General features: G+C 71.5%; 52 protein-coding genes and 1 riboswitch (1 of these 53 running past the window's edge). Of the genes, 42 read left to right on the top strand and 10 right to left on the bottom strand.

Features of this window, described 5'->3' with window-relative positions:
• Positions 1-176: 176 nt before the first annotated feature.
• Complete coding sequence (bldD, locus tag LZ604_RS20470) at positions 177-680, bottom strand: transcriptional regulator BldD (protein WP_234516861.1); 504 nt, start codon at positions 678-680, stop codon at positions 177-179.
• 266 nt (positions 681-946) lie between these two features.
• Here bldD and pyrR point away from each other — a divergent pair, with 266 nt between their 5' ends.
• The 14 genes from pyrR (at position 947) to LZ604_RS20540 (ending at position 17,539) form a co-directional block, all read left to right on the top strand.
• A complete protein-coding gene (gene pyrR / locus LZ604_RS20475) occupies positions 947-1,519 on the top strand; it encodes a bifunctional pyr operon transcriptional regulator/uracil phosphoribosyltransferase PyrR (RefSeq protein ID WP_234516862.1) in 573 nt (190 codons plus the stop codon).
• Positions 1,520-1,623: 104 nt separating this feature from the next.
• Complete coding sequence (locus LZ604_RS20480) at positions 1,624-2,619, top strand: aspartate carbamoyltransferase catalytic subunit (RefSeq protein ID WP_234516863.1); 996 nt, start codon at positions 1,624-1,626, stop codon at positions 2,617-2,619.
• Between the two features lie 5 nt (positions 2,620-2,624).
• Positions 2,625-3,911, top strand: a complete 1,287-nt coding sequence (locus LZ604_RS20485) for a dihydroorotase (RefSeq protein WP_234516864.1) — start codon at positions 2,625-2,627, stop codon at positions 3,909-3,911.
• Positions 3,908-4,468 (top strand): PH-like domain-containing protein, encoded by a 561-nt coding sequence (locus LZ604_RS20490; protein ID WP_234516865.1) that lies wholly within the window; start codon positions 3,908-3,910, stop codon positions 4,466-4,468. The genes LZ604_RS20485 and LZ604_RS20490 overlap by 4 nt, the downstream gene beginning before the upstream one ends.
• Positions 4,465-5,607, top strand: coding sequence for a glutamine-hydrolyzing carbamoyl-phosphate synthase small subunit (carA, locus tag LZ604_RS20495; protein WP_234516866.1), 1,143 nt, complete (start codon positions 4,465-4,467; stop codon positions 5,605-5,607). Before LZ604_RS20490 ends, carA begins: the two co-directional genes overlap by 4 nt.
• On the top strand, positions 5,600-8,908 hold the full coding sequence (gene carB / locus LZ604_RS20500; RefSeq protein ID WP_234516867.1) for a carbamoyl-phosphate synthase large subunit: 3,309 nt from the start codon (positions 5,600-5,602) through the stop codon (positions 8,906-8,908). The genes carA and carB overlap by 8 nt, the downstream gene beginning before the upstream one ends.
• A gap of 57 nt (positions 8,909-8,965) precedes the next feature.
• A complete protein-coding gene (locus LZ604_RS20505) occupies positions 8,966-10,072 on the top strand; it encodes a quinone-dependent dihydroorotate dehydrogenase (protein WP_234516868.1) in 1,107 nt (368 codons plus the stop codon).
• Positions 10,069-10,914, top strand: a complete 846-nt coding sequence (gene pyrF / locus LZ604_RS20510; protein ID WP_234516869.1) for an orotidine-5'-phosphate decarboxylase — start codon at positions 10,069-10,071, stop codon at positions 10,912-10,914. Before LZ604_RS20505 ends, pyrF begins: the two co-directional genes overlap by 4 nt.
• A gap of 275 nt (positions 10,915-11,189) precedes the next feature.
• A complete protein-coding gene (locus tag LZ604_RS20515) occupies positions 11,190-11,513 on the top strand; it encodes an integration host factor (protein WP_103844829.1) in 324 nt (107 codons plus the stop codon).
• Between the two features lie 37 nt (positions 11,514-11,550).
• Positions 11,551-12,108 carry a guanylate kinase gene (gmk, locus tag LZ604_RS20520; protein WP_234516870.1) on the top strand — a complete coding sequence of 186 codons (558 nt, stop codon included), beginning with the start codon at positions 11,551-11,553 and terminating at the stop codon, positions 12,106-12,108.
• 37 nt (positions 12,109-12,145) lie between these two features.
• Positions 12,146-12,418, top strand: coding sequence for a DNA-directed RNA polymerase subunit omega (gene rpoZ / locus LZ604_RS20525; protein ID WP_003982715.1), 273 nt, complete (start codon positions 12,146-12,148; stop codon positions 12,416-12,418).
• A gap of 177 nt (positions 12,419-12,595) precedes the next feature.
• The gene (gene coaBC, locus LZ604_RS20530; protein WP_234516871.1) at positions 12,596-13,798 is read left to right on the top strand and encodes a bifunctional phosphopantothenoylcysteine decarboxylase/phosphopantothenate--cysteine ligase CoaBC; all 1,203 of its coding nucleotides are present in this window, start codon (positions 12,596-12,598) and stop codon (positions 13,796-13,798) included.
• Between the two features lie 240 nt (positions 13,799-14,038).
• Positions 14,039-15,247 carry a methionine adenosyltransferase gene (gene metK / locus LZ604_RS20535; protein ID WP_234516872.1) on the top strand — a complete coding sequence of 403 codons (1,209 nt, stop codon included), beginning with the start codon at positions 14,039-14,041 and terminating at the stop codon, positions 15,245-15,247.
• A 129-nt stretch (positions 15,248-15,376) separates the two neighbouring features.
• Positions 15,377-17,539, top strand: coding sequence for a primosomal protein N' (locus LZ604_RS20540; RefSeq protein ID WP_234516873.1), 2,163 nt, complete (start codon positions 15,377-15,379; stop codon positions 17,537-17,539).
• Positions 17,540-17,733: 194 nt separating this feature from the next.
• Here the strand turns inward: LZ604_RS20540 and LZ604_RS20545 are convergent, their stop codons facing one another.
• A complete protein-coding gene (locus LZ604_RS20545; RefSeq protein ID WP_234516874.1) occupies positions 17,734-18,267 on the bottom strand; it encodes a hypothetical protein in 534 nt (177 codons plus the stop codon).
• 298 nt (positions 18,268-18,565) lie between these two features.
• Here LZ604_RS20545 and fmt point away from each other — a divergent pair, with 298 nt between their 5' ends.
• The 12 genes from fmt to LZ604_RS20605 all read left to right on the top strand — a co-directional run bounded on the left by fmt (position 18,566) and on the right by LZ604_RS20605 (position 31,118).
• Positions 18,566-19,498 carry a methionyl-tRNA formyltransferase gene (fmt, locus tag LZ604_RS20550; RefSeq protein WP_234516875.1) on the top strand — a complete coding sequence of 311 codons (933 nt, stop codon included), beginning with the start codon at positions 18,566-18,568 and terminating at the stop codon, positions 19,496-19,498.
• Between the two features lie 75 nt (positions 19,499-19,573).
• Entirely contained in the window at positions 19,574-20,992 is a 1,419-nt protein-coding gene (locus tag LZ604_RS20555; RefSeq protein WP_234516876.1) for an RsmB/NOP family class I SAM-dependent RNA methyltransferase, read from the top strand.
• A gap of 183 nt (positions 20,993-21,175) precedes the next feature.
• The gene (locus tag LZ604_RS20560) at positions 21,176-23,446 is read left to right on the top strand and encodes a sensor histidine kinase (RefSeq protein WP_234516877.1); all 2,271 of its coding nucleotides are present in this window, start codon (positions 21,176-21,178) and stop codon (positions 23,444-23,446) included.
• The gene (locus LZ604_RS20565; protein ID WP_234516878.1) at positions 23,443-23,847 is read left to right on the top strand and encodes a roadblock/LC7 domain-containing protein; all 405 of its coding nucleotides are present in this window, start codon (positions 23,443-23,445) and stop codon (positions 23,845-23,847) included. The genes LZ604_RS20560 and LZ604_RS20565 overlap by 4 nt, the downstream gene beginning before the upstream one ends.
• A 2-nt stretch (positions 23,848-23,849) precedes the next feature.
• Entirely contained in the window at positions 23,850-24,212 is a 363-nt protein-coding gene (locus tag LZ604_RS20570) for a DUF742 domain-containing protein (RefSeq protein WP_234516879.1), read from the top strand.
• Complete coding sequence (locus LZ604_RS20575) at positions 24,199-24,789, top strand: GTP-binding protein (RefSeq protein ID WP_234516880.1); 591 nt, start codon at positions 24,199-24,201, stop codon at positions 24,787-24,789. The genes LZ604_RS20570 and LZ604_RS20575 overlap by 14 nt, the downstream gene beginning before the upstream one ends.
• Positions 24,790-24,863: 74 nt before the next feature.
• The gene (gene rpe / locus LZ604_RS20580) at positions 24,864-25,550 is read left to right on the top strand and encodes a ribulose-phosphate 3-epimerase (protein ID WP_234516881.1); all 687 of its coding nucleotides are present in this window, start codon (positions 24,864-24,866) and stop codon (positions 25,548-25,550) included.
• Between the two features lie 78 nt (positions 25,551-25,628).
• Positions 25,629-26,672, top strand: coding sequence for a sugar-binding transcriptional regulator (locus LZ604_RS20585; RefSeq protein ID WP_234516963.1), 1,044 nt, complete (start codon positions 25,629-25,631; stop codon positions 26,670-26,672).
• A 237-nt stretch (positions 26,673-26,909) separates the two neighbouring features.
• Entirely contained in the window at positions 26,910-27,263 is a 354-nt protein-coding gene (locus LZ604_RS20590; protein WP_234516882.1) for a barstar family protein, read from the top strand.
• Between the two features lie 107 nt (positions 27,264-27,370).
• On the top strand, positions 27,371-28,813 hold the full coding sequence (locus tag LZ604_RS20595; RefSeq protein WP_234516883.1) for a GuaB1 family IMP dehydrogenase-related protein: 1,443 nt from the start codon (positions 27,371-27,373) through the stop codon (positions 28,811-28,813).
• Between the two features lie 348 nt (positions 28,814-29,161).
• The gene (locus tag LZ604_RS20600; protein WP_234516884.1) at positions 29,162-30,655 is read left to right on the top strand and encodes an amino acid permease; all 1,494 of its coding nucleotides are present in this window, start codon (positions 29,162-29,164) and stop codon (positions 30,653-30,655) included.
• 10 nt (positions 30,656-30,665) lie between these two features.
• Positions 30,666-31,118: an Lrp/AsnC family transcriptional regulator gene (locus tag LZ604_RS20605; protein WP_234516885.1), complete on the top strand. Its 453-nt coding sequence runs from the start codon at positions 30,666-30,668 to the stop codon at positions 31,116-31,118.
• 129 nt (positions 31,119-31,247) lie between these two features.
• Here the strand turns inward: LZ604_RS20605 and LZ604_RS20610 are convergent, their stop codons facing one another.
• A complete protein-coding gene (locus tag LZ604_RS20610) occupies positions 31,248-31,988 on the bottom strand; it encodes a GntR family transcriptional regulator (RefSeq protein ID WP_234516886.1) in 741 nt (246 codons plus the stop codon).
• Positions 31,989-32,212: 224 nt separating this feature from the next.
• Here LZ604_RS20610 and LZ604_RS20615 point away from each other — a divergent pair, with 224 nt between their 5' ends.
• From LZ604_RS20615 to LZ604_RS20660, 10 genes are all read left to right on the top strand, one after another.
• Positions 32,213-33,370: an ABC transporter substrate-binding protein gene (locus LZ604_RS20615; protein WP_234516887.1), complete on the top strand. Its 1,158-nt coding sequence runs from the start codon at positions 32,213-32,215 to the stop codon at positions 33,368-33,370.
• A complete protein-coding gene (locus LZ604_RS20620) occupies positions 33,367-34,269 on the top strand; it encodes an ABC transporter permease (RefSeq protein ID WP_234516888.1) in 903 nt (300 codons plus the stop codon). Before LZ604_RS20615 ends, LZ604_RS20620 begins: the two co-directional genes overlap by 4 nt.
• Positions 34,257-35,069, top strand: coding sequence for an ABC transporter permease (locus tag LZ604_RS20625; protein ID WP_234516889.1), 813 nt, complete (start codon positions 34,257-34,259; stop codon positions 35,067-35,069). The genes LZ604_RS20620 and LZ604_RS20625 overlap by 13 nt, the downstream gene beginning before the upstream one ends.
• 5 nt (positions 35,070-35,074) lie before the next feature.
• The gene (locus LZ604_RS20630; RefSeq protein ID WP_234516890.1) at positions 35,075-36,163 is read left to right on the top strand and encodes an ABC transporter ATP-binding protein; all 1,089 of its coding nucleotides are present in this window, start codon (positions 35,075-35,077) and stop codon (positions 36,161-36,163) included.
• Positions 36,164-36,214: 51 nt separating this feature from the next.
• On the top strand, positions 36,215-37,681 hold the full coding sequence (locus LZ604_RS20635) for an HAD-IA family hydrolase (RefSeq protein WP_234516891.1): 1,467 nt from the start codon (positions 36,215-36,217) through the stop codon (positions 37,679-37,681).
• A gap of 139 nt (positions 37,682-37,820) precedes the next feature.
• Positions 37,821-40,238 (top strand): sensor histidine kinase, encoded by a 2,418-nt coding sequence (locus LZ604_RS20640; protein WP_234516892.1) that lies wholly within the window; start codon positions 37,821-37,823, stop codon positions 40,236-40,238.
• Positions 40,228-40,677, top strand: coding sequence for a roadblock/LC7 domain-containing protein (locus tag LZ604_RS20645; RefSeq protein WP_234516893.1), 450 nt, complete (start codon positions 40,228-40,230; stop codon positions 40,675-40,677). The genes LZ604_RS20640 and LZ604_RS20645 overlap by 11 nt, the downstream gene beginning before the upstream one ends.
• A gap of 6 nt (positions 40,678-40,683) precedes the next feature.
• Positions 40,684-41,067 (top strand): DUF742 domain-containing protein, encoded by a 384-nt coding sequence (locus tag LZ604_RS20650; RefSeq protein WP_234516894.1) that lies wholly within the window; start codon positions 40,684-40,686, stop codon positions 41,065-41,067.
• Positions 41,068-41,240: 173 nt separating this feature from the next.
• The gene (locus LZ604_RS20655) at positions 41,241-42,029 is read left to right on the top strand and encodes a carbon-nitrogen hydrolase family protein (protein ID WP_234516895.1); all 789 of its coding nucleotides are present in this window, start codon (positions 41,241-41,243) and stop codon (positions 42,027-42,029) included.
• Between the two features lie 49 nt (positions 42,030-42,078).
• Positions 42,079-43,776 carry a flavin monoamine oxidase family protein gene (locus LZ604_RS20660; RefSeq protein WP_234516896.1) on the top strand — a complete coding sequence of 566 codons (1,698 nt, stop codon included), beginning with the start codon at positions 42,079-42,081 and terminating at the stop codon, positions 43,774-43,776.
• Between the two features lie 28 nt (positions 43,777-43,804).
• On the opposite strand, the gene LZ604_RS20665 is transcribed toward LZ604_RS20660, so the two are convergent.
• Together LZ604_RS20665 and LZ604_RS20670 are read right to left on the bottom strand one after the other, a co-directional pair.
• Positions 43,805-44,734 (bottom strand): LLM class F420-dependent oxidoreductase, encoded by a 930-nt coding sequence (locus tag LZ604_RS20665; protein ID WP_234516897.1) that lies wholly within the window; start codon positions 44,732-44,734, stop codon positions 43,805-43,807.
• An 89-nt stretch (positions 44,735-44,823) separates the two neighbouring features.
• Entirely contained in the window at positions 44,824-45,498 is a 675-nt protein-coding gene (locus tag LZ604_RS20670; protein WP_234516898.1) for a DUF5995 family protein, read from the bottom strand.
• Positions 45,499-45,604: 106 nt separating this feature from the next.
• On the opposite strand from LZ604_RS20670, the gene LZ604_RS36290 reads away from it, so the two are divergent.
• On the top strand, positions 45,605-45,832 hold the full coding sequence (locus LZ604_RS36290; RefSeq protein ID WP_372482167.1) for a hypothetical protein: 228 nt from the start codon (positions 45,605-45,607) through the stop codon (positions 45,830-45,832).
• Positions 45,833-45,995: 163 nt separating this feature from the next.
• Here LZ604_RS36290 and LZ604_RS20680 read toward each other — a convergent pair whose 3' ends face one another.
• Positions 45,996-46,436 carry a hypothetical protein gene (locus LZ604_RS20680; RefSeq protein WP_234516899.1) on the bottom strand — a complete coding sequence of 147 codons (441 nt, stop codon included), beginning with the start codon at positions 46,434-46,436 and terminating at the stop codon, positions 45,996-45,998.
• A 16-nt stretch (positions 46,437-46,452) separates the two neighbouring features.
• Complete coding sequence (locus LZ604_RS20685) at positions 46,453-50,403, bottom strand: polymorphic toxin-type HINT domain-containing protein (RefSeq protein ID WP_234516900.1); 3,951 nt, start codon at positions 50,401-50,403, stop codon at positions 46,453-46,455.
• 405 nt (positions 50,404-50,808) lie between these two features.
• Between LZ604_RS20685 and LZ604_RS20690 the strand changes: the two genes are divergently transcribed.
• The 3 genes from LZ604_RS20690 (at position 50,809) to LZ604_RS20700 (ending at position 52,665) form a co-directional block, all read left to right on the top strand.
• Positions 50,809-51,240 carry a hypothetical protein gene (locus LZ604_RS20690; protein ID WP_234516901.1) on the top strand — a complete coding sequence of 144 codons (432 nt, stop codon included), beginning with the start codon at positions 50,809-50,811 and terminating at the stop codon, positions 51,238-51,240.
• A 391-nt stretch (positions 51,241-51,631) separates the two neighbouring features.
• Entirely contained in the window at positions 51,632-52,210 is a 579-nt protein-coding gene (locus tag LZ604_RS20695) for a hypothetical protein (RefSeq protein ID WP_234516902.1), read from the top strand.
• Positions 52,207-52,665 carry an acyl-CoA thioesterase gene (locus LZ604_RS20700; protein ID WP_234516903.1) on the top strand — a complete coding sequence of 153 codons (459 nt, stop codon included), beginning with the start codon at positions 52,207-52,209 and terminating at the stop codon, positions 52,663-52,665. Before LZ604_RS20695 ends, LZ604_RS20700 begins: the two co-directional genes overlap by 4 nt.
• Here LZ604_RS20700 and LZ604_RS20705 read toward each other — a convergent pair.
• The gene (locus LZ604_RS20705) at positions 52,625-53,836 is read right to left on the bottom strand and encodes an MFS transporter (RefSeq protein WP_234516904.1); all 1,212 of its coding nucleotides are present in this window, start codon (positions 53,834-53,836) and stop codon (positions 52,625-52,627) included. The two genes, LZ604_RS20700 and LZ604_RS20705, sit on opposite strands and share 41 nt — an antisense overlap.
• Before the next feature lie 148 nt (positions 53,837-53,984).
• Between LZ604_RS20705 and LZ604_RS20710 the strand changes: the two genes are divergently transcribed.
• Positions 53,985-55,265, top strand: coding sequence for an ROK family transcriptional regulator (locus LZ604_RS20710; protein WP_234516905.1), 1,281 nt, complete (start codon positions 53,985-53,987; stop codon positions 55,263-55,265).
• 17 nt (positions 55,266-55,282) lie between these two features.
• On the opposite strand, the gene LZ604_RS20715 is transcribed toward LZ604_RS20710, so the two are convergent.
• The gene (locus LZ604_RS20715; RefSeq protein ID WP_234516906.1) at positions 55,283-56,041 is read right to left on the bottom strand and encodes an SDR family oxidoreductase; all 759 of its coding nucleotides are present in this window, start codon (positions 56,039-56,041) and stop codon (positions 55,283-55,285) included.
• Positions 56,042-56,129: 88 nt separating this feature from the next.
• Positions 56,130-57,014 carry an RNA polymerase sigma-70 factor gene (locus LZ604_RS20720; RefSeq protein ID WP_308283612.1) on the bottom strand — a complete coding sequence of 295 codons (885 nt, stop codon included), beginning with the start codon at positions 57,012-57,014 and terminating at the stop codon, positions 56,130-56,132.
• Positions 57,015-57,336: 322 nt separating this feature from the next.
• Positions 57,337-57,467, top strand: a riboswitch (FMN riboswitch).
• A gap of 146 nt (positions 57,468-57,613) precedes the next feature.
• Between LZ604_RS20720 and LZ604_RS20725 the strand changes: the two genes are divergently transcribed.
• Positions 57,614-57,671 carry the 5' end (the start) of a riboflavin synthase gene (locus LZ604_RS20725; protein ID WP_234516907.1) on the top strand. Its footprint extends 545 nt past the window's final position, so 58 of the gene's 603 nt are visible here — the first part of the coding sequence; the start codon lies at positions 57,614-57,616; its stop codon lies beyond the right edge, outside the window.

Here is a 57,671-nt window from a genome sequence, read left to right on the forward strand (position 1 = left end):
GACCGGCGGCTGACGGCCGGTCCGCGGGACCGACGGCGGGCCTCGAAGCGGTGGGGCCGGGCCCAGCCCCGGCCCCCCCCGTTTGGCCCCGGGGGGCCGGGGGGCGCCGGGGGGGCGGGCCCCCCCCCGGGGGGCCCCCCCCCCCGGGGGGCACGTTTCTGCTGGGGCTGGTCGGGTCAGCTCTCCTCGTGGGACGCCACGGCACGGCGCGCGTCCGCGTCCAGAACGCCCCAACTGATCAGCTGCTCGGTCAGCACCGAGGGCGACTGGTCGTAGATCACCGCGAGGGTGCGCAGGTCGTCCTGGCGGATCGACAGCACCTTGCCGTTGTAGTCACCGCGCTGCGACTGGATCGTGGCCGCATACCGCTGGAGCGGGCCCGCCTTCTCGGCCGGCACGCTCGCCAGGCGCTCCAGGTCCAGAACGAGCTTCGGCGGCGGCTCGGCCGCACCGCCGGGAGTGGTGCCGGGCAGCAGCTCCTGCACCGGGACCCCATAGAAATCGGCCAGCTCGGCGAGGCGCTGCACGGTGACGGCGCGGTCGCCGCGCTCGTACGACCCGACCACGACCGCCTTCCAGCGTCCCTGGGACTTCTCTTCCACACCGTGGAGGGAAAGGCCCTGCTGGGTGCGGATGGCCCGGAGCTTGGCCCCGAGCTGTTTGGCGTATTCGCTGGACATATAGCTCCCCGGACACGGTGTCGACATGCGGCTCCGCCGCGCGGCTGGTGACTCACTGTGAGGTTACGCAGCGTGACTCTTCCCCGTCAAGCCGAATGGTCCGGGCCGACCCGTCAGTGGAAGACGACGTGCCGTGACGCCGGACGGGTGACCGGGGACCGCCAGGGGGGTGACGGGCCACCGTCGGCGGGCTGGTATGCTGTTTGGCGCAATTCCGACGTCCTTTAAGGTCCGTCCCGTGAGGCGGAGAAGGAGGTCCGTTTCGTATGGACACGCAGCATTCCGATGCGCGGCCCGTGCTCGAAGGCCCTGACATCGCGCGGGTTCTCACCCGCATCGCCCACGAGATCGTCGAGCGCGCCAAGGGTGCGGACGACGTGGTGCTCCTCGGCATCCCGACCCGGGGCGTCTTCCTCGCCCGCCGGCTCGCCGTCAAGCTCGAGCAGATCACCGGCCGCACGATCCCGGTCGGCTCCCTCGACATCACGATGTACCGCGACGACCTGCGCCTGGGGCCCCCGCGAGCGCTGGCCCGGACGGAGATCCCCGGCGACGGGCTCGACGGCCGACTCGTCGTCCTCGTCGACGACGTGCTCTTCTCCGGCCGCACCATCCGTGCCGCCCTGGACGCCCTGAACGACCTCGGGCGTCCGCGCGCGGTCCAGCTCGCGGTCCTCGTCGACCGTGGTCACCGCGAACTTCCGATCCGTGCCGACTACGTCGGCAAGAACCTCCCCACGTCGCTGCGGGAGACGGTCAAGGTCCAGCTCACCGAGGAGGACGGTCGCGACACCGTGCTGCTCGGTGTGAAGCAGACCGTGGCGGGCGCACAGCAATAGCACTCCGGCGTACACCCCTGCCGTACGTCCCGAGAGCGCGTCTCCGCACGCCCGCGCCTGCCCGAATCCTCCCGAATGATGAACTGCCTTACGGAGCCTGACAGATGCAGCGCCATCTCATCTCGGCCGCCGACCTCACCCGCGACGACGCCGTCCTGATCCTCGACACCGCCGAGGAGATGGCCCGGGTCGCCGACCGGCCGATCAAGAAGCTGCCGACCCTGCGCGGCCGCACCGTCGTCAACCTCTTCTTCGAGGACTCCACCCGTACCCGGATCTCCTTCGAGGCCGCCGAGAAGCGGCTGTCCGCGGACGTGATCAACTTCTCCGCCAAGGGATCCAGCGTGTCCAAGGGGGAGTCCCTCAAGGACACCGCCCAGACCCTGGAGGCCATGGGCGTCGACGCCGTCGTCATCCGGCACGGCGCCTCCGGAGCCCCTTACCGCCTGGCCAACTCCGGCTGGATCGACGCGGCCGTGATCAACGCCGGCGACGGCACCCACCAGCACCCCACCCAGGCCCTGCTCGACGCCTTCACCATGCGCCGCCGCCTGGTGGGCCGGGACGCCGGACTGGGCCACGACCTGGCCGGCAAGCGCATCACGATCGTCGGCGACGTGCTGCACAGCCGGGTCGCCCGCTCCAACGTCGACCTGCTGCACACCCTCGGCGCCGACGTGACCCTCGTGGCCCCGCCCACCCTGCTGCCGGTCGGCGTCGGCTCCTGGCCCTGCGAGATCTCCTACGACCTCGACGGCGTGCTGCCCAAGTCGGACGCGGTGATGATGCTGCGCGTCCAGCGCGAGCGCATGAACGCCGCCTTCTTCCCGACCGAGCGCGAGTACTCGCGGCGCTACGGCCTGGACGCCGACCGGATGGCGAGGATGCCCGAACACGCCATCGTGATGCACCCCGGCCCGATGGTCCGTGGCATGGAAATCACCGCCGAGGTCGCCGATTCAGGGCGCTGCACCGCCGTCGAGCAGGTGGCGAACGGTGTCTCGATCCGGATGGCCGTCCTGTACCTGCTGCTCGGCGGGGCTGTATTCGATTCCCGGAACGCACCCGCCCACCCCCAGACCCGTATCGAGGAGAAGTAAGACACATGAGCAAGATCCTGATCCGTGGTGCGAGGGTGCTCGGTGGCGAGCCGCAGGACGTCCTCGTCGACGGAGAGATCATCGAGGCGGTCGGTACCGGTCTGTCCGCCGAGGGCGCACAGGTCGTCGAGGCCGACGGCAAGGTGCTGCTCCCGGGCCTCGTCGACCTGCACACCCACCTCCGTGAGCCCGGCCGTGAGGACTCGGAGACCGTCCTGACCGGCACCCGGGCGGCCGCCGCCGGCGGCTACACGGCCGTGTTCGCCATGGCCAACACCTTCCCGGTCGCCGACACCGCCGGCGTCGTGGAGCAGGTGTGGCGGCTGGGCAGGGAGCACGGCTACTGCGACGTCCACCCCGTCGGCGCCGTCACCGTCGGCCTGGAGGGCAACAAGCTCGCCGAGCTGGGCGCCATGCACGAGTCGGCGGCCGGCGTCACCGTCTTCTCCGACGACGGCAAGTGCGTCGACGACGCGGTGATCATGCGCCGGGCGCTGGAGTACGTGAAGGCCTTCGGCGGTGTGGTCGCCCAGCACGCGCAGGAGCCGCGGCTGACCGAGGGCGCCCAGATGAACGAGGGCGTCGTCTCCGCGGAGCTGGGGCTCGGCGGCTGGCCCGCGGTCGCCGAGGAATCGATCATCGCCCGGGATGTGCTGCTCGCCGAGCACGTCGGCTCCCGTGTGCACATCTGCCATCTGTCGACCGCCGGGTCCGTCGAGATCGTGCGCTGGGCGAAGTCCCGCGGCATCGACGTCACCGCCGAGGTCACCCCGCATCATCTGCTCCTGACCGACGAGCTGGTGCGCACGTACAACCCGGTCTACAAGGTCAACCCGCCGCTGCGCACCGAGCGGGACGTGCTGGCGCTGCGTGAGGCGCTCGCCGACGGCACGATCGACATCGTCGCCACCGACCATGCCCCGCACCCGCACGAGGACAAGGACTGCGAGTGGGCCGCGGCCGCCATGGGCATGGTCGGCCTGGAGACCGCGCTGTCCGTGGTGCAGGAGACCATGGTCGACACGGGGCTGCTCGACTGGGCGGGCGTCGCCGACCGTATGTCCTTCAAGCCCGCCAGGATCGGCCGGGCCGCGGGCCACGGCCGCCCCGTCTCGGCAGGCGAGCCGGCCAACCTCACGCTCGTGGACACGGCATACCGTGGGCAGGTGGACCCCGCGGGCTTCGCCTCGCGCAGCCGCAACACTCCGTACGAGGGCCGTGAGCTGCCGGGCCGTGTCACCCACACGTGGCTCCGGGGCAAGGCCACGCTCGTCGACGGGAAGCTCGCGTGACACCTGTGATCCTGCTCGCCGCCGGGAAGAAATCGGCGGAAGTGACCGACTGGGCCGCTCGCATCGGCTGGCTCGTGGGGCTCGCCCTGTTCGTCGCGCTCGTCTACTGGCTGATGCGCGAGGGCTGGAAGTGGCGCGCCACCCTCCAGAGCGACCTGCCCGAGCTTCCCACCGCGCCGACGGATGCCGGCCCGGCGAAACTGAACATGAGCGGCCGCTACCACGGCTCCACCACGGCCGGGCAGTGGCTGGACCGCATCGTGGCCCACGGCCTCGGCACGCGCAGCCGGGCCGAGCTCACGCTGACCGACGCCGGCCTCGACGTCGTACGTCCCGGCGCGACCGACTTCTTCGTTCCCGCCGAGCGGCTGCGCGGCGCCCGGCTCGACAAGGGCATCGCGGGCAAGGTCCTCACCGAGGGCGGACTGCTGGTCGTGACCTGGGAGCACGGCGACAAACTGCTCGACTCCGGTTTCCGCTCCGACCGCGCGGCCGAGCACAACGACTGGGTCGACACCCTGAACCACATGATCGACAAGACGGAAGGCGCACGATGACGACCTCCACCAGGGGAACCTCCAAGGTTCCCGCCGTACTCGTCCTGGAGGACGGCCGGATCTTCCGTGGCCGCGCCTACGGGGCCGTGGGGGTGACCTTCGGCGAGGCCGTGTTCTCCACCGGCATGACCGGCTACCAGGAGACCCTCACCGACCCGTCGTACCACCGCCAGGTCGTCGTGATGACCGCCCCCCACGTCGGCAACACCGGTGTCAACGACGAGGACCCCGAATCACAGCGGATCTGGGTCGCGGGCTACGTCGTGCGCGACCCCGCGCGTGTGCCCTCCAACTGGCGCGCCAAGCGCTCGCTGGACGAGGAGCTGCGCCATCAGGGCGTCGTCGGGATCAGCGGGATCGACACCCGGGCGCTGACCCGCCATCTGCGCGAGCGGGGCGCCATGCGCGTCGGCATCTTCTCCGGCCACGCGCTGCCCGACGAGGGCACCATGCTCGCCGAGGTCCGCCAGGCCCCCGAGATGGAGGGCGCGGACCTCTCCGCCGAGGTCGCCACCAAGGAGGCGTACGTCGTCCCCGCGATCGGCGAGAAGCGGTACACCGTCGCCGCGGTCGACCTCGGCATCAAGGGCATGACCCCGCACCGCATGGCCGAGCGCGGCATCGATGTGCACGTGCTGCCCGCGACGGCGACCGCCGAGGACGTCTTCGCCGTGAACCCGGACGGTGTGTTCTTCTCCAACGGCCCCGGCGACCCCGCCACCGCCGACCACGCCGTCTCCGTCATGCAGGCCGTCCTGGAGCGGAAGACGCCCCTGTTCGGGATCTGCTTCGGCAACCAGATCCTCGGCCGTGCGCTCGGCTTCGGCACCTACAAGCTGAAGTACGGCCACCGCGGCATCAACCAGCCGGTGCAGGACCGCACGACCGGCAAGGTCGAGGTCACCGCGCACAACCACGGCTTCGCCGTCGACGCCCCGCTCGACAAGGTCTCCGACACGCCCTACGGCCGCGCCGAGGTCTCCCACGTCTGCCTCAACGACAACGTGGTGGAGGGCCTCCAGCTGCTCGACCGGCCGGCCTTCAGCGTCCAGTACCACCCCGAAGCCGCCGCGGGCCCGCACGACGCCGCCTACCTCTTCGACCGCTTCGTATCCCTGATGGAGGGCCAGCGTGCCTAAGCGCACCGATATCCAGTCCGTCCTGGTCATCGGCTCCGGCCCGATCGTCATCGGCCAGGCCGCCGAGTTCGACTACTCCGGCACCCAGGCGTGCCGGGTCCTGAAGTCCGAGGGGCTGCGGGTCGTTCTCGTGAACTCGAATCCGGCGACGATCATGACCGACCCGGAGATCGCGGACGCCACCTACGTCGAGCCGATCACGCCCGAGTTCGTCGAGCGGATCATCGCCAAGGAGCGCCCCGACGCCCTGCTGCCCACCCTGGGCGGTCAGACGGCGCTGAACACGGCCATCAAGCTGCACGAGAACGGCGTCCTGGAGAAGTACGGCGTCGAACTGATCGGCGCGAACGTCGAGGCGATCCACAAGGGCGAGGACCGCGACCAGTTCAAGGAGGTCGTGGAGGAGGTGCGCAGGAAGACCGGGCACGGCGAGTCCGCCCGGTCGGTGATCTGCCACTCCATGGACGAGGTGCTCGCCGGCGTCGAGCGGCTCGGCGGCTACCCGGTCGTCGTCCGTCCCTCCTTCACCATGGGCGGCGCCGGCTCCGGCTTCGCCCACGACGAGGACGAGCTGCGCCGCATCGCAGGCCAGGGCCTCACTCTCTCGCCGACCACCGAGGTGCTCCTGGAGGAGTCCATCCTCGGCTGGAAGGAGTACGAGCTGGAGCTGATGCGCGACAAGCACGACAACGTCGTGGTCGTCTGCTCCATCGAGAACTTCGACCCCATGGGCGTGCACACCGGTGACTCGATCACCGTCGCCCCGGCGATGACCCTGACCGACCGCGAGTACCAGGTCCTGCGCGACGTCGGCATCGCCGTCATCCGCGAGGTCGGCGTGGACACCGGCGGCTGCAACATCCAGTTCGCGGTGAACCCCGAGGACGGTCGCGTGATCGTCATCGAGATGAACCCGCGCGTCTCGCGCTCGTCCGCCCTCGCCTCCAAGGCGACCGGTTTCCCGATCGCCAAGATCGCCGCCAAGCTCGCCGTCGGCTACACCCTCGACGAGATCCCGAACGACATCACGCAGGAGACCCCGGCCTCCTTCGAGCCGACCCTCGACTACGTCGTGGTCAAGGCGCCCCGGTTCGCCTTCGAGAAGTTCCCCTCCGCCGACTCCACGCTGACCACGACCATGAAGTCGGTCGGCGAGGCGATGGCGATCGGCCGCAACTTCACCGAGGCGTTCCAGAAGGCGCTGCGCTCGCTGGAGAAGAAGGGCAGCCAGTTCACGTTCGTGGGCGAGACCGGCGACAAGGCCGCGCTGCTGGGCGAGGCCGCCCGCCCCACGGACGGCCGGATCAACACGGTCATGCAGGCCATCCGCGCGGGAGCCACCCCCGAGGAGGTCTTCGAGGCCACCCGGATCGACCCCTGGTTCGTCGACCAGCTCTTCCTCATCAAGGAGATCGCGGACGAGCTGGCCGCCGCCGAGCGGCTGGACCCCGAGCTGCTGGCCGAGGCCAAGCGGCACGGATTCTCCGACCAGCAGATCGCCGAGATCCGCGGTCTGCGCGAGGACGTCGTGCGCGAGGTCCGGCACGCGCTGGGCGTACGCCCCGTCTACAAGACGGTGGACACCTGCGCCGCCGAGTTCGCCGCGAGGACGCCGTACTTCTACTCCTCCTACGACGAGGAGAACGAGGTCGCGCCGCGCGAGAAGGCCGCGGTCATCATCCTGGGCTCCGGCCCCAACCGCATCGGCCAGGGCATCGAGTTCGACTACTCCTGCGTCCACGCCTCCTTCGCGCTCAGCGAGGCCGGGTACGAGACCGTGATGGTCAACTGCAACCCCGAGACGGTCTCCACCGACTACGACACCTCCGACCGCCTGTACTTCGAGCCGCTGACGCTGGAGGACGTCCTCGAGATCGTCCACGCCGAGCAGCAGGCCGGCCCGGTCGCGGGCGTCGTGGTCCAGCTCGGCGGCCAGACCCCGCTGGGCCTGGCGCAGGCGCTGAAGGACAACGGCGTGCCGATCGTGGGCACCTCCCCGGAGGCCATCCACGCCGCCGAGGACCGCGGCGCGTTCGGGCGCGTGCTCGCCGAGGCCGGGCTGCCGGCGCCCAAGCACGGCACGGCCACCACGTTCGACGAGGCCAAGGCCATCGCGGACGAGATCGGCTATCCGGTCCTCGTACGGCCCTCGTACGTCCTCGGCGGGCGCGGCATGGAGATCGTCTACGACGAGACCCGCCTCGCCGCCTACATCGCCGAGTCGACCGAGATCAGCCCCACCCGTCCGGTGCTGGTCGACCGGTTCCTCGACGACGCGATCGAGATCGACGTCGACGCCCTGTACGACGGCGAGGAGCTGTACCTGGGGGGTGTGATGGAGCACATCGAGGAGGCCGGCATCCACTCCGGTGACTCGGCCTGCGCGCTGCCCCCGATCACGCTGGGCGGCTTCGACATCAAGCGGCTGCGCGCCTCCACCGAGGCCATCGCGCGGGGTGTGGGGGTGCGCGGACTGATCAACATCCAGTTCGCGATGGCCGGTGACATCCTCTACGTCCTCGAGGCCAACCCGCGGGCCTCCCGCACCGTTCCCTTCACCTCGAAGGCCACCGCGGTGCCGCTGGCCAAGGCCGCCGCCCGGATCTCGCTGGGCGCGACCGTCGCGCAGCTGCGCGAGGAGGGCCTGCTGCCGAAGTACGGCGACGGCGGGGAGCTGCCGCTGGACGCGCCGATCTCCGTCAAGGAGGCCGTGCTGCCGTGGTCGCGGTTCCGCGACATCCACGGCCGCGGCGTGGACACGGTGCTCGGCCCGGAGATGCGCTCCACCGGCGAGGTCATGGGCATCGACTCGGTGTTCGGCACGGCGTACGCCAAGTCGCAGGCGGGCGCCTACGGTCCGCTGCCGACCAAGGGCCGCGCCTTCATCTCGGTGGCCAACCGGGACAAGCGATCGATGATCTTCCCGGCGCGGGAGCTGGTCGCCCACGGCTTCGAGCTGCTCGCCACCTCCGGCACGGCCGAGGTGCTCAAGCGCAACGGCATCAACGTCACCGTCGTGCGCAAGCAGTCCGAGGGCACCGGCCCCGGCGGCGAGAAGACCATCGTCCAGCTCATCCACGACGGCGAGGTCGACCTCATCGTCAACACCCCGTACGGCACCGGTGGCCGTCTCGACGGCTACGAGATCCGCACGGCCGCGGTGGCCCGCTCCGTGCCCTGCCTGACGACGGTCCAGGCGCTCGCCGCCGCCGTCCAGGGCATCGACGCCCTCAACCGTGGTGACGTGGGCGTCCGCTCGCTCCAGGAACACGCGGAACGCCTGACCGCGGCCCGCGACTAGCAGCCCTCGAGGGGGACATCGGAAACGGTGTCCCCCTCTTGGTGAGGACACAGGGACATGTACAAGCTTTTCTTCCGTCTGGTTTTCTCCCGGATGGACCCGGAGCAGGCCCACAACCTGGCCTTCCGCTGGATCCTCCGCGCCGCCCGCATCCCGGTGCTGCGCACCTTCGCCGCCGCCGTCCTCGCGCCCCGCTACAAGGAGCTGCGCACGGAGGCGTTCGGGCTGCGCATGCACGGCCCGTTCGGGCTCGCGGCCGGCTTCGACAAGAACGCCGTGGGCGTCGACGGCATGGCGATGATGGGCTTCGACCACGTCGAGATCGGCACGGTCACCGGGGAGCCGCAGCCGGGCAACCCCAGGAAGCGGCTGTTCCGGCTCGTGGCGGACCGGGCGCTGATCAACCGCATGGGCTTCAACAACGAGGGCTCGCTGGCCGTCGCCGCACGCCTGGCCTCGCGTACGCCCGTCTTCGGGACCGTCGTGGGCGTCAACATCGGCAAGACCAAGGTCGTACCCGAGGCCGAGGCCGTCGCGGACTACGTCAAGTCGACCGAGCGGCTCGCACCGTACGCCGACTACCTCGTCGTCAACGTCTCCTCGCCCAACACCCCGGGCCTGCGCAATCTGCAGGCGACCGAGGCGCTGCGCCCGCTGCTGAGCGCCGTCCGCGAGGCCGCCGACCGCACGGTCGCCAACCGGCGCGTCCCCCTGCTGGTCAAGATCGCCCCGGACCTCGCCGACGAGGACGTCGACGCCGTCGCCGACCTCGCCGTGGAGCTGGGCCTGGACGGCATCATCGCCACGAACACCACCATCGCGCGCGAGGGGCTCGGACTGATCTCCGACCCCGCGCTGGTGAAGGAGACCGGCGGACTGTCCGGCGCGCCGCTGAGAACGCGTTCCCTGGAGGTGCTGCGCCGCCTCTACGCGCGCGTGGGCGACCGCGTCACCCTGGTGGGCGTCGGCGGTATCACGAGCGCCGAGGACGCCTGGCAGCGCATTCTGGCCGGCGCCACGCTCGTGCAGGGCTACAGCGCGTTCATCTACCAGGGGCCCTTCTGGAGCCGCGCCGTCCACAAGGGGCTTGCGGCGCGTCTGCGCACGAGCCCCTACGCCACCCTCGCCGACGCGGTCGGCGCCGATGTGAGGAAGTCCGCATGACAGCTCTGGAACCCTTCGGCGCGCGTCTGCGCCGCGCCATGGACGAGCGTGGCCCGCTGAGCGTCGGCATCGACCCGCACGCCTCGCTGCTGGCCGAGTGGGGCCTGAACGACGACGTGGCGGGCCTGGAGCGGTTCAGCCGCACGGTCGTCGAGGCGGTGGCCGGGCGTGTCGCCGTCCTCAAGCCGCAGAGCGCCTTCTTCGAGCGCTTCGGGGCGCGTGGGCTCGCCGTCCTGGAGAAGGCGGTCGAGGAGGCGCGGGCGGCCGGGGCGCTGGTCGTCATGGACGCCAAGCGGGGCGACATCGGCTCGACCATGGCCGCGTACGCCGAAGCCTTTCTCCACCAGGGCGCCCCGCTGTTCTCCGACGCCCTGACCGTCTCGCCCTACCTCGGCTACGGCTCGCTCAAGCCGGCCGTGGACCTCGCGCGCGAGAGCGGCGCCGGGCTGTTCGTGCTCGCGCTGACCTCGAACCCCGAGGGCGGCGAGGTGCAGCACGCCGTGCGCCCCGGCGACCGGACCGTGGGCGCGACGATGCTCGCCCACCTCGCGGCCGAGAACGCGGGACAGGAGCCCCTCGGCTCCTTCGGGGCCGTGGTGGGGGCCACGCTCGGCGACCTGTCGTCGTACGACCTCGATATGGGCGGCCCGCTCCTCGCGCCCGGCATCGGCGCCCAGGGAGCCACTCCGGCCGACCTTCCCCGGGTCTTCGGCAAGGCCGTGCACAACGTGGTGCCGAACGTCAGCCGGGGCGTGCTGCGGCACGGTCCCGACATCGTCGCGCTCCGTGACGCCGCGGAGCGCTTCGCGGAGGAGATCCGGGCGGCCGTGGCGGCCGGCTAGACCTTCCGCGGCGGTCACGGGAGTCGTCGTGGGCGTGTCCACGGAGCCGCCTGAGTCTGAATACATCCTCAAATCCCGGGCAGTATGTCCCAAAAGTCCGTCTCGACAGAGGCTGACCAGGACTTTTCCGCTGTTCTCGCTGACTCTGGCGGACTTGCCCGCTAGTCTCCGACGAGAGAACGGGCAAGCGTGTTGCTCGTGGCTCCCCAGGTGTGGGGCGACTAGGTTCCTCACCGGTCCGTATCCGACAGTTCGACATCCGAGGTGACGTAGGCGTGGCTCTTCCGCCCCTTACCCCTGAACAGCGCGCAGCCGCGCTCGAAAAGGCCGCCGCGGCTCGCCGGGAGCGGGCCGAGGTCAAGAATCGACTCAAGCACTCCGGCGCCTCCCTGCACGAGGTCATCAAGCAGGGCCAGGAAAACGACGTCATCGGCAAGATGAAGGTCTCGGCCCTCCTTGAGTCACTGCCGGGCGTGGGCAAGGTCCGCGCCAAGCAGATCATGGAGCGGCTCGGCATCTCCGAGAGCCGCCGTGTCCGTGGCCTCGGTTCCAACCAGATCGCCTCCCTGGAGCGCGAGTTCGGCGGCACCGCCAGCTGAGTCCGGTGCACTCCGGGATTGCTGGAATAATCGCTGCATGAGTGAACGTCCGCGGCTGACCGTGCTCTCCGGCCCCTCCGGGGTCGGCAAGAGCACGGTCGTCGCCCATATGCGCAAGGAACACCCCGAGGTCTGGCTCTCGGTGTCGGCGACGACCCGTAAGCCCCGCCCGGGTGAGCGGCACGGTGTCCACTACTTCTTCGTCACCGACGACGAGATGGACAAGCTGATCGCCAACGGCGAGCTGCTGGAGTGGGCCGAGTTCGCGGGCAACCGCTACGGGACGCCGCGGGCCGCCGTGCTGGAGCACCTGGAGGCCGGCGTGCCGGTCCTGCTGGAGATCGACCTCCAGGGCGCCCGGCAGGTCCGCGAGTCCATGCCCGAGGCGCAGCTCGTGTTCCTGGCTCCGCCCTCCTGGGAGGAGCTGGTGCGCAGGCTCACCGGACGCGGGACGGAACCGCCCGAGGTGATCGAGCGCCGCCTGGAGGCGGCCAAGATCGAACTGGCGGCCGAGCCCGAGTTCGACGGGACCCTGGTCAACACCTCGGTCGAGGACGTGGCCCGCGAGCTGCTAGCCTTGATGAACGTTGTGTGATCAGGTCTGATCTTTCCCATCTTTCGGAAGGTAGAGCGTGTCCTCTTCCATCACCGCGCCCGAGGGCATCATCAACCCGCCGATCGACGAGCTCCTCGAGGCCACCGACTCGAAGTACAGCCTCGTGATCTACGCGGCCAAGCGTGCCCGCCAGATCAACGCGTACTACTCGCAGCTCGGTGAGGGCCTCCTCGAGTACGTCGGTCCCCTCGTCGACACCCACGTCCACGAGAAGCCGCTCTCGATCGCCCTGCGTGAGATCAACGCGGGTCTGCTGACCTCCGAGGCCGTCGAGGGCCCGGCGCAGTAAGTCGGACAGTGCGGCATGTCATAGCGGCATACCGCATGCATATCGCCGTACCGCGATAGGTTTTTCCACAGGCCCGGCAGTGCTTCTGCCGGGCCTGTGGTCTGCTCGGGGGGTGCGGGGGCCGTCCCCCCGCGGTGATGCAGCATGGGGATGTAGGTACGAGTCCGGGGAGAGACGGTGGACAAGCCCAAGGTCGTTCTGGGGGTCAGTGGCGGCATCGCCGCGTACAAGGCGTGCGAGCTGCTGCGCAGGCTGACCGAGTCCGGGCATGACGTGCGCGTCGTGCCCACCGCCTCCGCGCTGCACTTCGTCGGCGCCGCGACCTGGTCGGCGCTCTCCGGCAACCCCGTCTCGACGGAGGTCTGGGACGACGTCCACGAGGTGCCCCACGTCCGCATCGGCCAGCACGCCGACCTGGTCGTCGTGGCCCCCGCGACGGCGGACACCCTCGCCAAGGCGGCCCACGGCCTCGCCGACGACCTTCTGACGAACACCCTCCTCACCGCCCGCTGCCCGGTCGTCTTCGCCCCCGCGATGCACACGGAGATGTGGGAGCACCCGGCCACCCAGGAGAACGTGGCCACGCTGCGCCGCCGCGGCGCGATCGTCATCGAACCGGCGGTCGGCCGTCTGACCGGCGTCGACACGGGCAAGGGGCGACTGCCCGACCCGGCCGAGATCTTCGCGGTCTGCCGCCGTGTGCTGACCCGGGGCGCCACCGAGCCGGATCTGCGGGAGCGTCACGTCGTCGTCACGGCCGGCGGCACCCGCGAGCCCCTCGACCCCGTCCGGTTCCTCGGCAATCGCTCCTCCGGCAAGCAGGGCTACGCCCTGGCGAGCACGGCCGCCGCCCGGGGCGCCCGCGTCACCCTGATCGCCGCCAACACGAGCCTGCCCGATCCGGCCGGAGTGGACGTGGTCCCGGTGGGCACGGCCGTGCAGCTGCGCGAGGCGGTCCTGAAGGCGGCCGCCGACGCGGACGCCGTGGTCATGGCGGCCGCAGTGGCGGACTTCCGGCCCGCCGTCTACGCCCCCGGGAAGATCAAAAAGAAGGACGACCAGGACCCCGAGCCGATCGCCCTGATCAGGAATCCGGACATTCTCGCCGAGATCTCGGCCGACCGGGCCCGCCCGGGCCAGGTGGTCGTCGGCTTCGCCGCGGAGACGGACAACGTGCTGGTCAACGGCCGCGCGAAGCTGGAACGCAAGGGCTGCGACCTGCTCGTGGTCAACGAGGTGGGGGAGCGCAAGACCTTCGGTTCGGAGGAGAACGAGGCGGTGGTGCTCGGGGCCGACGGCAGTGAGACCCCGGTGCCGTACGGGCCGAAGGAAGCACTGGCCGAGACGGTGTGGAACCTCGTGGCGCGCCGCCTGTCCTGAATACGTCCCTCGCCTCGAGGCCCGCTCGAACCGCGCCACATTCACGCGTGGCGACCCTGGAAAAGAGCGCGCGGCATTGGGCAGAATGCGCGTGCCGCAGGTCACAGGGCTCCCGAGAGGCGAGACAGGTGGTCCGGCGGTCGAGCGCGACCGATAAACTGTTCTCGGACGACGCCGGGCGCAGCCCCCGTCCCGTCCACCCATGATCAGCCAGCAGCCGCTGCAACCCCAGGGAGCGTTGTGTCCCGTCGCCTGTTCACCTCGGAGTCTGTGACCGAGGGTCACCCCGACAAGATCGCTGACCAGATCAGTGACACCATTCTCGACGCGCTTCTGCGTGAGGACCCGACATCCCGGGTCGCCGTGGAGACGCTGATCACCACCGGGCTGGTGCACGTGGCCGGCGAGGTCACGACCAAGGCGTACGCGGACATCGCGACGCTGGTGCGCAACAAGATCCTCGAGATCGGCTACGACTCGTCGAAGAAGGGCTTCGACGGCGCGTCCTGCGGCGTCTCGGTGTCGATCGGCGCGCAGTCCCCGGACATCGCGCAGGGTGTGGACACGGCGTACGAGTCCCGTGTCGAGGGCGACGACGACGAGCTGGACCGCCAGGGCGCGGGCGACCAGGGCCTGATGTTCGGCTACGCGACGGACGAGACCCCGACGCTGATGCCGCTGCCCGTCTTCCTGGCGCACCGCCTGTCCAAGCGCCTGTCCGACGTCCGCAAGAACGGCACCATCCCGTACCTGCGCCCGGACGGAAAGACCCAGGTCACCATCGAGTACGACGGTGACAAGGCGGTCCGCCTGGACACGGTGGTCATCTCCTCCCAGCACGCGAGCGACATCGACCTCGAGTCGCTGCTCGCCCCCGACATCCGTGAGTTCGTGGTCGAGCCCGAGCTCAAGGCGCTGCTGGACGACGGCATCAAGCTGGAGACCGACGGCTACCGTCTGCTGGTCAACCCCACGGGCCGCTTCGAGATCGGCGGTCCCATGGGTGACGCGGGCCTGACCGGCCGGAAGATCATCATCGACACCTACGGCGGCATGGCCCGGCACGGCGGTGGCGCGTTCTCCGGCAAGGACCCGTCCAAGGTCGACCGCTCGGCGGCGTACGCGATGCGCTGGGTCGCCAAGAACGTCGTCGCGGCGGGCCTGGCCTCCCGCTGCGAGGTGCAGGTCGCGTATGCGATCGGCAAGGCCGAGCCGGTCGGCCTGTTCGTGGAGACGTTCGGCACGGCCAAGGTCGACTCCGCGAAGATCGAGCACGCGATCACCGAGGTCTTCGACCTCCGCCCGGCCGCGATCATCCGGGACCTGGACCTGCTCCGCCCGATCTACGCCCAGACCGCCGCGTACGGCCACTTCGGCCGTGAGCTCCCCGACTTCACCTGGGAGCGCACGGACCGTGTGGAGGCGCTGCGCGCGGCGGCAGGGCTGTAAGCCCTTCTCCCGCTCGTGCGCGAGGCCCGGCTCCCCTGAGGGAGCCGGGCCTCGGCGTGTCGCCCACCGGCCCCCACGTAATGCGAAGCCCGCACGGCGGTGTCAGTGGGGTTTGGTAAGAATGCAAGCGTGAGCAGCGGGAACGGGCAGCAGCGAGCGGCGGGCGGGGACGATGCCGCGCCGCCCGAGCAGCTTGCGCTGATCCGTGAGGCCGTACGCAAGGCCAAGGCGCCCCGGGCCAAGCCGCGCACCTGGCGGGGGGCCGCCCTCGCCAAGGAGCTGCCCGTCGCCCGCGTCCTGGTCGACAAGGGTGTACTGCATCTGGACCGGTACTTCGACTACGCCGTGCCGGAGGAGCTGGACGCCGTGGCCCGGCCCGGCGTCCGGGTCCGGGTGAGATTCGGCGCCGGCGCGCGCACGGTGCGTGAGGGGCGGCGCGAGGGCGGCGGCCTCATCGACGGGTTCCTCGTCGAGCGGGTGCCCGAGTCCGACTACACCGGGCCCCTCGCGGCCCTGGCCCAGGTCGTGTCACCCGAGCCCGTCCTCTCGCCCGAGCTGCTGGAGCTCGCCCGCGCCGTCGCCGACCGGTACGCGGGCAGTCTCGCCGATGTGCTCCAGCTCGCCGTGCCACCGCGGCACGCCCGGGCCGAGGCCACCGAGACGGGTCCGCCACCCGCGCCACCCGCCGCTCCGGACCCCGGGTCCTGGCGGCGGTACGGGCGAGGGCCGGAGTTCCTGCGGTCCCTGGCCTCCGGCGGTGCGCCGCGGGCCGTGTGGACCGCCCTGCCCGGGCCGCAGTGGGCGGAGGAGATCGCCCGGGCCGTGCAGGCCACGCTCGCCTCGGGCCGGGGCGCCTTGGTGGTCGTCCCAGCGGGGCGGCCCGCCGCACGGGTCGACGCCGCGCTGCGCGCGCTGATGGGAGACGGGCGGCACGCGGTTCTGACCGCCGACGCCGGCCAGGAGCGGCGGTACCGGGAGTGGCTTGCGATACGACGCGGAGCCGTGCGGGCGGTCGTCGGCACGCGGGCCGCCATGTTCGCGCCGGTCCGCGACCTCGGGCTCGTCGTCGTCTGGGACGACGGAGACCCCGCTCACAGCGACGACAACGCGCCCTTCCCGCATGTCCGCGAGGTCCTGGAGCTCCGGGCGTCGCGCGACAAGTGCGCCTTCCTGGTGGGGGGCTGGAGCTGCACCGTCGAGGCCGCGCAGCTCGTCGAGAGCGGCTGGGCGGCACCGCTCGTCGCCGACCGCGAGCAGGTACGGGCCGCCGCGCCGCTCGTGCGGACCGTGGGGGACGGGGACCTCGCGCGGGACGAGGCGGCCAGGGCGGCCCGGCTGCCGACGCTCGCCTGGGCGGTCGTACGCGAGGGACTGCGGCACGGCCCGGTGCTGGTGCAGGTGCCCCGGCGGGGATACGTCCCCCGGCTGGCCTGCGCCCACTGCCGTGCGCCCGCCCGCTGCCGGCACTGCGCCGGGCCGCTGACGGCCCAGGACGCCGGGGAGCTGCGCTGCGGCTGGTGCGGGCGGGAGGAGAGCGCCTGGCACTGCCCGGAGTGCGGCGGCTTCCGGCTGCGCGCCCAGGTCGTGGGTGCCCGGCGGACCGCCGAGGAGCTGGGGCGCGCGTTCCCGGCGGTACCGGTGCGGACGTCGGGGCGTGAGCAGGTGCTGGACACGGTTCCGGACACCCCCGCCCTGATCGTCAGTACCCCGGGTGCCGAGCCCGTCGCCGAGGGCGGGTACGCGGCCGCGCTGCTGCTCGACGGATGGGCGATGCTCGGGCGGCCGGATCTGCGGGCGGGCGAGGAGGCGCTGCGGCGGTGGATCGGCGCGGGCGCGCTGGTCCGGCCGCAGTCGGCGGGCGGGACCGTGGTGGTCGTCGCCGAGCCGACGCTGCGGCCCGTGCAGGCGCTGGTCCGGTGGGACCCCGTGGGGCACGCGGTGCGGGAACTGGCCGAGCGAGCCGAGCTGGGCTTTCCGCCGGTGTCCCGGATGGCGGAGGTGTCGGGGCCGGCGGAGGCCGTCGCGGGCTTCCTCGCCGGGGCCGGACTCCCGCCGGACGCCGAGGTGCTGGGACCCGTGCCCGTGCCGGTCACCGAGGCCGGGCGGCCACGGCGTACCGGGGGGCCGCCGCCGGGGGAGCGGTGGGAGAGGGCGCTCATCCGGGTGCCCCCCGGGAGCGGAGCGGCGCTGGCCGCCGCGCTGAAGACCGCGCTGGCGGCCCGGACGGCTCGTGCGGGGAGCGGCGGCAGCGAGGCGGTCCGGATCCGGATCGACCCACCGGACATCGGCTGACGGGCGCTCGGTTCGGGAGCCCGGTATGCGGGACGCGGGCGACGGTGTCGGGATCCGGGGTGCGAACTCCCGCCCGACCGGCGGTGTGACAGGCGCGGTGACGTGTCCGCCGGACGGCCTCTCGCCCGCCGCGTGGGGGCGCCGCGGCCGCACGGCTGCCTCCCGGTGCGGCCGGGAGGCAGGCGGAGGGCGGGTCAGCCGTTGCGGGGGCCCGGGAAGGCAGTAGGCCGCACTTCGTCGCGGAGCGTGGGGCTGCCCGCCGTCGGCTGTGTCGGCATCGAGCGGGCCGCCGGCACGGTGGCGATGCCGGTGCCCACGTTGAGCGCGCGGCCGCCGGTCGGCTCGGGCGCGCGTTCGGCCTCTGTCGCCGCCTGGGCGGCGGCCCGGCGGGCGCCGTAACGGCGGTGCACCGCCTGCTTGGTGACTCCGAGTGCGGAGCCCACGGCGTCCCACGAGAAGCCGAGTGAGCGGTCGAAGTCCACGGCCGCCGTCACCAGGGTCTCGACACTGTCCCGTAGCTCCTGGGCGAGGCGGACGGTCGGGGCGGGAGCACGTCCGTATACGACGAAGCCCGTGGAGGGGCCGGAGCGGCGCGGGCGGTAGACATTGCCCAACTGGGCGGTGAGGGTGCGCAGCGCGTCCACCTGTCGGCGGACCCGCTCGATGTCCCGCACCAGCAGGTGCAGGCTGGCCCGAGCCTGGGCGTCGTGGGTTGCGTGGTCGGCCATGAACAAGCCTCTCGAACCGGCGTTGAAAGGAATCGGGCCGCGATCGCGGCCCGTTGTGGTCAACTCTTTCTTGACCAACGCGCATGCGGGGCTCTGGTCACGGTGCGGGGGCGTAAGGAGACGTATGTACGCCCCCCGGGGCGGTGTGCGCTGTGCGAAGCATTCGCCCCGGATCAGGGCGCCCTTCCTGCTTTCGGTGCCATGGCCCCCCATAGACTGGTGCGCTACCCGCGTGCCTCGGCCCGCCGCAGGCGCCCGGGCCTGTCCCGACTCCCGCCCGAGAGGCCGTCACCCACCCATGAGGCTTGTCTTCGCAGGTACCCCCGAGGTCGCCGTTCCCGCGCTGGACGCCCTGCTCGCGTCCGGGCGGCACGAGGTGGCGGCCGTCGTCACGCGGCCCGATGCACCGGCGGGTCGAGGGCGCAGGCTCGTCGCCAGCCCCGTCGCCGAACGGGCGGAGGAGGCGGGGATCGAGGTCCTCAAGCCGAACAGGCCCCGCGACGAGGACTTCCTCACGCGGCTCGGGGAGATCGCGCCCGACTGCTGCCCCGTCGTCGCCTACGGTGCGCTGCTGCCCCGGGTGGCTCTCGACATCCCCGCCCACGGCTGGGTCAACCTGCACTTCTCGCTGCTGCCCGCCTGGCGCGGCGCCGCCCCCGTGCAGCACTCCGTCATGGCGGGCGACGAGATCACCGGGGCCTCCACCTTCCTCATCGAGGAAGGACTGGACTCGGGGCCGGTCTACGGCACCGTCACCGAGCGGGTCCGCCCCACCGACACCAGCGGTGACCTGCTCACCCGACTCGCCTTCGCCGGTGCCGGACTGCTCGCCGCCACCATGGACGGCATCGAGGACGGCACCCTCAAGGCCGTGCCCCAGCCCACCGAGGGCGTCACGCTCGCACCCAAGATCACCGTCGAGGACGCCCAGGTCGACTGGGCCGCGCCCGCGCTCCGTGTCGACCGCGTGGTGCGGGCCTGCACGCCCGCCCCCGGCGCCTGGACCACCTTCCGCGGCGAGCGGCTCAAGCTGATCCAGGTCGCACTCGTGCCCGAACGCACGGATCTCGCCCCGGGACAGCTGTCGGTCGGCAAGAACAACGTGTACGTCGGCACCGGTTCCCACGCCGTCGAGCTGGTGTGGGTGCAGGCCCAGGGCAAGAAGCCGATGCAGGCCGCGGACTGGGCACGCGGGGTGCGGATCGGCGCCTCGGAGACCCTCGGCGACTGACCTCCCCGCCTGACCGCCACCCCCCGGACGTACGCTGGGAAGCGCACGCCGTCCCATACCCGGAGCACCTTTTTCGTGAGCGAGCAGTCCCGTCGTCCCCGCAAGCCCGGCAAGCCCTACCGCCGGCCCAAGAAGGACCCCGTCCGCATTCTCGCCTTCGACGCGCTGCGGGCCGTCGACGAGCGGGACGCCTACGCGAACCTCGTCCTGCCGCCGCTGCTGCGCAAGGCACGCGAGAAGGGCGACCTGGACGGGCGGGACGCGGCGCTCGCCACCGAGCTGGTGTACGGGACGCTGCGCCGGCAGGGCACGTACGACGCCATCCTGGCGGACTGTGTCGACCGGCCGCTGCGCGAGGTCGACCCGCCGGTGCTCGACGTGCTGAGTCTCGGCGTCCACCAGCTGCTGGGGACGCGGATCCCCAGCCACGCCGCCGTGTCCGCCACCGTCGAGCTCGCCCGCGTGGTGCTCGGCGACGGGCGGGCCAAGTTCGTCAACGCCGTCCTGCGCAAGGTCGCCCAGAACGACCTCGACGGCTGGCTGGAACGGGTCGCCCCGCCCTACGACGAGGATCCCGAGGACCACCTCGCCGTGGTGCACTCGCACCCGCGCTGGGTCGTCTCCGCCCTGTGGGACTCCCTCGGCGGCGGGCGCGCCGGCATCGAGGACCTGCTGGAGGCCGACAACGAGCGGCCCGAGGTGACGCTCGTGGCCCGGCCCGGCCGCGCCACCACCGGGGAGCTGCTGGGCGAGGAGGCCGCCGTGCCCGGCCGCTGGTCGCCGTACGCCGTCCGGCTCAGCGAGGGCGGCGACCCCGGGGCCGTGGAGGCCGTGCGGGACGGCCGTGCGGGCGTCCAGGACGAGGGCAGCCAGCTCGTCGCGCTCGCCCTCGCGAACGCACCCCTGGACGGGCCGGACGAGCGGTGGCTGGACGGATGCGCCGGGCCCGGCGGCAAGGCCGCGCTGCTCGCCGCCCTCGCCGCCGAGCGCGGCGCCGCGCTGCTCGCCTCCGAGAAGCAGCCGCACCGGGCCGGTCTGGTGGCCAGGGCGCTGGCCGGGAACCCGGGGCCGTACCAGGTCATCGCCGCCGATGGCACCCGGCCGCCGTGGCGCCCCGGCTCCTTCGACCGGGTCCTGATGGACGTGCCCTGCACGGGCCTCGGTGCGCTGCGCCGCCGGCCCGAGGCCCGCTGGCGGCGCCGGCCCGAGGACCTCGACGGGTTCGCGCCGCTCCAGCGTGCCCTGCTGCGGACGGCCCTCGAGTCGGTACGGGTCGGGGGTGTCGTGGGCTACGCCACCTGCTCGCCCCACCTCGCCGAGACCCGAGCCGTGGTCGACGATGTCCGCAAGCAGTACCGCGACACCGAACTCATCGACGCGCGACCGCTGTTGCCCGGCGTACCCGCACTCGGCGACGGCCCCGACGTGCAGCTGTGGCCGCATCTGCACGGCACCGACGCGATGTATCTGGCGCTGGTCCGCCGCACCGCCTGACCGGCACCGTTCGCGGTTACTCGCCCACTGGGGACGGTTGAAAGTTCGAACCCTCGCTCATACGTAGGGAAACCGCGATTTCCGCTGTGCGGTGCCGCATTCCCCGTGTGACCTTTCGGTGTGCAATCCGTTAGATCCCCGGGCACAGCCGGCACTCACCGGCGTGCGGTACGCCTTCGTACGTTGCTGGTCTGGCTGGCGGTGGTGCCCACCGTGGCCATGGGTGTCCAAGTGCTCATCGGTTCGAGCCGGCTGCTGCGGGAGTCGCAGCATCTGCGCGAGGACGTGGTGGCCGGCCGTCAGACCGGCACGCCCCTGTATCAGCTCGTGATCAAGATGCAGGCCGAGCGCGCGATCACCGCCGCGTCCTGGTCGGGCTCACCTGTGTCCGGAACCGAGCTGCGCAGCCGCCGGGCCGACACCGACCGGGCCGTGGCCGCGTTCCTGAGATCCTCGGATCCCGGCCGGGTCCACGCGGACCGGGCCCGGCACCACCTCCAGGAGGTCGAGCGGCGTCTGGCCGGCCTGGGCGCCCGGCGCGAGCGCGCCGACGCGCGGAACGGCAGTCCGGGCGACACCGTGGACTACTACACCGGCGTGATCCACGAGGCGATTCGCAGCTACGAGGACTTCAGCCATGTCGACGACGGCGGACTCACGCAGGAGAGAGCGTCACTGGTCTCCCTGTTCTCGGCCTCGGAGGTGGTGGCCCGCGAGGACTCGATCCTCGCGCTGTCAGGCCCCTCCAGGAGGCTGACCGCCGCTCAGTTCACCGAGTTCATCGAAGCCGTCGGCGCGAGTGACTACCTGTACGACACGATTGCCCCCGAACTGACCGCCGGCGACCAGAGGGCCCTCGAGCGGATCCTCGCCTCGGACGCCTGGAAGACCAAGCTCCGCGTCGAGCGGGCGGTCATCTCCGAGCACCGGGACGCTCCCTCCGAGGTCCTGCTGCCCTACGGCATCCGCGAGTGGCGGACGGCGGACGACGCCCTTGCCGCCCGGTTGAACACCTTCAACGAGAGCGGGCTGCGGGAGCTGCTCGCCCACGCCGACGAGCGGGCGGCGCAGCTGGACAGGCAGGTGGCCGTGCTGGTGGCGGCGGGCGCCACCGCCCTCCTGCTGGTCGTCGTCGTGGTGGTCCTCACCACACGCTCGGTTCTGCGCCGTCTGAAGAGCCTCCACGACCGGACGGTGACGGTCGCCGAGGAGACCCTGCCGGACATCGTGGCCCGCCTGCAGCGCGGACAGACCGTCGGCGCCGAAGCGCTGCCGCAGCCGCAGGGGGAGCAGGACGAGGTCGGCAGGATCGGCGACGCCTTCGCCCGCGTCGTCACCGTGTCCGTGGAGGGCCACCAGAAGCTCGCCGACGAGCGACGGGGCTTCGGCATGTTCGCCTCCGGTATCGCCTCCCGCACCGGGAACCTGGTCAGCCGGCAGCTCGCCCTCACCGAGCACCTGCAGGACACCTTCGGCCAGGACGAGGCACTCCTCGCCGACCTGATGAGGGCCGATCAGCTCACGGTGGGCATGCGCCGTCAGATCGAGAACCTGCTCATCCTGGCGGGCGGCGAGATCCCCGACCCGCACACCGAGCCCATGCGCGTCGCCGACCTGCTGCGGGAGGCGGCCGCGGAGGTCGAGGACTTCCGGCGCATCGACCGTCACGCCCTGGACGAGATCAGTGTGGAGCCCGGCGTGATCAGCCGGCTCAGCCACCTCCTGGCAGAGCTGCTGGACAACGCCACCCGCTTCTCCCCGCCGACGTCGAGAGTCGACATCCGGTCCCAACTCGTGGCCGGCGGCCTCTGTATCGAGGTGGAGGACCGCGGCCCTCGGGTGACCGAGGAGAGATACGAGGAGATGAACGGCCGGCTGCACTCGGCCCCGCCGTACTCCGTGCTGGCCGAGAACGCCCATCGGCTCGGCCTCTTCGTGGCCGGCCACCTCGCCGAGCAGCTCGGGGCGAAGGTCACGCTGCGCCGGTCCGTCTTCGGCGGGACGTCCGCCGTGGTGATCGTCCCGGGTGAGCACCTGGTGGACACCCACGAGCGCGGCCCGCTCCCCGATCCGGCGCCGAAGCCCGCGTCCGTACGGCGGCCCGCCGAGGAGCGCCGGCCCGGGGACGTCCCACGGCAGGGGGCCGCCGACGGCGAGGACGGCCTCGCTCCGACCGGGTCCGGGCTCCCGCGCCGCCGGCGGAAGGAGCCGGTGGGGCCGGCACGGTCCGCGGTTGTGGGCGCGGCTGCCCGCGGCTCCCGGGTCGTCTCCGGCCGGCCGGCGCTCCCCGAGCGCGTCCCGCAGACGCATATCGCCGAGCAACTGCGTGAGCCACGCGCGGCCGCATCGGCCGGCCAGGACGCCGCCACGCCCGAGGAAGTCGCCGACGCCTGGGCGGACTACGAAGACAGCACCCGACAAGCGGAACTCGAGCTCCGACAGGACCAGCCATGACGACGGCACAGAGCGATGTCATCTACAGCATCCTGGACAACAACCTGAGCAGGATCGCGGGGGTCCATGGAGCCGTGCTCCTCTCCAACGACGGGATCAGGCTCAGCGCCTACCTGCTGGAGCGGGACCAGGCCGAGCGGGTGGCCGCGGCGGCCTCCGGTGTCGCGTCCAGCATGAAGGCCATCTCGAGGGAGATCGCCGGTGGCGCGGTGATCCGTCAGCTGGTGGAGATGGACGACCGGTACCTGTGCATCGTCGGGTGCGGGTCGGGCAGCACCCTGATCGTGGTGGCCTCCCGCAAGGCACGGCTCGGGGAACTGGGCGGCGAGACGGTCCGCGCCTCGCAGGCGCTCGGCGAGTGGCTGGACACCCCCGAACGCTCACAGGCGCCCACGGCGTGACGATGTCCGACCCCCAGCCCGGACGGCGCCGCCGGACGCGCCTGTACGCCCTCACCGACGGGCGTACGGCCGCGTCCCGGCACGGCCTGACGATGGACACGATGATCACGGCGGCTGCCGACGCCGACGCCCGGGGAAGCCTGCCCACGGAGTGGCAGGAGATCCTCGCCATGTGCCCGTCGCCGGACGGACGGGCGGTCGCCGAGATCGCCGCCCGGATGCAGATGCTTCTGACCCCCATGACGGTCCTGCTCGGCGAGCTGCTGGACCGTGGTCTGATCCGTCACAGGCCGCCGCTGGACGCCTCCGAGACCTCCCAAGTCCACCTGCTCATGAAAATCAGGGACAGCCTTGCGCGACTATGACAGCGCCGCACCGGGAGCGTCCCCCGTCAAGGTCCTGATAGCGGGGGGCTTCGGCGTGGGCAAGACGACCCTGGTCTCGGCGATCTCCGAAATCGATCCGCTGCGCACCGAGGAGCGGCTGACGGCCGCGGGCGTCGGGGTCGACGACCTCGACGGCATCGAGAACAAGGCGGCGACCACAGTCGCGATGGACTTCGGCCGTCTCACCCTCCACCATGCCGGAATCGTCCTCTATCTCTTCGGGACACCCGGGCAGGAACGCTTCTGGTTCCTGTGGGACGACCTGCTGCACGGGGCGCTCGGGGCGATCGTCCTGGTCGACACCCGGCGCCTGGACCGCAGTTTCCCCGCCATCGACTTCTTCGAGAACCGCGGACTGCCCTTCGTCGTCGCCGCGAACTGCTTCCACGGCGAGCAGCCGTACACCGTCGAGGAGATCAACGCGGCCCTGCACCTTCGGGATCCGAACACCCCCGTCCTCCTGCTCGACGCCCGCTCGCGGGACGACGTACGCGGCGCCTTGCTCTCGCTGCTGGAGGTGCTCATCGCCAGGGCGCGGCCGACCTCGCCGGTCTGACGGGCGGGGGCCGGGGGAGCGGCTCGAAGCGGACCGGGGAGAGCGACCGACGGCGGGCATGGCAGTCTTGGGGCATGGCCGTGCAGATCAACCCCAGCATCCTGTCCGCCGACTTCGCCCGCCTCGCCGAGCAGGCGAAGGCCGTGGAGGGAGCCGACTGGCTCCACGTCGACGTCATGGACAACCATTTCGTCCCGAACCTCACGCTCGGCGTGCCGGTCGTAGAGGCCCTGGCGCGGGCGACGGACACCCCGCTGGACTGCCATCTGATGATCGAGGACGCCGATCGGTGGGCACCGCAGTACGTCGAAGCGGGTGCCGGATCGGTCACCTTCCACGCCGAGGCGGCCGGCGCGCCCGTGCGGCTGGCCCGGGAGATCCGGGCCAAGGGCGCCCGCGCCTCCATGGCTCTCAAGCCCGCGACGCCCATCGAACCGTACGAGGACCTGCTGCCCGAGCTGGACATGCTGCTCATCATGACCGTCGAGCCCGGCTTCGGCGGTCAGGCGTTCCTCGACATCATGCTGCCCAAAATCCGCCGCACCCGTGAGCTGATCAGCAAGCACGGCCTCGAGCTCTGGCTTCAGGTCGACGGCGGCGTCTCGGCCTCCACCATCGAGCGGTGCGCGGAGGCGGGGGCGGACGTCTTCGTGGCCGGTTCGGCGGTATACGGGGCGGCCGACCCCGCCGCGGCGGTACGTGCACTACGCACCCAGGCGGAGGCGGCGACGGCCCGCGCGTCCTGGGCGTGCGACGACTGAGCCAACGGAACCTGAACGCCGACCGTCCGGGCTGATCGAAACCGCCGGATCTGCAAGGATGAACGGCGAATGCAGAGTGTGAACAGCAGTGAGGAGATGGCCGTGTCGGGTATGTCGGCGGGCCGGTCAGCCATGCGCATGGGACCCGCTGAGCTGGTGCAGGCGGCGGCCATGGCCCGTCGCTTCTACCTCGAGGGCAAGTCCAAGATCCAGATCGCGGAGGAGTTCGGCGTCAGCCGCTTCAAGGTGGCCCGGGTCCTGGAGACCGCCCTCGAACGGGATCTCGTACGGATCGAGATCCGAGTGCCGGCCGAGCTGGACGCGGAGCGCTCCGACGCGCTGCGCGCCCGCTACGGCCTCAGGCACGCCGTCGTGGTCGAGTCGCCGGCCGAGGCCGAGGAGTCGCCCGATCCCGAGAACCTCGGGGAGGTGGCCGCCGACCTGCTCGGCGAGCTGGTGACCGAGGGCGATGTGCTTGGCCTGGCCTGGGGCCGGTCGACCATCCACATGGCGGCCGCCCTGGACCGGCTGCCACCGTGCACGGTGGTGCAGCTGACGGGCGTGTACGACGCCGGCACCGCCGAGCGAGGCTCGGTGGAGGCCGTCCGCCGCGCCGCGCAGGTGTCCGGCGGGGACGCGCACCCGATCTACGCGCCGATGCTGCTGCCGGACGCGGCGACGGCTGCGGCGTTGCGGAACCAGACGGGGATCGCCCGGGCCTTCGAGTACTTCGACAAGGTCACGGTCGCCTGTGTCTCCATCGGCTCCTGGGAGCCCGGCATCTCGACGGTGCACGACATGCTGAGTGACGAGGAGCGGGCGCACTACGCGTCGCTCGGTGTCGCGGCCGAGATGTCCGCGCACCTCTTCGACGCGCAGGGCCGCCGGATCGGACGGGACCTCGGGGAACGGTGCATCACCGTCAAGGCGGACCAGCTGCGTCGTATCCCGGAGGTCGTCGCGATCGCGGGCGGGCAGCGGAAGGCGTCCGCCATCGACGCGGTGCTGCGCTCCGGGCTTGTCACCAGTCTGGTGACGGACACGTCGGCGGCGGACTACCTGATGACGGCGGGTCCGACCCCGACTCCGGCCCTGCACCGAGCGGACCCCGACGGAACTTGAGGGCTGCGGGGGCCCCGGGATTCCGACGCCGGCCGGGCGGGGTCCTCGGGCTGCGAGGACCGCGCGTACGCGGTGCCCGCCCTGGGCTCGCGCGAGCCCGGGGCCGGGTGCCTCGTCGCCGGTCCGGGCGGTGAGACAGCGGTGAGACAGCGGTGCTGCACCGACGATCACCGCAAGACGTTTCAAAAGACGTTTCACTACAAGACGTTTCAACAAAATCGTTGAGGGCGGTACGAGATGACCGACGACCTGGCGGGCCGCCTCGTGGTCCTGCTGGACCTCGACGGGGTCACCGACAAGTCCGCCTTCATGGAGCGGGTCGCGCGCGCCCTGGACCTCCCGGACTGGTTCGGCCGCAACTGGGACGCGCTCGCCGACTCGCTGAGCGACCTCACGGTATGGCCCTCCGCTGCCGCGGAGCGGGGTCTGCTGCTCGTCGTGCGGGGCTGGCGGCCGTACGCGAAGGAGCGGCCGCAGGAGTGGCGGATCGCCGAGGAGGTGTTCTCCGAGGCCGTGGAGGGGACACCGGGGCTGTCCGTGGCCCTTGAGCTTGGAGGATCCTACGAAGGGTCCTCTGACCTGCCTGGATGATCGCCCCGGGGACCGTACGAGTGGCGCCATGGGACAATGAAGTACGTGCTCTTCCCCCTGGCTGACCTGTCAGGGGGCCGCCTCTGATCGACTGGGATGTGCAGCACGTGCGTTTCCTCAATGACATCCAGCCCGCCTACGACCTGACGTACGACGATGTGTTCATGGTGCCGAGCCGCTCCGCAGTCGGCTCCCGGCAGGGCGTGGACCTCGCCTCCCCGGACGGTTCGGGCACCACCATCCCGCTGGTCGTCGCCAACATGACCGCGATCGCCGGCCGTCGCATGGCGGAGACGGTGGCCCGGCGCGGTGGGCTGGTCGTCATCCCTCAGGACATCCCGATCGACGTGGTCACCGATGTCATCTCCTGGGTCAAGAGCCGCCACCTGGTGCTCGACACCCCGATCGTGCTCGCCCCGCACCAGACCGTCGCAGACGCCCTGGCGCTGCTGCCCAAGCGCGCGCACAACGCGGGCGTGGTCGTCGACGCGGAGCAGCGGCCGATCGGTGTGGTCACCGACGCGGACCTCTCGGGGGTCGACCGCTTCACCCAGCTCGAAGTGGTCATGTCCAAGGACCTGCTGCTGCTCGACGCGGACATCGACCCGCGTGAGGCGTTCAACACCCTCGACGGAGCCAACCGCCGCTACGCGCCCGCCGTCGACAAAGAGGGCAAGCTCGCCGGCATCCTCACCCGCAAGGGCGCCCTGCGTGCCACGCTCTACACCCCGGCGACCGACGCGAACGGCAGGCTGCGTATCGCCGCCGCCGTCGGCATCAACGGTGACGTCGAGGGCAAGGCCAAGCAGCTTCTCGACGCGGGTGTGGACACGCTCGTGATCGACACCGCGCACGGCCACCAGGAGTCGATGGTCAGCGCGATCAGGACGGTGCGGGCGCTCGCCCCGAAGGTGCCGCTGGCGGCGGGCAACATCGTCGCCGCCGAGGGCGTGCGCGACCTGATCGAGGCCGGCGCGGACATCGTCAAGGTCGGTGTCGGTCCCGGTGCCATGTGCACCACGCGGATGATGACCGGTGTCGGCCGGCCCCAGTTCTCGGCGGTGATGGAGTGCGCGGCCGAGGCGCGGAAGTACGGCAAGCACGTGTGGGCCGACGGCGGTGTCCGCCACCCGCGCGACGTCGCGATGGCGCTGGCGGCCGGTGCGTCCAACGTGATGATCGGCTCGTGGTTCGCGGGCACCTACGAGTCCCCCGGCGACCTGCATCAGGACGCGGACGGCCGCCTCTACAAGGAGTCGTTCGGCATGGCCTCGGCGCGCGCGGTCCGCAACCGCACGTCGGAGGAGTCGGCGTACGACCGGGCCCGCAAGGCGCTGTTCGAGGAGGGCATCTCGACCTCCCGCATGTTCCTCGACCCGGCCCGCCCGGGCGTGGAGGACCTGATCGACTCGATCATCGCGGGCGTCCGCTCCTCCTGCACATACGCCGGTGCCGCCTCCCTGGCGGAGTTCGCCGAGCGGGCCGTCGTGGGCATCCAGAGCGCGGCGGGCTACGCGGAGGGCAAGCCGCTGCACGCCAGCTGGAGCTGATCCGACACATCCTCGGCTGCGGCCCCCGTTCCCCGATTCCGGGGAGCGGGGGCCGTTCGCGTGCCCGGTCGGAGGGCGGGGGGCGTGGGCCCGTGGACGGGGCCGCCACCGCCGGTGGACGCCCGGCGCAAACTTCGAAAGGGCTTGCGCAACAAATTCCCGGCACGTCTCGATGAACGCAATGATCTTGCGACGGTGCGCAAGGTTGCTGCATTACGCCCGGGAAGGGCGCACTCATAGGGTCGTGCGCTGTACGTGGCGTGGCGAGGACCCCGCTCGGTGGTCCCCGTCCCTGGGTGCCGCCGGTCCCCGCCTGCCCCCTTGACGGCAGCGATAAGGAGCCGACGCGTGCTCGACCAAGGCGCACCCCTGCAGTCCCGCAGTCATCCAGCCCGGCCGTCCCTGGGTCTCGGCGCACGGCTTGTGCGCCGTAAGCCCGTGGAACACCTGGTCGCCGAGGGCGGCCAGGGCGAGGGCGGAACGCTGCGGCGTTCGCTCGGGCTGTGGCAGCTGACCATGATCAGCATCGGTGCCACGCTCGGCACCGGCATCTTCGTGGTCCTCGGCGAGGCCGTCCCGAAGGCCGGTCCCGCCGTGACGCTGTCCTTCGTGATCGCCGGTCTCACCGCGCTGTTCTCCGCCCTGTCCTACGCCGAGCTGGCGGGCACGATCCCGGTCTCCGGTTCCTCCTACTCGTATGCGTACGCAACGATGGGCGAGCTGATCGCCTGGGTCTGCGGCTGGTGTCTCGTCCTGGAGTACGGCGTGTCGGTCGCGGCCGTCGCGGTCGGCTGGGGCCAGTACCTCAACGAGCTGCTGGACGGCACGATCGGTGTCACCATCCCGGACGCGCTGTCCGCCCCGCCCGGCGACGGCGGCATCTTCAACCTCCCGGCACTGATCGTCGTGCTTCTGGCCATGGCGTTCCTGCTCGGCGGTGCCAAGGAATCCGCACGGGCCAACACGATCATGGTCGTCGTGAAGATCGCCGCGCTGCTGCTCTTCTGCCTGATCGGCATCCAGGGCTTCCGCTCCGGCAACTACGCGAACTTCATGCCGCTCGGCATGGCCGGGGTCAGCGCCGCCGGGGCCACGCTGTTCTTCTCGTACATCGGCTTCGACGCCGCCTCCACGGCGGGCGAGGAGGCGAAGAACGCACAGCGAGACCTGCCGCGCGCGATCATGCTGTCGCTGGTGATCGTGACGGCGCTGTATGTCGTCGTCGCGGCCGTCGCCGTGGGCGCGAAGCCCTGGAAGCGGTTCAACGACTCGGAGGCGGCTCTCGCCCAGATCATGAAGGACGTCACGGGACAGACGTTCTGGGGCACGCTGCTGGCGGCCTGCGCGGTCATCGCCATCGCCAGCGTCGTGCTGACCGTGCTCTACGGCCAGACGCGCATCCTCTTCGCGATGTCCCGCGACGGCCTGGTGCCCAAGGTGTTCTCGCGTGTCCACCCGCGCACCGGAACGCCCCGCGCCAACACGGTCATCGTGTCCCTCTTCTGCGGTGTCCTCGCCGCGGCGATTCCGCTCGGGCAGCTCGCCGACGCCACCAGCATCGGCACCCTGTTCGCCTTCGCGCTGGTCAACGTGGCGGTCGTGGTGCTGCGCCGTACGCGTCCGCACATGACCCGCACCTTCCGGGTGCCGCTGTCGCCTGTGCTGCCTGCGCTGGGCTTCGCCTTCTGCCTCTGGATGATGGGCAGCCTCTCTGCCGTCACCTGGGTGGTCTTCGGGGTCTGGATGGCCGTGGGGCTCGTGTTCTACTTCCTGTATGGCTATCGGCGCTCCCGGCTGGCCGCCGCGGAGCCCGCGGCACCCGTAGTCACCGCAGAGAAGTGAACCACCCGCCTTGCTGAACGATCTCGACGAACGCATCGTCCACGCCCTCGCCGAGGACGCCCGCCGCTCCTACGCGGACATCGGGCACCTGGTCGGCCTCTCCGCGCCCGCCGTGAAGCGGCGGGTGGACCGGCTGCGCGCGACCGGCGCGATCACCGGGTTCACGGTCCGGGTGGACCCCGCGGCGCTCGGCTGGGAGACCGAGGGGTTCGTCGAGATCTACTGCCGGCGCAACACCTCTCCGGAGACCATCCAGCGGGGTCTGGAGCGCTATCAGGAGGTCGTGGCCGCCTCCACCGTCACCGGTGAGGCGGACGCGGTCGCGCAGGTCTTCGCCTCCGACATGCGTCACTTCGAGCGTGTGCTGGAGCGGATCGCCGGGGAGCCGTTCGTGGAGCGCACGAAGTCGGTGCTCGTCCTGTCGCCGCTGCTGCGCCGGTTCTCGTCGGGCTCGCCGACGTAAAGAGCTCGCCGGCCTGAGGAGCTCGCCGGCCTAAGGAGAGCACCGACGTGGGCGCGCCCGGCCGAGGCGCGCGCCCGGTCCAAGGCCCCGGTCAACGGGCGCGTCCCGGCAAGGGGCGCGCCCCGCCCCCTATTCCGCCGTCTTCCGGGCCAACGCGTTGTTCCCGATGGAGTTGTGCACGCTGAAGCTCACGGCGTCCGAGCGGTAGCGGTCGTCCGACCACTCCACCGGGCGTCCCTCGCGGGTGGTCGTGACCCGGCGGACCCGCAGCAGCGGGCCCGCCCGGCGGACACCGAGCAGTTCGGCGTCCTGCGCGCCCGCCGCGACCGCGTCGATGATGTGCTCCCCGTACGCGAAGACCAGGCCCGTCTCCTCGAAGAGCCGCTGGGTGACGGAGGAGCAGTCCGGCTCGATGGACTCCACCGCGGGGGAGATCCAGTCGGCGTACACCGTGCGCTCCAGCAGGACGGGCTCGCCGTCCAGCCCGCGTACCCGCAGCACATGCAGCACGGGTGTGCCTTCGGACAGGTGGAGCCGCACCGCGTCCTCCTTGGTGGCCGGCCGGTACCCCTGCGCCACCACGTGCCCGGTCGCCTCGCGGCCCATGGCGCGGGCCCACTGCGCGAAGCTGCGCAGCTCCGCGAAGCTCTGGCTGCGGCGGCTGGCCAGCACCACCCGGCGGGCGCCCTGCCGGGACCCGATGAGTCCCTCGGCGCTCAGGGCGGCGACGGCCTGGCGGACCGTGCCGCGGGAGACGCCGTAGTGGGCCGCGAGGTCCGTCTCGGTGGGCAGCAGACTGCCCACCGTGTACTCCTCGCGGTCGATCGCCCGCCGCAGTGCGTCGGCGATCTCCTCGTGTCGCGCCGCCATGCTTCCCCTCTGAGTCGACTGCTGTTCACAGCATGGCCAGCCTAATCGAGACCTGGGCGTGATCTTCGCTCGTCGGGATTGTGCAGGCAAGAGAGGCCCAGGGTTTCACCGGCGTTTACGAAAAGGACACCGGCTGCGGGCGTACTAGGGGTAACTTGTTCAGACAAGTTGAGCAAGCCCTCCCTCCCTCAGTTTCACCGCTCGCGCGTACTCCTGGAGAGACAGTGACCGTGTTCCTGCCGAGAACCGCCGTCCTCACCGGTGGCCTTGCCGTCGCCGCCGCACTCGCCCTCAGCGCCTGTGGCGCAGCCCCCGACAACAAGTCGACCACCGCGGACGGCAAGAGCGCGGCCACCGCGACCTCGGCCGCGGACCTCGGCGGCCTCGACGCCCTGGTGAAGGCGGCCAAGAAGGAGGGCACGCTGCACGCGATCGCCCTGCCCCGCGACTGGGCCAACTACGGCGCCCTGATCGACGGCTTCCAGAAGAAGTACGGCATCAAGGTGCAGGTCGAGAACCCGGACGGCAGCAGCCAGGACGAGATCAACGCCGTCACCTCCCGCAAGGGCCAGGACCGCGCCCCCGACGTCCTCGACCTCGGCAGCTCCTTCGCGCTGAGCGCCGCCCAGCAGGGGCTGCTCGCGCCGTACAAGGTGACGGGCTACGCCGACATCGCCGAGGGCCAGAAGGACCCGCAGGCCCGCTGGTACAACGACTACGGCGGCTACATCTCCATCGGCTGCGACGCCAAGCGCGTCAAGGAGTGCCCCACCACCTTCAAGGACCTCCTCAAGCCGCAGTACAAGGGCCAGGTCGCCCTCAACGGCAACCCCACCAAGTCCGGTTCCGCCTTCGGCGGCGTCTACGCGGCCGCCCTCGCAGGCGGCGGCTCCTTCGACGACATCCAGCCCGGCCTCGACTTCTTCGCCAAGCTCAAGAAGAGCGGCAACTACACGCCCGTCGAGTCGACCCCGGCCACCGTCGAGAAGGGCGAGACCCCGATCAGCATCGACTGGGACTACCTGAACGCCGGCTACGCCGACGAGTTCAAGTCCAAGGGCGTCGACTGGAAGGTCGCCATCCCCGCCGACGGCCAGTACGCCCAGTACTACTCCCAGGCCATCACCAAGGACGCCCCGCACCCGGCGGCCGCCCGTCTGTGGCAGGAGTACCTCTACAGCGCCGAGGGCCAGAACCTCTGGCTCAAGGGATACGCCCGTCCCGCGCTGATGCCCGCCATGGAGAAGGCCGGCACGCTCGACAAGACCGCCGCGGCCAAGCTCCCCGCGGTCTCCGGCACGCCGTCCTTCCCGACGGAGGCCCAGCAGAGCAAGGCCAAGACGCTCATCGCCCAGGGCTGGGGTAAGGCCGTCTCCGGATGACCGCCGTCCTCACCGAGGCCGAGGTGGCGCCCGCCGCTGCTGCGCAGCAGCGGCGGCGGCGCCGCGTCTCCGGCACGCTCGCCGTCCTCCCGCTGCTCGCCTTCACGGCCGTCGCCTTCGGGATCCCCGCCGTGGCCATGCTGAACGGCGCCTTCACCGTGAAGGACCCCACGACGGGCGCCACGTCCTACGGCACGGCCAACCTGACCGTCTCGCTGCACGGGGCCTACCTCACCGCCCTGGCCGGCAGCGTGAAGCTGTCCGCCGTCTGTGCCGCCCTCGGCACCGTCCTCGGGCTACCGCTCGCCCAGGCCGTGGTGACCTCCCGCTTCCGGGCCCTGCGCGAGGCCGTGCTCACCGCATCCGGCGTCCTCGCCAACTTCGGCGGTGTCCCGCTGGCCTTCGCCTTCGTCGCCACCCTCGGCAACTCCGGTGTGGTGACCCGCCATCTGGGGCTCACCGACAAGGGCTGGAGCCTGTACAGCTTCTGGGGCCTGGTCATCGTCTACCTGTACTTCCTGATCCCGCTGATGGTCCTCACCATCACCCCGGCGCTGGAGGGCCTGCGCACGCAGTGGCGCGAGGCCGCGCAGAACAACGGCGCCACGACCCTGCAGTACTGGCGCCATGTGGCCCTGCCCGTGCTGGGGCCCTCGCTGCTCGGTGGACTCGTGCTGCTGTTCGGCAGCGCCTTCTCCGCCTACGCCACCGCCGCGGCCATGGTGGGCAGCGCGGTTCCGCTGGTCACCCTGCAGATCGCCGACGCCCTCTCAGGCAACGTCCTGGTCGGCCAGGAGAACGTGGCACTCGCCCTCAGCCTCGACATGGTCCTGGTGGCGGGCCTGGTCATGGCCGTGTACCTGCCCCTGCAACGACGGAGTGCGCGATGGCTCGCCTGAACCTGTGGCGCTGGGGCGTCCTCGCCCTGGCCGGCCTGTACTTCCTGGTCCCGCTCGCGGCCTCCGTGGTCTTCACGGTGGACGTGCCCGGCCAGGGCGTCACCTTCGACGCCTACCGTCAGATCGTCTCCACCCCCGGCTTCGGCCCCGGCCTGCTGCTGTCGCTCGAGCTGGCCGCCGCGACCATCGCCGTGGTGCTGCTCCTGATGGTGCCCGCCACCGTGGCGCTGCGGCTCGACGCGTCCCGGCTGCGTCCGGTCGTCGAGGTGGTCTGCTCACTGCCGCTGGTCGTCCCGCCGATCGCGTTCGTCGCGGGCATCGCCACGGTCCTGAAGTGGGGGCCCGACTATCTCTCCCGCACGCCGCTGTTCCAGACGTTCGTGGCGATCCAGAACCAGGACTTCCCCGTCGTGCTCGTCCTCGCCTACGTGGTGATGGCGCTGCCGTTCGTGTACCGGTCCCTGGACGCGGGCCTGCGCGCCATCGACGTGCGCACCCTCGTGGAGGCCGCGCGCAGCTGCGGGGCGAGCCCGGCCCAGGCGCTGGTCCGGGCGGTGCTGCCGAATCTGCGCGGGGCCCTGCTGAACGCCTCCTTCCTCACGCTGGCGCTGGTCCTCGGCGAGTTCACCGTCGCCCAGCTGCTGGGCTTCACCCCCTTCGCCGTGTGGATCTACAGCGTCGGCGGCTCACAGGCCCAGCTGTCCGTCGCCGTCTCCGTGCTCAGTCTGCTCGTCACCTGGGCCCTGCTTCTCTCGCTCGCCGTCCTCGGCGGGCGCTCCCGAACCGCCGCCAAGGGATGAACCTCATGACGCTCGACAAGGCCGCAACGCTCGAACAGGCCGTCACGCCCGACAAGGCCGCCACGGTCGAATTCCGCGGCCTGCGCCGGGAGTTCGGCGCCACGGTCGCCCTCGACGGACTCGACCTCACCGTCCGCCCCGGCGAGCTCCTCGCCCTGCTGGGCCCGTCCGGCTGTGGCAAGACCACCGCGCTGCGCATGCTCGCCGGATTCGAGCACCCCGACTCCGGTGCGGTGCTCGTCGACGGCGAGGACGTCACCCGCGTCCCGGCCCACCGCCGCGACGCCGGGATGGTCTTCCAGTCGTACAGCCTCTTCCCGCATCTGACCGTGCTCGACAACGTGGCGTTCGGGCTGCGCATGCGCAAGGTGCGCACCGCCCAGCGGCGCGCCCGGGCCGCCGAACTGCTCGACCTGGTCGGCCTCGGCGACAAGGGAGAGCGCTTCCCGCACCAGCTCTCCGGCGGACAGCAGCAGCGCGTCGCCCTGGCCAGGGCACTCGCCCTGCGCCCGCGTGTCCTGCTGCTCGACGAGCCGCTCTCCGCGCTCGACGCCAAGGTGCGACTGACCCTGCGCGAGGAGATCCGCCGCCTTCAGCAGGAACTCGGCATCACCACCCTGTTCGTCACCCACGACCAGGAGGAGGCCCTGTCCATGGCCGACCGGGTCGCGGTGATGCGTGCCGGACGGCTCGAACAGTGCGCCGTCCCCGCGGAGTTGTACGGCCGTCCCGCCACCGCCTTCGTCGCAGAGTTCGTCGGTACCATGAGCCGGATCCCGGGGCGGCTGTCCTCGGACACCGTCGAGGTGCTCGGGCAGCGGCTGCCCGTCGACGGGGACGCACCCGCCGCGACCGAGGTGGACGTGCTGGTGCGGCCCGAGGCGGTCCGGGTGACCGCGGACGAGAAGGGCGAGGCGCGGGTGGTCGCCACCGCGTTCCTCGGCGCCTCGGTCCGGCTGACCGTGCGCCTCGCCGGCGCCACCGAGCTGAAGGCCGACCTGCCGGCGCACGAGGCGGCCGAGCTGAGCGCCGGTGCCGCCGTGACGGTGACCCTGCCGGAGCGCCCCGTGCTGGTCGCCGAGCGCGCCCGCTGACGCCCGCCGCCTCATATGCAAGCCCTCCCCCCACCCAGGAAAGAGAGAACCGTGACCCGACGCCCGCTCCAGGCCGTCCTGTTCGACATGGACGGCACGCTCGTCGACACCGAGCGGCTGTGGTGGGAGGCGGTGGAGCGGGTCGCGGCCGGACTCGGCCGGACGCTGGGCGCCGACGACCAGCCTGAGGTGCTCGGCCGTCCCGTCGAGCACACGGCCGGCTGGCTGGCCTCGCTCACGGGCGCCCCGGCCGCCGGTCTCGCCGCCGCATTGCACGGTGAGTTCGCCGAGCGGGTCCGCGACGGCGTGGTGCCCCGCCCGGGCGCGCTCGGCCTGCTCGACGCCCTCGCCCGCGAGGGCATCCCCACCGCGCTCGTGACCGCCTCCCCGAGGGCTGTCGCCGACACCGTCCTCGAAGTGCTGGGCGCGGCCCGCTTCGCGGTATCCGTCACCGCCGACGACACCGAGCACACCAAGCCCGCGCCCGACCCGTACCTGGCCGCGTGCCGCGCGCTCGGCGTCGACCCCGCAGGTTGCGTGGCCGTGGAGGACACCCCGACCGGGGTCGCCTCCGCCGAGGCGGCGGGCTGCGCGGTGCTCGCCGTACCTTCGCTCGCACCGATCGAGCCCGCGCCCGGGCGGACCGTGCTGGCCAGCCTGGAAGACGCCACCCCCGAGCGGCTGCGGTCCCTGCTGCCGTACGAACTGCGCGTGATGAGCTGGAACCTGTGGCTCGGCGGCAGCATGGTCGACGACCACCGGGCCAAACAGCTCAAGGCGGTCCTGGAGACGGGGGCCGATGTGGTGGGCCTCCAGGAGACGGGCGGCACGGCGGCCCAGGAGCTGGCCGAGGCGCTCGGCTGGCACCACCACCGGGCCGGGGAGAACCTCGGTGTCATCAGCCGGTACCCCATCACCGCCCGCTTCGGGGACCCGGACGTGCGCTTCTACGGGGCGGCGGGCGTCCGGCTGCGCGTCGGCCCGGGATGCGAGGTCGACGTCTGGACGGCCCACCTGGACTACACCCCGTACGGACCCTACGAATCCGCCTTCGACGGGCTGCCCGCGACCGAGCTGATCGCCCACGAGGAGGTGCGGCTCGCCCAGATGCGGGACACCCTGCGCCGGATCGACGAGTCGGCCACCGACGGCGTTCCGCTCGTGCTCGTCGGCGACTTCAACTGCCCCTCGCATCTGGACTGGCCGGATGTCGCATGGCCGGTGACGAAGGCCGCCGAGGAGGCGGGCCTGCGCGACTCCTATCGCGAGGCCCACCCGGACCCCGTCCGCCACCCCGGCCACACCTGGTCCCCGATCCACGTCCTGCACGAGGACGGCAGCGGGCGCCCCGAACCCCAGGACCGCATCGACTACGTGCTCCACCGGGGCCTCGCGGTGCTCGACTCCCGCACCGTGGTCGTCGGCAGTCCGAGCGCCTGGCCGGACGTCGCGGCCAACGACTGGCCCTCGGACCACGCGGCGGTCGTCACCACCTTCGCCGTTCACCGCAGGTCCTGACTCCGGGTTACCCGAGGCAACCATTGCGGTGACCTGATCCATACCGTAGGTTGTGCCGCACTCACTACCGGCGGGTAATACCTGCAGGTCACCCGACCCCCGCCCGGCACCCGACCGTCATGTCCTCCCGGGGGAGACCATGCGCTGGCCTTTCGGCCGTCCCACCACGGTTCGCGCGCGTATCGTGGCGCTCTCGCTGGCTCCGGCGATCGCCCTGCTGACCCTGTGGAGCTTCGCCATGGTGTCGGTCACCGGTGAACTCCGGGCCCTCGTCCGGCTCCAGGGCGTGTACGAGGACTTCGGCACGCCCGTCGACACGGCGATCGGGCAGATCCAGATCGAACGACGGCTCGCGGCCGCGTATCTGGGCGGGGGCCACCGCAACGGGGCCGCCCTGGACCTGCTGGAGCAGCAGCGCCGTACCGACCGGGCCGTGAACGCCCTGAAGGAAGCGGTCCGGGACGGCGACCGCGGCCGGCTGTCCGACGGGCAGCGGCGGACGCTCGACTCCGCGGTCGCCGCCACGGGCAGGCTGGAGGGGCTGCGGGACCGTGTGCTGTCGGGCCGTATCTCCTGGGACCGGGCGGTGGCCGAGTACAGCGCCCTGGTGGAACCCGGTTTCGACGTCCAGTCCGCGCTCACCGCGCTGCAGGCCGGCCGGCTCGCGCGGGAGGCACAGGTCGTCACCGAGCTGGTGCGGGTGCGGGAGTTCGTCTCGCGGGAGGACGCGCTCGTCGCCGGGGCGCGTGCCGCCGGGCGACTGACCGACCGTCAGTACGACACGCTCACGGCCACCATCGAGGACCGCCGTGTGTTCGAACGGACCTATGTGCCCGACCTGCCGTCCGACTCGCGGACCCTCTTCGAGCGGTTCCAGCACGACAGCGTGCACAGCGCCCTGACCGCGGGCGAGGACGCCCTGCTGCGCGCGGGCGCCGACGGCGCGGGCCGGGCGGTCTCGGCCGACTCGTGGCGGACGACCACCGACCGGGCCGTGAAGCGCTACATGCTGCTGTGCACCCAGTCCGCCGAGAACGCGGCCGCGCACGGGCGGGCGTTCGCCTACCGGGAGCTGGCCAAGGCCGCAGCCGTCGGGGTGATCGGACTGGCCGCCGTCGGCCTGTCGCTGTGGCTGGCGGTCCGTGGCGCCCGGCGTATCTCACGCCGCCTGGAAACGCTGCGGGACTCCGCCGACCTGCTGACCACCCGACAGCTCCCCGACGTCATGGAGCGGCTGAGCGCGGGTGAGGAGGTGGACGCCCTCGCCGAAGCGCCGCCGCTGGCCGAGGGCGAGGCGGGCCCCGACGAGATCGGGCAGGTCGGCCGGGCCTTCAACGCCGCACGCCGCGCGGCCGTCGAGGCCGCCGTGAAGCAGGCCATGCTCCGCCGCGGGCTGTTCGCCGTGCTGCTCAACATCGCGCGGCGCAACCAGGCCCTCGTCCACCGCCAGCTGAAGCTCGTCGACACCCTGGAGAGGCGCACCGAGGACCCCGACGTCCTCGAGGAGCTGTTCCGGATCGACCATCTGACCACCCGTATGCGGCGCCACGCGGAGAGCCTGATCATCCTCTCGGGTGCGGCTCCCGGCCGCAGATGGCGGCGGCCGGTGCCCGTCGCCGATGTGGTGTCCTCCGCGGTGAGCGAGATCGAGGACTACGCGCGCGTCGTGGTCCCGCCGATGCCGGAGGTGGGGATCGCGGCGGACGCCGTCGCCGACGTCGTGCATCTGCTGGCCGAACTCCTCGAGAACGCCACCGTGTTCTCCCCGCCGCACACCCGGGTCACCCTGCGCACCGAGCGTGTCCGCGGCGGCTTCGTCCTGGAGATCGACGACCGCGGCCTCGGGCTCGGCCCCGACGAGATCGACGCGGCCCACCGCACGCTGACCGCCCCGGACGGGTTCGACCCGACCCGCCACGACCGGCTGGGCCTGTACGTGGTGGGCCGGCTCGCCGCCCGGCACGGGGTCGAGGTCACCCTCACACGGTCGCCGTACGGCGGCACCACGGCGGTCGTGCTGCTGCCGGAGGCGATCCTGGCCGAGGTCGTGCTCGCCACACCCGCCCCGCGGGACGACGCCAAGGTCCGGGCGCTGCCCGCACGGGGCGGCACGGCGGTGCTCACCCGCGAGCGGCGGGGGGAGCGAGAGCAGCGGCACACGCGGCAGGAGGGCCCCGAGGACCCGCGGCACGCGCGAGAGAAGGGGTCCGGGGACCCGGGTGAGCGGGGGAGCGAGCACCCGCGCGAGCAGGGGCCCGAGCACGCGCGCGAGGAGGGGCCCGAACCCGCTCCGCCCCCCGCCGCTCCCGCCCTGCCCACCCGCGTCCGTCAGACCTCCCTCGCGCCCGGCCTGCGCACCGGGGCGCCGGCTCCCGACGAGGCCCCGGGGCGCGAGGTGAGCGCCGAAGAGGTACGGGACATCTTCGGCGCCTACCAGCGTGGCCTGGACCGCGGCCGCAAGGGCATCCCCACGGACCCCGGCCCCGCCGGGCGAACCGAGACCCCCGCGGAGCGAACCGAGACCGAGGAAGGGACGGACGCCGACGATGCGCCGTGACCAGAGCCCCGAGCACCCCGCCCAGGCCGACCAGCCGCCCGGCACGGATCTGGGCTGGCTGCTCGACGATCTCGTGGCAAGAACCGACCACGTACGCCAGGCCGTGCTGCTGACCGCGGACGGCCTCCCGCTGAGCTCCTCGGAGGGCATGCGCCGGCGGGACATCGAGCACCTCGCGGCCGTCTGCTCCGGCTTTCACGGCCTGGCCCGCTCGGCGGGGGAGCGGTTCGGTGCCGGCAAGGTCAGGCAGACCATGGTGATGCTCGACGAGGCCTATCTGTTCATCACCCCGGCCGGAGCCGGCACCCGGCTGGCCGTACTGAGCGAGGCCCGCACCGACGTCGGACAGCTGGCGCACGAGATGGCGCTGCTCGTCCGCCGGGTCGGCCGCCATATGGACGCCGCCCTGCGGTCGGCCTCGGACCCCGCCGGCACCTGACCGGCCGTGTCCGAAGACGACCGCTGGTACGAGGACGAGACCGGGTCCATGGTGCGTCCCTACACCGTGACCCGGGGCCGGACCCGCCCCTCACACCGTCACTCCATCGACTTGATGTCGCAGGTCACCGCCCTGGACACGGAGGACTCCCGCACGGACGTCGACCATGCCCCGGCGTCCCTGCTCGACCTGGTGCGCCGTGGGCCGCGGCCGGTCGTGGAGCTCGCCGCGGACGCCGATCTGCCGCTGACGGTCGTGCGTGTGCTGCTCGGCGACCTGGCCGAGGCCGGTCTGGTGCGCATCGACGAGCCGCGCCTCAGGCCCGCGGGCGCCCCGGCGGCCGGCCCGGAGCTGCTGCGGGAGATCGTGGAGCGGCTGCGCGAGCTGTGAGCCCCGAAGCCCCGGAGCGAGCGCCGGCGGCACGCAACGAATCGCCGGCCGGCCCGCCCCCCACGCAACGATCCGCTCATGGGCGCGCAACGGCTCCTCCTTGTCCGGCCGAGGGCGCCGACCGTACCGTCTAACTGGCCCCCCAACCCCTTCCGTACCGGTGGAGAACACGCATGCGCACCGCCCTCCTCCAGAGCTCCGGCCGCCCCGGCTCGGTCGCCGAGAACCTCAAGGTGCTCGACGAGGCCGCGGGCCGCGCCGCCGGCGCCGGGGCCGGGCTGCTGGTCGCGCCGGAGATGTTCCTGACCGGGTACGCGATCGGCGACGAGATCGCCCGGCTCGCCGAACCGGCCGACGGCGACTGTTCGGACGTGATCGCGGACATCGCCTCCCGGCACGGTCTGGCCATCGCCTACGGCTACCCGGAGCGGGACGGCGAGACCGTCTTCAACGCCGCCCAGCTGATCTCCGCCGACGGCACCCGCCTCGCGAACTACCGCAAGACCCACCTCTTCGGCTGCTTCGAGCGCGACCACTTCACTCCGGGCGACCGGCCGGTCGTCCAGGCCGAGCTCAACGGCCTGCGCATCGGCCTGATGATCTGCTACGACGTGGAGTTCCCCGAGAACGTCCGCGCCCACGCCCTGGCCGGCACCGATCTCCTTGTGGTCCCCACGGCCCAGATGCATCCGTTCCAGTTCGTCGCCGAGTCCCTGGTGCCGGTGCGGGCCTTCGAGAACCAGATGTACGTCGCCTACGTCAACCGCGTCGGCCGGGAAGGGGAGTTCGAGTTCATCGGGCTGTCCACCCTCGCCGGACCCGACGGTGTCGCCCGCGCCCGCGCGGGCCACATCGAGGAGCTCGTCCTCGCCGACGTCGACCCCGCCCATCTCACCGCCTCCCGCGAGGCGAACCCGTACCTGAAGGACCGCCGCCCCGGTCTCTACGGGTCCCTCGTCTGATCCCCGCAGCCTTCCCCCGAGTTCTTCCCGCGCAAGGAGTCCGTACCCCATGACGTCCACGGTGCCCAACGCCGTCGAGCACGCAGACGAGCAGCAGCCGCCGATCACCATGTTCGGCCCGGACTTCCCGTACGCGTACGACGACTACCTCGCCCACCCGGCGGGCCTCGGCCAGATACCCGCGACCGAGCACGGCACCGAGGTCGCCGTCATCGGCGGTGGTCTGTCCGGCGTCGTGGCCGCGTACGAGCTGATGAAGATGGGCCTCAAGCCCGTCGTCTACGAGGCCGACAAGATAGGCGGCCGGCTGCGCACCGTCGGCTTCGAGGGCTGCGACCCGTCGCTGACCGCCGAGATGGGCGCCATGCGCTTCCCGCCGTCCTCAACGGCACTGCAGCACTACATCGACCTGGCCGGCCTGGAGACCACGCCGTTCCCGAACCCGCTGGCGGAGGCGACCCCCTCGACCGTCGTCGACCTCAAGGGCGAGTCGCACTACGCCGAGACGATCGACGACCTCCCCCAGGTCTACCGTGACGTCGCCGACGCCTGGAACAAGTGCCTCGAGGAGGGCGCCGACTTCTCCGACATGAACCGCGCCATGCGCGAGCGGGACGTCCCGCGCATTCGCGAGATCTGGGCCAAGCTCGTCGAGAAGCTCGACAACCAGACGTTCTACGGCTTCCTCTGCGACTCCGAGGCCTTCAAATCCTTCCGGCACCGCGAGATCTTCGGCCAGGTCGGCTTCGGCACCGGCGGCTGGGACACCGACTTCCCGAACTCCATCCTGGAGATCCTGCGGGTCGTCTACACCGAGGCCGACGACCACCACCGCGGCATCGTCGGCGGCTCTCAGCAGCTGCCGCTGCGTCTGTGGGAGCGTGAGCCGCAGAAGATCGTGCACTGGGCCCACGGGACGTCCCTGAGGTCGCTGCACGAGAACGGCGAGCCCCGGCCCGCCGTGACCCGGCTGCACCGCACCACGGGCAACCGGATCACTGTGACGGACGCCAACGGCGACATCCGCACCTACAAGGCGGCGATCTTCACCGCCCAGTCCTGGATGCTGCTGTCCAAGATCGCCTGTGACGACGCACTGTTCCCGATCGACCACTGGACGGCGATCGAGCGCACCCACTACATGGAGTCCAGCAAGCTCTTCGTGCCCGTGGACCGGCCGTTCTGGCTGGACAAGGACGAGGAGACCGGCCGCGACGTCATGTCGATGACGCTCACCGACCGGATGACCCGCGGCACCTACCTGCTGGACGACGGCCCGGACAAGCCCGCCGTCATCTGTCTGTCGTACACCTGGTGCGACGACAGCCTGAAGTGGCTGCCGCTGTCCGCGAACGAGCGGATGGAGGTCATGCTGAAGTCGCTCGGCGAGATCTACCCGAAGGTCGACATCAGGAAGCACATCATCGGCAACCCGGTGACGGTCTCGTGGGAGAACGAGCCCTACTTCATGGGCGCGTTCAAGGCCAACCTGCCCGGCCACTACCGCTACCAGCGGCGCCTGTTCACCCACTTCATGCAGGACCGGCTGCCCGAGGACAAGCGGGGCATCTTCCTGGCCGGCGACGACATCTCCTGGACGGCCGGCTGGGCCGAGGGCGCCGTGCAGACCGCGCTCAACGCCGTGTGGGGCGTGATGCACCACTTCGGCGGCGCCACCGACCCGTCCAACCCCGGCCCCGGTGACGTCTACGACGAGATCGCGCCGGTGGAGCTGCCCGAGGACTGAGCCCGGCCGTCGACGAGCGGGCGGCCGGTCAGATCCCGGCCGCCCGCGCCGTCGTGTATACGTTCGCGGCCAGGTCCTTCAGCTCCTGCGCGTCCCGGGCCGAGCCCTGGAGGTCGACGAGGATCTCGTCGAAGCCGACCTCGGCATGGGCCGCCAGGTCCTCCACGATCTGGTCGACGTTGCCCTGGAAGGGCCCTCGGTCCGGGCCGTCGTAGGCCCTCGCCGTGTACACCGCGTTCGCGCGCATCACCGTCTGCAGCGGTTCCACGCGGCCCTTCTCGGCAGCCAGGTCCTGCAGCGTGCGCCACTGCGCCGCCAGCCGGCCGGCGCCGAGGCCCACCGGGAGCCAGCCGTCCGCCTTCTCGACGAGCCGCTGCTGGGCGGTCCTGTTCGTCGCGGCCAGCAGGATCGGGATCGGCCGGGCCGGTTTGGGCGCGACCACCGCCGGAGAGATCTTCGTGAGCCCGCCCTCGTAGGAGACCGGGTCGGGGCCCCAGACGGCACGGCAGACATCGATGATCTCGTCCATGACCCGGCCCCGCTCCTCGAACGGGCGGACCCCGGCCGCCGCGTACTCGTCGAGGGACCAGCCGGTGCCCAGGCCCGCGACGATCCGGCCGCCGCTCGCCGCGTCCAGCGAGGCGAACGCCTTGGCGAGCTGGAAAGGGCCGTGCAGCGGCGCCACCAGAACGCCGGTGCCGAGCCGGACGCGCCGGGTGGCCGAGACGGCGAGGGCGAGCGTCACCAGGGGGTGAGCCACCCCGCGGTAGCTGTCCGGCCAGGGCATTCCCTCGATGCCGTACAGCCCCTGGGCCGCGGGCTCGGGGAACAGGGCCCGCTCGTACACCCACAGGCTGTCGTAGCCCATCTCCTCGGCGGCGTGTGCGACGTCGGGTACGTCCCGCCCGATGTCGTACTGCTTGTTCTGCGGGAGTCCGAGTCCGAGCAGGGTCGCCATGCCTGTCGCTCCTTCGTCATGGAGGGCCCCCTGATCAACGTACAGCGGCCACGGGGCACTGTCCGGCGCGACAGGCGCCGGTGGCCGGATCAGTGCGGTAGGGGTGTGAGCAGCATCCGGCTCGCGAATCCCACCGCCGCGTCCAGGCGGCGCCCGAACTCCTCGGCCACGTCCGGCAGGTGCCGCAGCGCCCAGAGCGCCCGGGCCGCCGACCATGCGGCCTCCCGGGCCCGCTCCAGGCTCCACGCACCGAGCAGATGGGTCAACGGGTCGGCGAGCTGAAGCAGATCGGGGCCGGGCATCAGTTCGTCGCGGATGCGCTCCTCCAGCGAGAGGAGAAGGTCGCCGACCCGCTCGAACTCGTCCTCCAGACCGGCCGGTTCGCAGCCGAGCGTTCGGCAGGTGTCCACGACGGCGAGTGCCAGGTCGTGGCCGATGTGGGCATTGATGCCCGCGAGCGCGAACTGCAGCGGCCGAACCCCGGGGTGGCGCCGGAACTGGAACAACGGCCGCCAGCAGGCGGGCACCGGACCCTCCTCGGCCACGGCGAGATACCGCTCGGCGAACCGTACGTCCAGCGCGATCGCGGCCCGTGGGTCCGGGAAGTACCCCGCGTCCAGACGGCGGTCGACCTCCTGGGTGACGGCGAGGTAGACCCGGTTGAAGACCGCGACGCCATCGTGCTCCGGCCAGGCTCCGTCCAGCGCCCGCATGCGTGAGACGACCGTGTGCACCCCGGTCGTGAACTGCTCCAACCGCACCATGGGGGCAGGGTTCCAGTCCTCGGCTGACCGGGGCGCCACCGGCCCGTGGGCTTCCCCGGAACGGGGGACGCCCGCTGTGGGCCATCAGGGGGACGGAAGGGGGCGGGTGCCGGGCTCACGCGTTTCGGCGGTCGGCCACCTCGCCGCGTACGACGCCCGGATCGACGCCTTCGCGGCCGCATCCGGCCCCGGCGAGGTCGTCGTCCTCGAACCGGACGCGGTCGCCCAGTGGGAGGGCCCCTCCGCTCCGCGGCGGGCGGACCGGTTCGCCTTGCCGGCGACTACGACGGCGGCCACTCCGGCTGGACTCGACGCCTACGCGGAGGACGCGTAAGCAGCTGAGCGCGGCACACGACCGGAACGACAGGGCTCCTGCGCCGAGACGTTGGCGAGTGATATCACCAGCGCGACGATCATGGCGAAAGTCCGCCTCCGCATGCCGAGTATGCGGTTCTCGGAGGCTCCGCTGAAACGGAGTCCAGCGGAGCCTCCTCCTTTCAGTTCGCCAACTGCTGGATCGCCTCGGCGTAGGAATTAGCCGGGGCCAGCTCGGACATTTTCTCGAAAAATCGTGTCCCAGCCGTCCTGACGGACTCAAGGAATTCGGCGGACGGGGCGCTTGCTCTTCTTACTTCGTTGCCGGTCTCGGCGGTTACCAGGACACGTGATCCCGAGGATTGGAAGGAAAGCTTGATCGGCTGGTCCGGGAAATACGTCTCTGCGAAGCCTGTCGTACCGAACTGCGTGACCATGTCGGCGACATAGCACCAGAGCTGGTCGACGTAGTCCCATTCTTCGAGGCCTATGATCGGCAGCCCGTCGATGGACAGCTGGATGGCACCCTCGATGTAATCAAGGTCCCTCGGCTGGGTACGGCAGGTCTCCACTGGCTGGAACTCGCCATTCGAGTCCTTCAGAAACGTCTCCACTTTGACCATGTCTTAGGTCCTTCCGCTATGAAGTTTGCGGGTAGAACTGGCCCACTCGGCCTCTGTTCATGCCGAGCACGTAGTCAACACCGTTCACCTTTCCGCGAATCTGATACATGCCCTTGCTGCCGCGCTGCATGAGCATGTCGCGGTTCTGCTTCATGACTTCGCCGATTGCGTTCTGAACGTCCTCAACGCTCATGTTCGCATCGAAGAAGGACTGCGTCTGCTTCACTGAACCATCCCAGTATTTCGGGTGATGGCGAGTGAGGATATGCTCAAATCCTTTCTTGTCGAGCAAGAAGGTTTCACTGCCGAACTGGAATCGCTGACTCTTCCAGTTTCGCAGGACGACCAGGCATCCGCCGCTGTTGTGAACGAGGATCGGCGTCTCGCGCGCCAGCACGTAGTACGTGTGCAGGCCCGCAACGGAGAGGTTGTATGTCCGGGCGGTCTTTTGGAAGGAGCGGTTGCTCCGGACGGTGACCTCAGTGCCGTCCACGGTCCGGAGTGCAGCTCCGGCGTGCAGGTCCTCGGCCTTCACCCAGGTTCGTGAGGAGGGTGACCAGAAGGGGTGCTCGTTGGTGGCGGTGAGGTGTTCGATGCCGTGACGGGTGTGCAGGGTCAGTTCGTCGAACTGCTTGTCGTGCTCGGTGACGATCGTGTCGGTCACGGTCCGCGGCCCGGTGACTCCGGTCAGGGGGTCGGTGGCGGTGACCGAGTCGCCGACCTTGACGGACTCGATGTTCTTCCTCGAACCGTCCGCCATGAGGACCTTCGTCCCGGCGAGGAAGCACTTGAAGCATTTCGCGGCGGCCTTCGCGGCGCGGGAGGCCTTGGCGATGTCCTCGACGCCGTCGGCGGCCTTCTTGAGCAGTTTCAGCTTGCCGACCGGGAGTACGCCGGCCACGGCGAGGGTGCACTTGCCGAGTGTGGGTTCCTTGGCGCAGTCGATGAGGTCGGTGATGCCGAGGACCTCCATGCCGCCCTTGAGGAGGAGCTTGGCCAGGTCGGGCGAGGCTTGCGGCAGTTCGAGGGGCTGGCCGGCCAGCGCACACGGCGGGAGGCTGTCCCGCGACATGTAGGCGATGCAGTGCTTCTTGTTCTTGGCCTGCTTCTCCTGCTCGCGCTGCTGCTTGCGCAGCTCCTCCGCCTGCTTCCGAGCCGCGGCCTCTTCCGCCTTCCGTTTGGTCGCCACGTCCGACCAAGCCTTGGATGCCTCGGTATTGGCTTCCGTGGCGCTCTTGCCCGCAGCGATGGCGTCATTCCGAGCGTCGTCGGCCGCGTCGTCGGCTGCGGAGGCAGAGTCCCGTGCGTAGGCTGCGGAGAATTCTGCCTGGGCGGCTGATTCGTCGGCGTTGGCGGCGTCCTGGTCGGCTCGGTCGGCGGCGTTGCGGGCGGTCTTGGCGGATTCGGCTGCTTGGTTGGCGCTGGTCTGGGCTTGGTCGGCGGACTTCTTCGCGTCCTGCGCGTATTTGCCGGCCTGCTCGGAGTTCTTCTTCGCCTCGGCTGCTGCCTCGTTCGCTTCGTCCTTGGCGTTCTTGGCGGTGGCGGCGGCCTTGGCGGCCAGGTAGCTGTCCTGGCGGGCCAGGGCGGCGATGCCGTCGGCCTCGTCGAGCAGGCGCTGCATCTGGGCGGTGTGGGTCTGGGTGAGCTTGTCCTTGCGGTCGGCCATGTACTGGCCGACCTCGATGAACTCGTGCAGTTCGTCGGCGGGGCCGGTCAGTGCGGTCTTGGCGGCTGCCTGTACTTCCGGTCCGCCGTCGTTGACCAGCTTGGAGGCCAGTACCCGTTCGTCCTGGTTGCGGGCCTGGTACTGGCCGCCGTTGAGGAAGGACATCATCGCCTGCGGGCTGCCGTCGGCCAGGGCCGCCTTGGATGCGTCCTTGACGGCCGGGCCGCCGGCGTTGTTGATCTGGGAGACGAGGACCCGGTAGTCGGCGGTGGCCACCGTGTACTGGCCGGTGGTGTAGAAGTCGCGGATCTGCTCATCGCTGCCCTCGAGCGCTTCGCTCGCAGCGGCGCGGACGCTGTCGTAGGGGCTGGACTGTGCCAGATCGGTGACCTGCTGGCGGATCTCGTCGCTCTGGGCCTGCTGCGCGCCGGTTCTCAGGTAGTCCAGGACGTCGGTGTCGTCGCCGGACAGGGCGCGGGCGGCGGCTTCCTGGCGCCAGGAGCCGTACTGCTTCAACGCGCGCAGGGCCAGGGCGCGGCCTTTGGCGGCGATGGTGGTGGTGTCGGCGCCGGGCTTGTCGGCTTCGGCGGCCAGGGCGGCGGTGTCCTGGCCGATCCGCTTGTCCTCGAGTGCGACCTGGGCGAGCTGGGAGGTGAAGGTGTCGGTGGCGTCCTTTTGTGACTGGGCGCTCTCCATCGCCGCGTTGGTGCGGGTGGCCAGGTCCTCGGCCTCGGTCTTGCGGGCGATGGTGAACACCTTGTGCGCGGTGGCGGCCGCGGCGGTGGCGGTGTCGGCGGCCTGTTTGGCCTTGGCGGCCTGCTTGGCCGCCTCGTTGGCCGCGTTGGTGGCCTTGCCCGCCTGCTTGGCGGCTTCCTCCGCCGCGTCTGCGGCGTTTTGGGCGTGCGTGGCCGCCGCGTTGGCCGCGTCGCGTGCGTCGTAGGCGGCCTGGGCGGACTCGCCGGCCAGGGCCTGGGCGGCGTTGGCCGCCCGGTTCGCCTCACGGGCGTGGCGGCGTGTCTCTGCGGCGGCGGCCTGGGCTTCGGCGGAGTGGGCGCCGGCGGCGTCGGCCTGGCGGTTGGCCTCGTCGGCGGCGTCGGCGGCCGCGTTGGCGTTGGCGGTGGCGCTCAGAGAGGCCTTGACGGCCGCGCCGGCGGCCAGCGAGGCCCGGGCGGCCTGCTCCGCGGCGGCCGCCGACGACTTCGCCAGCGCTCCGGCGGCACGGGCCGCCTGGGCGGAGTCCCGTGCGGAGTCGGCCTTGTTCTTGTCGCCGGCCGCATCGGCGGCGGCCTTGTAGGCGGCTCCGGCGGCGTTGGCGGCAGCGGTGGCCGCGGCCGCGGTCTGTGCCGCCGCCAGCGCCGCGATACGCGCCGAGCGGTCGGCGGCGTTGGCCGCGCTGATCGCGGTCTGCGCCGCTTGCGAGGCGGCCCTGGCGGCCTCGGCCGCCTGCCGAGCCTTGGACGCCGCCTTGATCGCGTCGTCCTTGGCCTGCGCGGTCTCCTTCGCGGCCCGCTGTGCCGCGGCCTTGGCCAGCTCCGAGGCCGCAACCGCCTTGGCCGAGGCCTCCTGCGCCGCCTTGGTGGCATCGTCCGCCTGCTCGCCGGCCTGCCTGGCCTGCTCGGTCAGCTGCGCGATCGTGGCGTGTTCCTGGTCACGGTTGCGGGCGGTGAACTGCCCGACCTCCAGGAACTCGACGATGTCCTCAGGCGTTCCCTGCAGGGCGAGTTTGCCGGCCGCCTTCATCGCCGGGCCACCGGAGCTGACCAGCTGGGAGACCTGGACCCGGTTGTCCGCCTCGCGTGCGGTGTACTGGCCCTCGGCCAGGAACTTCGCCACATCCTGCGGTGTGCCGGCAAGCGCCGCCTTGCCTGCATCCTGCACACCCGGGCCACCGAGGTTGATCACCCGGGACGCCTCGACGCGCTGGTCCTGCTCCAGGGGAGCCTTCCAGCCACCGCGCAGGAACGCGGTCACATCGTCCGGGTTCTGCGAGCCCAGCGCGGTCTTCGCCGCCTGGCGCACCGCCGGACCACCGGCATTGACGATCCGGCTGACATCCACCCGGTCATCGACCGCCTGCACTGCGGGCTCGTCCCGGATGAACGCACGGATGTCGTCGTCACCGCCGAGCAACGCCCGCTCGGCGGCCTCCTTCACCCCACTGCCACCGTCTTGCCAGTACTCGACCACGAGCTCCCGGTCGGCGGGGACGAAGTCCTCCTCGCCGTCCGCCGCGGCTGGCCAGGCGCCGAGGAGTCCCGCCGCCAGGGCCAGCGGCACCAGCCCGGCAGTTGCACCGTGCAAGGCAGTGCGGCGGCCGCGGGCCCGTATGGGCTCAATTGCCCGGCCGTGCGACGCCCGTGCAGGGCGCCAACGTTTCTTCATGCGAAGTCCTTTTCATACCGAATGAGCTTCATGACGTCTTGGTGCGATCACCCGGCGGCCTCTGCACCCACCCCGCCGTTGGCGAACGTGAATTTGCACGCTGTCCGGAATGCGGTTCGCTGGGCAGATGACCGCCCATGACGCCACGTCAACTAGGTTGAAACCCGAAGTAGTTGGGGGGTCCTTCGCAGGTACCTTACATATGCTTCACTTATGCACCTCATCGGGGACGATCAAGTCCCCGCCGATCGAAGGGAACCCGTGACGATGTCACGCGCCGGAAAGACCCTTGTTGTTGGCGCTATAGCGGCTGTAGTGAGTTCTGTGGGCTTTGCCACATTGGCGTCGGCCTCGCCGACCGAGCCCGCGCCCACCGACACGGGCATGCCGTCCGCCGTCGAGACCTACGACTATCCCGGAGCCGCGAAGATCCAGGCGGAGCAGAAGATCACGCTGAAGCGCGGCGACGGCCACATCCTGCTCACCGACTGCTCCTCGGCCTTCGATATCAAGGTCGAGTCCCGCACCGCGGGCATGTACTTCTGTTTCAAGGTCAGCGGCAAGCAGGGGTACCTGACCATGGAACTCCCCGACGCCTACGGCATCTGGACCCAGGACCACCCGGTTCGGGCAACGCTCGACACCGGCGGCAAGGAAACCGTCGTCAACGCCCCCAAGAACGACTACACGCCGGTCGGCGAGGCGGGCGACTCCAGCAAGCGTTCCGTCCTCGTCGAGCTTCGCATCACCGGCTGACCTCTCCCTGAGCCGGGACCGTTGCGTTTCCGCCGGTCGCCGGTCTTCCGCGCCATGCGCGACGGATCTTCCACGGCAGCACGACGGCCGTCTCTGACGGGCCGTCTCTCATCGGATGTCTCCGATCGGCCGACTCTGATCGCATGTCTCTGATCGGCCGTCCCTGATGGCCGTCTCAGATCGGACGTCTCTCATCTGTCATCGCCGCCGGCACCGCCACCGCCATCGCCGCCACCACCGCCGTCACCGGCACGGCAGAAACCGAAGCCGGCCCATCCCCAAGCCGCTGTTCCCCTTGGTCGGTCGGCGGTGGTCGATGGGGGCTTGCGGTGGCGGTGAAGGCACGCCCGCCCTTGCGCTGGAACCGCGTCTCACCGGCTGACCCGGCCGCGTGCCTCCCCCCTCCGCCTTTCCCACGCATCCCGCACGTCCCGAGGAACTTCATGTCCCGTTCCCGAAGAACACCACCTGGTCCTACGCCGAGCAGCTCACCACCGGCGCCTTCACCGGCAAGGGCACCGACGACCTTCTGGTGCGCTGGATCGACGGCGAGACCACCATCTACCCGGGCGTGACCGGCAAGGACCTGCCCGGCGAGATCAAGATCCGGCCCGCGAAGTCGAACTGGACGGACGCCACCGTGGTCGCCGCCGGCGCCTTCACCGCCAACACCGCCGCCGACGACATCCTCGTCCGCCGGGGCGACGGCCACGTCTCCCTCTTCCCGGGCGTGGACGCCAAGGGCCTGCACGACGAAGTCCGGCTCGTGGGCAGGCTGACGCAGAAACGGCTCCCCAGCGGCGGCACCCGGCGATCGACGGGCCGCTCCTGGGCCCGCCTCCGAGCAGCCCGACCGATCGGACCAGAGCCGCGGAGGAAGTCGGCTGAGCGACCGCTTACCATGGGTGAGTCCAGCGCCGCAGTATCAGCGAGCGCCTCACCAGGTACGTCTCAGGAGCTCCGCCCGTGACCGTCGAAGCCCAGGCCGCGCCCGTCGTGTCGTACGGCCGGCTGATCCCCGTCGTCGTGCACTTCGACGACCTGGACGCGTTGGGCCTGCTCCACAACGCGCGCTATCCGGTGATGGTCGAGCGCGCCTGGTCGGCCCTGTGGCACGAGCAGGGATTCACCTTCGAAGGCGACTGGCAGGCCGCGGGGGACTTCTGCAACGCCGTCAAGGAGCTGCGGATCACCTATGAGGCCCCGGTGACCAAGCCGGGCTCGTACGCCGTCCACCTGTGGCTCGAGCGACTCGGGAACACCGGCCTCACGTACGGCTTCCGGTTCTGCTCGGCCGACGGAGCGGTGACGTACGCGCACGGCACCCGGGTCCTGGTCCGGCTCGACGCGGCGACGCTGCGCCCGGCCTCGTGGGGCGAGGAGTTCAGGACCGTGGGCCGGGAACTGCTGCGTCCGGCCGGCTGACCTCGAGCCGGTCGCGCCCGCCCGTGCGCAGCACGCCCGCGCACGCGACGAGCCCGCAGGAGAGCACCGTCACCAGGCCGAACGACACGACGAGGCTGGTCGCCTGGGCCAGTCCGCCGATCGCGCTCGGCGCCACCAGCCCCGAGGTGTACGTGATGGTCGCGACGCCGGCGATGGCCTGGCTCGGGTTCGGCCCGCTGCGGCCCGCCGCCGCGAAGCACAGGGGTACGACGACCGCGATGCCCAGGCCCGTCAGCGCGAACCCGGTCATCGCCACCGCCGGAGGGCCGGCGCTCACGATCAGCAGGCCGCCGAGGACGGCCAGGATGCCGCCCGCCCGTACCGTGCGCACCGGGCCGTACCGGTCGACCACCCTGTCACCGGCGATCCGGGCGAGGGCCATGGTGAGCGTGAAGCCCGTCGTGCACGCGGCCGCGAGCCCGGCGGAGGTGTCCAGCTGGTGCCTCAGGTACACGGCGGACCAGTCCAGACTCGCCCCCTCCGCGAACACCGCGCAGAATCCGACCGCACCGATCAGCAGCGCCGACTTCGGCGGCAGGGCGAACCGGGGTGGAGGCTCCTCGTCCTCGGCGGGCTGGAGGTCCAGCACCCAGGTGCACGCGGCCAGTCCCAGCGCGGTCAGGACGGCGGCCGTCAGCGCGTGGTGCACCCGGGCGTCCGAGCCGAGGTGCGCGGCCAGTGTGCCGGCCGCCGAGCCCAGCAGGGCGCCCGCGCTCCACATGCCGTGCAGACCGGACATGATCGACCGGCCGAGCCGGTTCTCGACCTCCACGCCGAGGGCGTTCATCGCGACGTCCGCCATGCCCGCCGAGGCGCCGTAGACGAACAGCGCCGGGCACAGGGTGAGGAGGTTCGGGGCGAGGGAGGGCAGGACCAGGGCGAGCGTCCACAGGGCGATCAGTCCGCGCAGGGCGTTGCGAGCGCCGAAGCGATGGGTGATGCGGCCCGCGAGCGGCATGGCGACGGACGCGCCGAGCGCGGGGAACGCCAGCGCCAGTCCCAGCCGGCCCGCGCTGAGCGAGGCGTGGTCCTGGATCCACGGCACCCGGGTCGCGAACGAACCGGTGACGGCACCGTGCACGGCGAACACGGCGGCCACGGCGTACCGGGCGCGCCTCACCTCGCGCTGTCCATGGACCCCTGCGGTCATCACGCTCATTCTCGGGCCCCTCCCCGGGTGTGTCCGCCCTGCCGCGGGCGTAAACTATCAGGAACCCTGCCTGATAGATAGGGAGGCCTGCTGGGCAGGGCAGGGTGCCGCCCCTCGAGCGGTCCCGTCGATCTGGGAGGATCCCGGCATGCCCGCATCCCCGAGCACTGCCCGGGCCATCAACGACCGGCTCGCCCTGCGCCTGCTGCAGCAGGAAGGCCCCTTGACGGCAGGGCGGTTGAAGCAGCTCACCGGACTGTCCCGGCCCACGGTCGCCGACCTCGTCGAACGGCTCGCCGCGGCCGGGCTGATCACGGTGGTGGGGGAGTCGGGCGAGCAGCGGCGCGGCCCGAACGCGCGACTGTACGGGATCGTCGCCGACCGCGCCCATCTCGCGGCCCTCGACGTGCGCACCGGCGGTGTCTCCGTCCTCGTCTCCGATCTGCTCGGTGGGGTGCTCGCCGAGGCGTCGGTGCCCATCGGCGGCGACACGGGCACGGGGCCCGCGGTCGAGCAGGCGGTGACGCTGGTGGAGCGTGCCGCCAAGGAGGCCGGTGCCGCTTCGCTGCACACGGTCGGGATCGGGGCGCCGGGACTGATCGACCCCGCCACCGGGGAACTGCGGGACACCACCGGGCTGCCCGCATGGCACCGCCGTCTGGTCACCGCGCTCCAGGAGCGCCTGCCCGCGCGCGTGATCGTGGAGAACGAGACCAACCTCGCCGCGCTGGCCGAGCAACGCGAGGGCGTCGCGCGTGACCGTGACACCTTTGTGCTGCTGTGGCTGGGACACGGCACCGGTGCGGCCGTGGTGCTGGACGGCGCCCTGCGTCGCGGAGCCTCGGGCGGCACCGGCGAGATCGGGTTTCTGCCGGTCCCGGGCACCCGCACGCTGCCGTCGGCGACGGACTGCGAGGGGGGCTTCCACTCCCTGGCGGGAGCGGCCGCCATCGCCGAACTGGCCGGCTGTTACGGCCTGTTGACCGAGGGCCAGGCGGACGGCCCGACCGTGGCGGCACTGGTCGGCCGGGCCGTACGGGCGGTGGAAGGGCGGGATGCCGTGGCCGGCCGGGCTGCCGGGGAAGGCCCGGCCGGCGCCGCGGGCCCGGCTGCCGCCGCAGGCCGACCGGGCGCCCCAAACGGGGACAACGCGTCCCGTTTCCTCGACACCCTGGCCGACCGTCTCGCCATCGGCGCCGCCTCCGTCACCGCGGTCCTCGACCCCGGCTGTGTCGTGCTCGGCGGCGAGGTCGGACAGGCCGGCGGGCGCATGCTCGCCGGGCGCGTCCAGGAGCGGCTCGCCCGGATGTCGCCGCTGCGGACCGAGGTGCGGGCGAGTGCGCTGGGCGGCAACGCGGTCCTGCGCGGTGCGCTGCTGACCGCGCGGGACGGCGCGCAGGACGACATCTTCGCGCCCCCGGCCCGCTGACCTCGGGTCGGCATCGGTCAGCGCGCCGTCGCCCCGCCCGCGTACCGAGCCGCCAGGTGTTCCTCGAACGTGCCCTTGCCCACCGGGTTCCCGGGGGTCAGATGGCCACCGGCGCGCAGCGCGCGGAACGCCTTGCCCGGGACCGGCACGGTCAGGGCCGGCCGTCGGCGCCCCGTCGCCCGCAGCCAGGCCCGGGCCAGGTCCGGGAACGTCCGCACCTCGGGACCGCCCATGTCCTCGACCCGCCCGGCCGGCCCGTCCACGGCCAGTTCCGCCAGCCGGTCCGCCACCTCGGACACCGCGATCGGCTGGTCGCTCACGCCCGCCGGGAGGATCAGCACCGGCAGCCTGCCCATGCCCTCGAAAACCCGCACCAGCAGATCGTGGAACTGGGTCGTCCGCAGGATCGTCCAGCCCAGCCCCGACTCCTGGATCTGCCGCTCGACGGCGTGCTTGGCCTTGTAGTAGCCGATCGGCACCGCATCCACCCCGACGATCGAGATGTACACGAGATGGGCCACGCCCGCCCGCCGCGCGGCCTCGATCAGGTGCACGGCGGCCTGCTCGTCGCCGCCGCGGGGCGTGCTCGCACAGTGCACCACCGTGTCGACGCCCGCGACCGCCGCGTCCAGACCGCTGCCACCCCGGATCAGATCGACGGCGTAGGGCTGTGCGTGACGGGCGAGAACACGCACCTCGTGGCCGCCCGTCCGCAGCCGCTCGGTGACGAGCCGGCCGAGCGTTCCGGTGCCGCCGGTCACCAGGATCGTGGTCATGTGCTTCCGTCCCTTCGCGTGAGGGCGCTCCCTCCTGGAACGCCCCTTCTCCGCTACGACCGGACGGCACCCGCCGAATGTGACAGGCTCAGCAGCGGCCGAGCTGGCGCTCCACGAACGCCAGCTTGTCCGGGTTCACCACCGACCGCAGCCGGGCCACCAGCCCGTCGCGGACCTCGATCGCGACGACCCCCACGACCCGGTCGCCGTCCCGGGCCACCAGCGCCGCCGCGCCGTTGACCTCCTCCACCGTGAGACCGACGTGCGCGAGGAAGCCCCGGAAACCGCCCGCCAGGAAGCGGAGCACCTTCTCGCGCCCCTCGATCGGCCGCCGCGCCGAGCTGACCTTGCCGCCGCCGTCGCCCCACCAGGTCACGTCCGTCGCGAGCAGCTTCTCCAGACCGGCCAGATCACCGTCCCGGGCCGCGGCCAGGAACGACTCCAGCAGCCAGGCCAGGCGCTCGGGTTCCGCCTGGAACCGCGTGTCGTCGGCGGCCAGGCGCCGCACCGCCCTGCGGTACAGCTGGCGGCAGTTGGCCTCCCCGAGGTCCAGCACCTCCGCGATCTCCCGGTGGCCGTACGCGAACGCCTCCCGCAGCACGTACACCGCACGCTCGGCCGGGGTGAGCCGCTCCAGCAGGACCAGCAGGGCGAACGACACGGCATCGCGCTGTTCGGCGGACTCCAGGGGGCCGAGCGTGCCGTCCGAGGTGACCACGGGCTCCGGCAGCCAGGGCCCGGGGTACACCTCGCGCCGGGCACGGGCCGAGGTGAGCCGGGTGAGACAGAGGTTGGTGACGACCTTGGCCAGCCATGCCCCGGGCCGTTCCACGTCCTCCCGGTCGGCCGCGCTCCAGCGCAGAAACGCGTCCTGCACCGTGTCCTCCGCCTCCTCGGCGGATCCCAGCATCCGGTAGGCGAGACCGAACAGGCGCGGACGGTGGCTCTCGAATATGTCGGCTTGCGTCGTCACGCCGACAGCCTCCCAGACGCCCCGGTGGGAGCCCGGCGGCGGGGCAAGGGCCTCCGTCACCGCCGCCGGGCCGTTCAGGGACGGCGCACCGGGCCGGGATCGCCGACCCTAAAAGGACTAGACCAGACGCGTCAATAGGTATGGACCAATTGTCAAATGCCCTTCACGGGGCCGCCGTTGCCGCGATGCGCTCCCACCGGCCGGTCGGCGGCTCCACCCCGCGGTGCGCGTGCAGTCCGCTATGTGAGCATGTGAGGCAGCCCACAGCGGTTCACCCGCATGGCCGTCCATCGGGCGTGGCACACTGAGCCTGTACCAAAAGCAGCGCACTCCGGGGTCGGTGAAAGTCCGAACCGGCGGTTACAGTCCGCGACCCGGTCGCTTCCAGCGATCGGCTGACCAGGTGAAATTCCTGGACCGACGGTTAAAGTCCGGATGGGAGGCAGTGCGCGGCGGGCGGGCATTCGTGCGCGCCGCCGTACCGGCTCGTCCAGAGGACGGGCCCTGTCCGGCGTCGCCCCGGTGTCCTCGCCCGTGTCTGCTGTCGTCATCGACAGGCCCCGGAGTCCGTGCCCTACTGAGGCAGGAGGACCCGGGAAGTGTTCACCGGAATCGTCGAAGAACTGGGTGAGGTCACCGCCGTCGAGAACCTCGGCG

It is taken from the genome of Streptomyces glomeratus (assembly GCF_021462825.1).
Taxonomy (GTDB): domain Bacteria; phylum Actinomycetota; class Actinomycetes; order Streptomycetales; family Streptomycetaceae; genus Streptomyces; species Streptomyces glomeratus.

Excerpts from the sequence above, each read along its gene's own strand:
- LZ604_RS20545 (WP_234516874.1), bottom strand. The coding sequence starts at position 18,267 with ATGGCCGACCACGCAACCCACGACGCCCAGGCTCGGGCCAGCCTGCAC.
- LZ604_RS20715 (WP_234516906.1), bottom strand. The coding sequence starts at position 56,041 with ATGACCACGATCCTGGTGACCGGCGGCACCGGAACGCTCGGCCGGCTC.
- fmt (WP_234516875.1), top strand. The coding sequence starts at position 18,566 with ATGAGGCTTGTCTTCGCAGGTACCCCCGAGGTCGCCGTTCCCGCGCTG.
- LZ604_RS20620 (WP_234516888.1), top strand. The coding sequence starts at position 33,367 with ATGACCGCCGTCCTCACCGAGGCCGAGGTGGCGCCCGCCGCTGCTGCG.
- LZ604_RS20710 (WP_234516905.1), top strand. The coding sequence starts at position 53,985 with ATGCCCGCATCCCCGAGCACTGCCCGGGCCATCAACGACCGGCTCGCC.
- LZ604_RS20485 (WP_234516864.1), top strand. The coding sequence starts at position 2,625 with ATGAGCAAGATCCTGATCCGTGGTGCGAGGGTGCTCGGTGGCGAGCCG.
- LZ604_RS20570 (WP_234516879.1), top strand. The coding sequence starts at position 23,850 with ATGTCCGACCCCCAGCCCGGACGGCGCCGCCGGACGCGCCTGTACGCC.
- LZ604_RS20480 (WP_234516863.1), top strand. The coding sequence starts at position 1,624 with ATGCAGCGCCATCTCATCTCGGCCGCCGACCTCACCCGCGACGACGCC.
- LZ604_RS20670 (WP_234516898.1), bottom strand. The coding sequence starts at position 45,498 with ATGGTGCGGTTGGAGCAGTTCACGACCGGGGTGCACACGGTCGTCTCA.
- LZ604_RS20665 (WP_234516897.1), bottom strand. The coding sequence starts at position 44,734 with ATGGCGACCCTGCTCGGACTCGGACTCCCGCAGAACAAGCAGTACGAC.
- LZ604_RS20630 (WP_234516890.1), top strand. The coding sequence starts at position 35,075 with ATGACGCTCGACAAGGCCGCAACGCTCGAACAGGCCGTCACGCCCGAC.
- bldD (WP_234516861.1), bottom strand. The coding sequence starts at position 680 with ATGTCCAGCGAATACGCCAAACAGCTCGGGGCCAAGCTCCGGGCCATC.
- pyrR (WP_234516862.1), top strand. The coding sequence starts at position 947 with ATGGACACGCAGCATTCCGATGCGCGGCCCGTGCTCGAAGGCCCTGAC.
- LZ604_RS20565 (WP_234516878.1), top strand. The coding sequence starts at position 23,443 with ATGACGACGGCACAGAGCGATGTCATCTACAGCATCCTGGACAACAAC.
- rpe (WP_234516881.1), top strand. The coding sequence starts at position 24,864 with ATGGCCGTGCAGATCAACCCCAGCATCCTGTCCGCCGACTTCGCCCGC.
- carA (WP_234516866.1), top strand. The coding sequence starts at position 4,465 with ATGACGACCTCCACCAGGGGAACCTCCAAGGTTCCCGCCGTACTCGTC.
- LZ604_RS20705 (WP_234516904.1), bottom strand. The coding sequence starts at position 53,836 with ATGACCGCAGGGGTCCATGGACAGCGCGAGGTGAGGCGCGCCCGGTAC.
- LZ604_RS20680 (WP_234516899.1), bottom strand. The coding sequence starts at position 46,436 with ATGGTCAAAGTGGAGACGTTTCTGAAGGACTCGAATGGCGAGTTCCAG.
- LZ604_RS20590 (WP_234516882.1), top strand. The coding sequence starts at position 26,910 with ATGACCGACGACCTGGCGGGCCGCCTCGTGGTCCTGCTGGACCTCGAC.
- LZ604_RS20660 (WP_234516896.1), top strand. The coding sequence starts at position 42,079 with ATGACGTCCACGGTGCCCAACGCCGTCGAGCACGCAGACGAGCAGCAG.
- LZ604_RS20505 (WP_234516868.1), top strand. The coding sequence starts at position 8,966 with ATGTACAAGCTTTTCTTCCGTCTGGTTTTCTCCCGGATGGACCCGGAG.
- LZ604_RS20655 (WP_234516895.1), top strand. The coding sequence starts at position 41,241 with ATGCGCACCGCCCTCCTCCAGAGCTCCGGCCGCCCCGGCTCGGTCGCC.
- LZ604_RS20640 (WP_234516892.1), top strand. The coding sequence starts at position 37,821 with ATGCGCTGGCCTTTCGGCCGTCCCACCACGGTTCGCGCGCGTATCGTG.
- gmk (WP_234516870.1), top strand. The coding sequence starts at position 11,551 with ATGAGTGAACGTCCGCGGCTGACCGTGCTCTCCGGCCCCTCCGGGGTC.
- LZ604_RS20625 (WP_234516889.1), top strand. The coding sequence starts at position 34,257 with ATGGCTCGCCTGAACCTGTGGCGCTGGGGCGTCCTCGCCCTGGCCGGC.
- LZ604_RS20645 (WP_234516893.1), top strand. The coding sequence starts at position 40,228 with ATGCGCCGTGACCAGAGCCCCGAGCACCCCGCCCAGGCCGACCAGCCG.
- pyrF (WP_234516869.1), top strand. The coding sequence starts at position 10,069 with ATGACAGCTCTGGAACCCTTCGGCGCGCGTCTGCGCCGCGCCATGGAC.
- LZ604_RS20610 (WP_234516886.1), bottom strand. The coding sequence starts at position 31,988 with ATGGCGGCGCGACACGAGGAGATCGCCGACGCACTGCGGCGGGCGATC.